The 57,671-nt window shown below is 63.0% G+C and carries 51 protein-coding genes and 2 tRNA genes (1 of these 53 running past the window's edge); 30 read left to right on the top strand and 23 right to left on the bottom strand.

The window, feature by feature from the left end:
• On the top strand, positions 1–442 hold the 3' end of the coding sequence (locus ACKVEX_RS09090; protein WP_473215398.1) for a [protein-PII] uridylyltransferase. 2,141 nt of this gene lie to the left of the window's left edge; only the last 442 of its 2,583 coding nucleotides appear in the window; its start codon lies off the left edge, out of view; the stop codon is at positions 440–442.
• A gap of 18 nt (positions 443–460) precedes the next feature.
• Here ACKVEX_RS09090 and rarD read toward each other — a convergent pair whose 3' ends face one another.
• Genes rarD through ACKVEX_RS09075 form a run of 3 tightly spaced genes read right to left on the bottom strand, consistent with a single transcriptional unit; the run spans position 461 to position 2,226 of the window.
• On the bottom strand, positions 461–1,366 hold the full coding sequence (rarD, locus tag ACKVEX_RS09085; protein ID WP_473215397.1) for an EamA family transporter RarD: 906 nt from the start codon (positions 1,364–1,366) through the stop codon (positions 461–463).
• A gap of 28 nt (positions 1,367–1,394) precedes the next feature.
• A complete protein-coding gene (locus ACKVEX_RS09080; protein WP_473215396.1) occupies positions 1,395–1,907 on the bottom strand; it encodes a polyphosphate kinase 2 family protein in 513 nt (170 codons plus the stop codon).
• A 31-nt stretch (positions 1,908–1,938) separates the two neighbouring features.
• Positions 1,939–2,226 carry a hypothetical protein gene (locus ACKVEX_RS09075; protein ID WP_473215395.1) on the bottom strand — a complete coding sequence of 96 codons (288 nt, stop codon included), beginning with the start codon at positions 2,224–2,226 and terminating at the stop codon, positions 1,939–1,941.
• A gap of 260 nt (positions 2,227–2,486) precedes the next feature.
• Between ACKVEX_RS09075 and ACKVEX_RS09070 the strand changes: the two genes are divergently transcribed.
• From ACKVEX_RS09070 to ACKVEX_RS09040, 7 genes are all read left to right on the top strand, one after another.
• Positions 2,487–3,023 carry a GNAT family N-acetyltransferase gene (locus ACKVEX_RS09070; protein WP_473215394.1) on the top strand — a complete coding sequence of 179 codons (537 nt, stop codon included), beginning with the start codon at positions 2,487–2,489 and terminating at the stop codon, positions 3,021–3,023.
• Positions 3,007–3,408 carry a hypothetical protein gene (locus ACKVEX_RS09065; RefSeq protein ID WP_473215393.1) on the top strand — a complete coding sequence of 134 codons (402 nt, stop codon included), beginning with the start codon at positions 3,007–3,009 and terminating at the stop codon, positions 3,406–3,408. Before ACKVEX_RS09070 ends, ACKVEX_RS09065 begins: the two co-directional genes overlap by 17 nt.
• 539 nt (positions 3,409–3,947) lie before the next feature.
• Positions 3,948–4,529 carry a recombinase family protein gene (locus tag ACKVEX_RS09060; protein WP_473215392.1) on the top strand — a complete coding sequence of 194 codons (582 nt, stop codon included), beginning with the start codon at positions 3,948–3,950 and terminating at the stop codon, positions 4,527–4,529.
• 1,251 nt (positions 4,530–5,780) lie between these two features.
• Positions 5,781–6,323, top strand: coding sequence for a hypothetical protein (locus ACKVEX_RS09055; protein WP_473215391.1), 543 nt, complete (start codon positions 5,781–5,783; stop codon positions 6,321–6,323).
• Positions 6,313–6,546, top strand: coding sequence for a hypothetical protein (locus tag ACKVEX_RS09050; RefSeq protein ID WP_473215390.1), 234 nt, complete (start codon positions 6,313–6,315; stop codon positions 6,544–6,546). Before ACKVEX_RS09055 ends, ACKVEX_RS09050 begins: the two co-directional genes overlap by 11 nt.
• Before the next feature lie 687 nt (positions 6,547–7,233).
• Positions 7,234–8,289, top strand: coding sequence for a hypothetical protein (locus ACKVEX_RS09045; RefSeq protein ID WP_473215389.1), 1,056 nt, complete (start codon positions 7,234–7,236; stop codon positions 8,287–8,289).
• Positions 8,290–8,415: 126 nt separating this feature from the next.
• Entirely contained in the window at positions 8,416–8,694 is a 279-nt protein-coding gene (locus ACKVEX_RS09040; protein ID WP_473215388.1) for a hypothetical protein, read from the top strand.
• A gap of 485 nt (positions 8,695–9,179) precedes the next feature.
• On the opposite strand, the gene ACKVEX_RS09035 is transcribed toward ACKVEX_RS09040, so the two are convergent.
• The 5 genes from ACKVEX_RS09035 to ACKVEX_RS09015 form a co-directional block, all read right to left on the bottom strand.
• Positions 9,180–10,559, bottom strand: coding sequence for a phage integrase (locus ACKVEX_RS09035; protein WP_473215387.1), 1,380 nt, complete (start codon positions 10,557–10,559; stop codon positions 9,180–9,182).
• Positions 10,560–10,641: 82 nt separating this feature from the next.
• A tRNA-Leu gene (locus tag ACKVEX_RS09030) sits at positions 10,642–10,726 on the bottom strand.
• Positions 10,727–10,806: 80 nt separating this feature from the next.
• Complete coding sequence (locus tag ACKVEX_RS09025; RefSeq protein ID WP_473215386.1) at positions 10,807–11,874, bottom strand: lipocalin-like domain-containing protein; 1,068 nt, start codon at positions 11,872–11,874, stop codon at positions 10,807–10,809.
• Entirely contained in the window at positions 11,874–14,372 is a 2,499-nt protein-coding gene (locus tag ACKVEX_RS09020; protein ID WP_473215385.1) for an FtsX-like permease family protein, read from the bottom strand. The genes ACKVEX_RS09025 and ACKVEX_RS09020 overlap by 1 nt, the downstream gene beginning before the upstream one ends.
• On the bottom strand, positions 14,369–15,040 hold the full coding sequence (locus ACKVEX_RS09015; RefSeq protein ID WP_473215384.1) for an ABC transporter ATP-binding protein: 672 nt from the start codon (positions 15,038–15,040) through the stop codon (positions 14,369–14,371). Before ACKVEX_RS09015 ends, ACKVEX_RS09020 begins: the two co-directional genes overlap by 4 nt.
• Before the next feature lie 137 nt (positions 15,041–15,177).
• On the opposite strand from ACKVEX_RS09015, the gene ACKVEX_RS09010 reads away from it, so the two are divergent.
• From ACKVEX_RS09010 to hpnE, 4 genes are all read left to right on the top strand, one after another.
• Positions 15,178–15,915: a glutamine amidotransferase gene (locus tag ACKVEX_RS09010; RefSeq protein WP_473215383.1), complete on the top strand. Its 738-nt coding sequence runs from the start codon at positions 15,178–15,180 to the stop codon at positions 15,913–15,915.
• Between the two features lie 145 nt (positions 15,916–16,060).
• On the top strand, positions 16,061–16,924 hold the full coding sequence (gene hpnC / locus ACKVEX_RS09005) for a squalene synthase HpnC (protein WP_473215382.1): 864 nt from the start codon (positions 16,061–16,063) through the stop codon (positions 16,922–16,924).
• A complete protein-coding gene (gene hpnD / locus ACKVEX_RS09000) occupies positions 16,921–17,754 on the top strand; it encodes a presqualene diphosphate synthase HpnD (protein ID WP_473215381.1) in 834 nt (277 codons plus the stop codon). Before hpnC ends, hpnD begins: the two co-directional genes overlap by 4 nt.
• Before the next feature lie 18 nt (positions 17,755–17,772).
• Positions 17,773–19,077: a hydroxysqualene dehydroxylase HpnE gene (gene hpnE, locus ACKVEX_RS08995; RefSeq protein ID WP_473215380.1), complete on the top strand. Its 1,305-nt coding sequence runs from the start codon at positions 17,773–17,775 to the stop codon at positions 19,075–19,077.
• A gap of 45 nt (positions 19,078–19,122) precedes the next feature.
• On the opposite strand, the gene ACKVEX_RS08990 is transcribed toward hpnE, so the two are convergent.
• On the bottom strand, positions 19,123–19,854 hold the full coding sequence (locus tag ACKVEX_RS08990; RefSeq protein ID WP_473215379.1) for an ABC transporter ATP-binding protein: 732 nt from the start codon (positions 19,852–19,854) through the stop codon (positions 19,123–19,125).
• Here ACKVEX_RS08990 and ACKVEX_RS08985 point away from each other — a divergent pair.
• On the top strand, positions 19,838–20,449 hold the full coding sequence (locus ACKVEX_RS08985; protein ID WP_473215378.1) for an arylesterase: 612 nt from the start codon (positions 19,838–19,840) through the stop codon (positions 20,447–20,449). The genes ACKVEX_RS08990 and ACKVEX_RS08985 overlap by 17 nt on opposite strands.
• Here the strand turns inward: ACKVEX_RS08985 and selD are convergent.
• Positions 20,442–21,482 (bottom strand): selenide, water dikinase SelD, encoded by a 1,041-nt coding sequence (gene selD / locus ACKVEX_RS08980; protein ID WP_473215377.1) that lies wholly within the window; start codon positions 21,480–21,482, stop codon positions 20,442–20,444. The genes ACKVEX_RS08985 and selD overlap by 8 nt on opposite strands.
• Positions 21,483–21,526: 44 nt before the next feature.
• On the opposite strand from selD, the gene mnmH reads away from it, so the two are divergent.
• Positions 21,527–22,594 (top strand): tRNA 2-selenouridine(34) synthase MnmH, encoded by a 1,068-nt coding sequence (gene mnmH / locus ACKVEX_RS08975; protein WP_473215376.1) that lies wholly within the window; start codon positions 21,527–21,529, stop codon positions 22,592–22,594.
• Between the two features lie 57 nt (positions 22,595–22,651).
• Here the strand turns inward: mnmH and ACKVEX_RS08970 are convergent, their stop codons facing one another.
• A complete protein-coding gene (locus ACKVEX_RS08970; RefSeq protein ID WP_473215375.1) occupies positions 22,652–23,212 on the bottom strand; it encodes a class I SAM-dependent methyltransferase in 561 nt (186 codons plus the stop codon).
• A gap of 328 nt (positions 23,213–23,540) precedes the next feature.
• Between ACKVEX_RS08970 and ACKVEX_RS08965 the strand changes: the two genes are divergently transcribed.
• The 9 genes from ACKVEX_RS08965 to minE all read left to right on the top strand — a co-directional run bounded on the left by ACKVEX_RS08965 (position 23,541) and on the right by minE (position 34,347).
• Positions 23,541–24,689, top strand: a complete 1,149-nt coding sequence (locus tag ACKVEX_RS08965) for a sensor histidine kinase (RefSeq protein ID WP_473215374.1) — start codon at positions 23,541–23,543, stop codon at positions 24,687–24,689.
• 104 nt (positions 24,690–24,793) lie between these two features.
• Positions 24,794–27,481 carry a bifunctional acetate--CoA ligase family protein/GNAT family N-acetyltransferase gene (locus ACKVEX_RS08960; RefSeq protein WP_473215373.1) on the top strand — a complete coding sequence of 896 codons (2,688 nt, stop codon included), beginning with the start codon at positions 24,794–24,796 and terminating at the stop codon, positions 27,479–27,481.
• Positions 27,482–27,570: 89 nt separating this feature from the next.
• Positions 27,571–28,419, top strand: a complete 849-nt coding sequence (locus tag ACKVEX_RS08955) for a D-hexose-6-phosphate mutarotase (protein ID WP_473215372.1) — start codon at positions 27,571–27,573, stop codon at positions 28,417–28,419.
• Positions 28,420–28,712: 293 nt separating this feature from the next.
• Entirely contained in the window at positions 28,713–31,058 is a 2,346-nt protein-coding gene (locus tag ACKVEX_RS08950; protein ID WP_473215371.1) for a Tex family protein, read from the top strand.
• A 73-nt stretch (positions 31,059–31,131) separates the two neighbouring features.
• Positions 31,132–31,497, top strand: a complete 366-nt coding sequence (locus tag ACKVEX_RS08945) for an ArsC family reductase (protein WP_473215370.1) — start codon at positions 31,132–31,134, stop codon at positions 31,495–31,497.
• Positions 31,494–32,384: an Hsp33 family molecular chaperone HslO gene (gene hslO / locus ACKVEX_RS08940; RefSeq protein ID WP_473215369.1), complete on the top strand. Its 891-nt coding sequence runs from the start codon at positions 31,494–31,496 to the stop codon at positions 32,382–32,384. The genes ACKVEX_RS08945 and hslO overlap by 4 nt, the downstream gene beginning before the upstream one ends.
• 83 nt (positions 32,385–32,467) lie before the next feature.
• Positions 32,468–33,238 carry a septum site-determining protein MinC gene (gene minC, locus ACKVEX_RS08935; RefSeq protein ID WP_473215368.1) on the top strand — a complete coding sequence of 257 codons (771 nt, stop codon included), beginning with the start codon at positions 32,468–32,470 and terminating at the stop codon, positions 33,236–33,238.
• Positions 33,239–33,269: 31 nt separating this feature from the next.
• Entirely contained in the window at positions 33,270–34,085 is an 816-nt protein-coding gene (gene minD, locus ACKVEX_RS08930; RefSeq protein ID WP_473215367.1) for a septum site-determining protein MinD, read from the top strand.
• A 1-nt stretch (position 34,086) separates the two neighbouring features.
• A complete protein-coding gene (minE, locus tag ACKVEX_RS08925) occupies positions 34,087–34,347 on the top strand; it encodes a cell division topological specificity factor MinE (RefSeq protein WP_473215366.1) in 261 nt (86 codons plus the stop codon).
• Positions 34,348–34,486: 139 nt separating this feature from the next.
• Here minE and ACKVEX_RS08920 read toward each other — a convergent pair whose 3' ends face one another.
• From ACKVEX_RS08920 to ACKVEX_RS08905, 4 genes are all read right to left on the bottom strand, one after another.
• A complete protein-coding gene (locus ACKVEX_RS08920) occupies positions 34,487–35,215 on the bottom strand; it encodes an amino acid ABC transporter ATP-binding protein (RefSeq protein ID WP_473215548.1) in 729 nt (242 codons plus the stop codon).
• A 110-nt stretch (positions 35,216–35,325) separates the two neighbouring features.
• Positions 35,326–36,432, bottom strand: a complete 1,107-nt coding sequence (locus tag ACKVEX_RS08915; RefSeq protein ID WP_473215365.1) for an amino acid ABC transporter permease — start codon at positions 36,430–36,432, stop codon at positions 35,326–35,328.
• Between the two features lie 3 nt (positions 36,433–36,435).
• Positions 36,436–37,623, bottom strand: a complete 1,188-nt coding sequence (locus ACKVEX_RS08910) for an amino acid ABC transporter permease (RefSeq protein ID WP_473215364.1) — start codon at positions 37,621–37,623, stop codon at positions 36,436–36,438.
• Between the two features lie 88 nt (positions 37,624–37,711).
• Positions 37,712–38,740: an amino acid ABC transporter substrate-binding protein gene (locus ACKVEX_RS08905; protein WP_473215363.1), complete on the bottom strand. Its 1,029-nt coding sequence runs from the start codon at positions 38,738–38,740 to the stop codon at positions 37,712–37,714.
• A gap of 686 nt (positions 38,741–39,426) precedes the next feature.
• Here ACKVEX_RS08905 and lysS point away from each other — a divergent pair.
• Entirely contained in the window at positions 39,427–40,932 is a 1,506-nt protein-coding gene (lysS, locus tag ACKVEX_RS08900) for a lysine--tRNA ligase (RefSeq protein ID WP_473215362.1), read from the top strand.
• A gap of 53 nt (positions 40,933–40,985) precedes the next feature.
• A complete protein-coding gene (mnmC, locus tag ACKVEX_RS08895) occupies positions 40,986–42,899 on the top strand; it encodes a bifunctional tRNA (5-methylaminomethyl-2-thiouridine)(34)-methyltransferase MnmC2/FAD-dependent 5-carboxymethylaminomethyl-2-thiouridine(34) oxidoreductase MnmC1 (RefSeq protein WP_473215361.1) in 1,914 nt (637 codons plus the stop codon).
• A gap of 326 nt (positions 42,900–43,225) precedes the next feature.
• On the opposite strand, the gene gltX is transcribed toward mnmC, so the two are convergent.
• Together gltX and ACKVEX_RS08885 are read right to left on the bottom strand one after the other, a co-directional pair.
• On the bottom strand, positions 43,226–44,623 hold the full coding sequence (gene gltX, locus ACKVEX_RS08890; protein ID WP_473215360.1) for a glutamate--tRNA ligase: 1,398 nt from the start codon (positions 44,621–44,623) through the stop codon (positions 43,226–43,228).
• A gap of 130 nt (positions 44,624–44,753) precedes the next feature.
• Positions 44,754–44,828: transfer RNA gene (locus ACKVEX_RS08885), tRNA-Val, on the bottom strand.
• 227 nt (positions 44,829–45,055) lie between these two features.
• On the opposite strand from ACKVEX_RS08885, the gene ACKVEX_RS08880 reads away from it, so the two are divergent.
• Together ACKVEX_RS08880 and ACKVEX_RS08875 are read left to right on the top strand one after the other, a co-directional pair.
• Complete coding sequence (locus ACKVEX_RS08880) at positions 45,056–46,168, top strand: alkene reductase (RefSeq protein ID WP_473215359.1); 1,113 nt, start codon at positions 45,056–45,058, stop codon at positions 46,166–46,168.
• Between the two features lie 32 nt (positions 46,169–46,200).
• Positions 46,201–46,524 carry a hypothetical protein gene (locus ACKVEX_RS08875; protein WP_473215358.1) on the top strand — a complete coding sequence of 108 codons (324 nt, stop codon included), beginning with the start codon at positions 46,201–46,203 and terminating at the stop codon, positions 46,522–46,524.
• Here the strand turns inward: ACKVEX_RS08875 and ACKVEX_RS08870 are convergent.
• From ACKVEX_RS08870 to ACKVEX_RS08860, 3 genes are all read right to left on the bottom strand, one after another.
• Positions 46,476–47,354 (bottom strand): alanine racemase, encoded by an 879-nt coding sequence (locus tag ACKVEX_RS08870; protein ID WP_473215547.1) that lies wholly within the window; start codon positions 47,352–47,354, stop codon positions 46,476–46,478. The two genes, ACKVEX_RS08875 and ACKVEX_RS08870, sit on opposite strands and share 49 nt — an antisense overlap.
• Before the next feature lie 196 nt (positions 47,355–47,550).
• Positions 47,551–50,649: an efflux RND transporter permease subunit gene (locus ACKVEX_RS08865; protein ID WP_473215357.1), complete on the bottom strand. Its 3,099-nt coding sequence runs from the start codon at positions 50,647–50,649 to the stop codon at positions 47,551–47,553.
• Between the two features lie 403 nt (positions 50,650–51,052).
• Positions 51,053–52,126 carry an efflux RND transporter periplasmic adaptor subunit gene (locus ACKVEX_RS08860; RefSeq protein ID WP_473215356.1) on the bottom strand — a complete coding sequence of 358 codons (1,074 nt, stop codon included), beginning with the start codon at positions 52,124–52,126 and terminating at the stop codon, positions 51,053–51,055.
• Positions 52,127–52,343: 217 nt separating this feature from the next.
• Here ACKVEX_RS08860 and ACKVEX_RS08855 point away from each other — a divergent pair, with 217 nt between their 5' ends.
• Positions 52,344–52,613, top strand: a complete 270-nt coding sequence (locus tag ACKVEX_RS08855; protein ID WP_473215355.1) for a hypothetical protein — start codon at positions 52,344–52,346, stop codon at positions 52,611–52,613.
• A gap of 51 nt (positions 52,614–52,664) precedes the next feature.
• Here the strand turns inward: ACKVEX_RS08855 and ACKVEX_RS08850 are convergent, their stop codons facing one another.
• Positions 52,665–53,156, bottom strand: coding sequence for a hypothetical protein (locus tag ACKVEX_RS08850; RefSeq protein WP_473215354.1), 492 nt, complete (start codon positions 53,154–53,156; stop codon positions 52,665–52,667).
• A 295-nt stretch (positions 53,157–53,451) separates the two neighbouring features.
• Between ACKVEX_RS08850 and ACKVEX_RS08845 the strand changes: the two genes are divergently transcribed.
• Positions 53,452–55,689, top strand: coding sequence for an NADP-dependent isocitrate dehydrogenase (locus tag ACKVEX_RS08845; protein WP_473215353.1), 2,238 nt, complete (start codon positions 53,452–53,454; stop codon positions 55,687–55,689).
• 120 nt (positions 55,690–55,809) lie between these two features.
• On the opposite strand, the gene ACKVEX_RS08840 is transcribed toward ACKVEX_RS08845, so the two are convergent.
• Both ACKVEX_RS08840 and ACKVEX_RS08835 read right to left on the bottom strand, forming a co-directional pair.
• Positions 55,810–55,974 carry a hypothetical protein gene (locus ACKVEX_RS08840; RefSeq protein ID WP_473215352.1) on the bottom strand — a complete coding sequence of 55 codons (165 nt, stop codon included), beginning with the start codon at positions 55,972–55,974 and terminating at the stop codon, positions 55,810–55,812.
• A gap of 163 nt (positions 55,975–56,137) precedes the next feature.
• Positions 56,138–57,172, bottom strand: coding sequence for a DnaJ C-terminal domain-containing protein (locus ACKVEX_RS08835; RefSeq protein ID WP_473215351.1), 1,035 nt, complete (start codon positions 57,170–57,172; stop codon positions 56,138–56,140).
• A gap of 273 nt (positions 57,173–57,445) precedes the next feature.
• Here ACKVEX_RS08835 and ACKVEX_RS08830 point away from each other — a divergent pair, with 273 nt between their 5' ends.
• On the top strand, positions 57,446–57,574 hold the full coding sequence (locus ACKVEX_RS08830; RefSeq protein WP_473215350.1) for a hypothetical protein: 129 nt from the start codon (positions 57,446–57,448) through the stop codon (positions 57,572–57,574).
• Positions 57,575–57,671 lie beyond the last annotated feature (97 nt).

The raw sequence follows: 57,671 nt of genomic DNA, 5'->3' as shown, positions 1-57,671 counted from the left end.
GGTCCACACGACCCGCCACGGCTACGCACTGGACAGCTTCATGCTGCAGGACCCGGGCAACCGTGCCCAGTATCGCGACATCGTCACACTGATCGAGCATGAACTGACCGACCGCCTGAGCAAGACCGGCGTACCCGACCAGCCGAGCGGCGGCCGCTTGTCCAGGCACGTCAGGCATTTTCCGATCACGCCGCAGGTCAGCATCCGGCCGGACGAGGCCGGCAAACACCACATCCTGTCCCTGACCGCGGCGGACCGGCCCGGTCTGCTCTACGGCGTCGCCGAGGTGCTCGCACGCAACGGCATCGTCCTGCATACGGCAAAGATCGCGACCCTCGGCGAACGCGCCGAAGACACCTTCCTGCTGACCGGGCGCGGTCTGTCGCAGGACGCCCATGTGCTCAAGATCGAGCGGGAACTGCTCGACCACCTGCAGGTATGACGCCCAAAGGCGGTCGAATCACGCCGCCGAACCCCGCCGGTGCGTTCGCCAGGCCGACCACGAGTAGAGCGCGAGTGCGGCCCAGATCATCACGAAACTGATCAACTGCACCGGGGACAGCGGTTCCTTGAAGATGACCAGCGCGGTGAGGAACTGCATGGTCGGGTTGATGTACATCAGAAAACCCACCGTCGCCAGACGCAGGCGTCTCGCCGCACCTGCGAAGGCCATCAGGGGCAGCGCGGTGACGACGCCGCTGGCCATCAGCAACAAGCTTTGGATGCCGTCGTCCAGAAAATGCGAGGCGTCGGTGATCAGCAACCACGCCAGCGCAAACACACCCAGCGGCAGCAACAGCAGCGTCTCGACGAACAGACCGGACAACCCGTCCAGTGTGATCTGCTTGCGCAGCAACCCGTAGGTGCCGAAAGTCAGCGCCAGCAGCAACGCGATCCACGGCAACTGTCCGATCAGCACGAACTGGATTCCGATCGCGAACCCGGCCAGCCCGACCGCCCAGCGCTGCAACACCGCCATGTGTTCCTTCAGCACCAGGATGCCGAGCGCGACATTGACCAGCGGTGTCAGAAAATAACCCAGGCTCGACTGCAGGACCTGCCGGGTTTCGACCGCGTAGATGAAGATGCCCCAGTTCGCACCGATCAGCAGCGCACACGCGAGCACCCGCCCGAACCCGCGCCGGCGCGACAGCGCTGCGCCGATCGCGTCCCATCGGCCCAACACGGTGATCAGCGCGACCAGGAACACGCAGCACCAGATCACCCGGTGCACCAGGATCTCCCACGCAGGGATGCCCTGCAGCAGCGAAAAGAACAGCGGGAAGCAGCCCCAGATCGCATAGGCCGCAATGCCGTACGCTACGCCACGTGCGGTTTCTGACGAAGGGTTGGGAGATACCGCCATCAGCCAGAACCGCGCTCGATGGACCGGGTCACGCGGTCTGCTTGCGCGGGTCCGGTCGCGGCTGTGGGCTGCGGGCGCAAAGCGCCACCAGAAGCGGTCGGGCACCAATTTGTACGGATGATCGATTGCCTTGAAGCGACCGATCCTGCGTTTGGGCAGCTTTCCCCGCGGCCTGCAGATGCGGCAGATAGCGCTGCGCATACACCTGCGATTTCTCGCGCTCGGTCGGGACGGGAAATGCAATGAGGCGGAACGCCCTCGGACTGACGCGTTCGATGATCACCTCGATGGTGCCGCCCTTGCCGGCGCCATCGCGTTCCGCGACCACGATGCACACCTTGAGACCCTTCGGTGTCACCCAATCCTGCCGCTTGCCGAGTTCGACATGGAGCTTCCCCAACTGACGCTCGTACTCCTTGCCGGAGCGTTTCGTCCGCGGCACGGCTTTGCCACCGGAGCGCTGATCGCCTGTGCCCTGAACGATGCCCTTGTCGTTCTTGTCCGGTTTGTCGCGTTTGTCATCGTCGCGCTTCTTCGGCATGAACGTCTCCACCCTGTCGTCCAATCCGGCCTTACTCACCCCCCTGACGCTGCTGATTCTCAAGCGCCTTGGTCGTGATCTCCTTGTACAGCGCTATCACGCGTGCCGCGATGTCATGATATTGCGGATGCTGGCTCAGGATAGGACCTATCTCTCTGGCGTCCTCGAACACCTCTTCTAGGAAACCGATATCGTAATCGGTCAGAACCTCTCCGAGATCGACCCGCTCCTTGATCTCGAGCGCCCGGGGCAGTCGCGTCTTGACCAACCGTTCCCCGATGGCCGTCAACGCGCCGACGTCTTTGGATACCCCACTCATTCCGTTCTCCGTTCATCTGAGTCGAATCACTCGACAGGCCCCACGAGCATAGACGTGCCCATCCGAAACGGTCAATGGACACCCTCCGGTTCCGTGATGCTAAGCTCGGGCGGGCGCCTCCACACGACTTTCTGGCTCGAAAACACAAGACCGAGCTCAATCGACAAGCCGCTGGCAATCGCAAGTAGAATCGGCTCAGACGGATCGCGAGCCCCGCCCGGTCGGCAGGCGACCAACCCTTCCGAGGAGAGCATCCACTCATGATCGATGCACGCAATTATCGGGTTACGGAAACGTTGCGAAATGGCGTGGAGATCTGCATTCGCTCATCACGTCCGGACGACACCGACCGGCTGGTCGAAGCCTTCCACAAACTTGATCCCGAAACAATCCACATGCGTTTCTTCGCACCCAAGAAGGAACTCTCCGCCGCCGACCTGCACCGCTTCCGTGAAACCGATTTCCGTACCCGCGTGATCCTGCTGGGCACGGTACAGTGCGGGGAGAGGGAGGTCGTGATCGCCCTGGGGAGTTACGCCCGCTTCGAGGACAGCAGTGCCGAAGTCGCGTTCGTGGTCGAGGAGGACTACCACGGGCTGGGAATCGCCCGTCTGCTGATCGGGCATCTCGGAACGATCGCCTCGGATGCCGGCGTGCGCAAGTTTACCGCGGAAACGCTGCCGCAGAATGCCGCGATGCTGGCCGTCTTCGAGCGTTGCGGATGGCCGATGCAGGTGCATACGGATGACGGTGTCGTGCACGTCAAAATCGACCTGGGCGGTGACCGAGCGGCTTGACCCCGACCGCCGCTACCAGGTCCGCGCCGGTGCATCCTTCGCGCCCCGCGATCGCCCGTCCGGGCCTGATCCCCTCGACTGCTGCCCGAACACGGTTGAAGGTGGGTTCGATCGAAAAACTGATCTAGAATCGATCGACGCGCTACCCTTCGCAGCGATTGCCGAAGCGGACCCCATCATTGAACCCGAGCGTGTGTCAGTGCGCCTGAACGCGATGAACACCCTGGTCGGCGCAGACGTCGCGAATGCCTCCGAACTCGAACTGGTGGAATTTTCCACCGTCAATCCGGGGCGACCACGCCGAGTGGGCGTACTCGTGTCGTTCCCGCGCGAATCCTTCGACGAGCGTCGAGTCGATCTGGACGCAGCGCTGCGCTCGCTTTGAGTAGCCGCTTTTTCCGGCAATCCTGTCGAACCAGAAACCTCATCGTCGCCCGTGGAGTGGTTCGCCGCGTGGAACGAACCTCGATACACCGCGACGCACGTACAGTGGTGCCCAGAAAGGGTAAGGGGACTCAAACTACTGCCCTAGAACCCGCGTCTTCTCTGGCCTCTAGCCGATGGTATTGGTTGAGTTACCACCAGTCTACCACCAACCAAAAAACAAATAATCAAGAAAATGTCTGTGGTGTCTCTCGCGGGTGGGCGAAGTCACATACCCCCCGGCACCCCCTTCGAACCCCTGCAGAATAGGCCGGGGGAGTCATGAGGATATCCACAGAGACAGACTTGTCCTCATAGATTCCCTGTCCTCTGGCTGGCTTCCAGTTGTCCGCCTCTCTGTATCTCCCTCCTCGATACCCCTGTAAGAAAGTGACCGCTTTCTAACACCTTGATAGTGACTGTTATAAAGATATACCTTGACACTTACTAACATACCCTGAGAAACTCACACCACTTTCCAACACCTCAGGACTTGCCACCATGCCCCGCCTCTTCGCCTATGCCCGTGTATCCACTGTTGAACAACTGACTGAGAACCAGAGGGAACAGATAGCCCAAGCAGGCTACACAGTAGATCCTAGGAGATTCATCGAGGAGACGATCTCAGGGTCTGTACCAGTCTCCCAGCGTTCAGGCTTCCAGAAGCTCCTAGAGAGGATGGAAGAAGGGGATGTCCTTGTAGTGACTAAGCTGGACAGGATAGGCAGGGACTCCATAGACGTTCAGAACACGGTCAAGCTATTCGCTGAGAGGGGTATCAAGTTAATAGTCCTCCAACTGGGGAACCTAGATCTAACGTCATCATCGGGGGAACTGATGGTCAAAGTCCTAGCAGCAGTGGCTGACTTTGAAAGGGATCTCATCATTGAGAGAACCCAAGCAGGACAGGCCAGAGCAAGGGCTGAGGGTAAGCACATGGGAAGGCCCAGCAAGACCACTGAGAAGGAACAAGGGGAGATCGTCCTTAGGCTGAATAGGGGAGCCTCAGTCTCTGAGGTCGCTAGGGACTACGGTATTAGTAGGGCTACGGTTATCAGCATCAGAAGGACACTGACTGAATAGGCTTCCCTTGGGGGTCTCCAATAGGCCACCTGGGGACCCTACTACCCATTTTAGGGATATGTTCAGCCCCTTGTGTCCGAGGGGGCGAGGTAAGCAATTATTGGGTTATTGGAATAGAGCATCCCTCAGCAATACCAAGGATGCCTTTCCAAGGCCACTAGAGGCCCCTAGGAGCCGTTTAAATGATTTCCTAATGGGGTAGGTACTATAGAGTCTCTCAGAGGCTCCTAGGCCCTCCTAGGCCCTCCTATAGCTCGCTATCACTACGCAGATACCCTATAGTTTATCCCTGAACTATATATTCGTAAGTCTTTGTTCTGTATAGCTCATTTCAATAGTCTCACCACAGGGAGAAGAGACGCTCCTAAGCCCCGACGAAGATACTCAAGGATGAACTTGTGTTTCCTCAGGGCTTCGCCGTTAGTTCCATCTCCGTTTAGACCCATATAACGGACCTTATAGGGGGCTTTATAGCTCTCTATATTGGCTGGATTCCCAGTGATAGGAACGACCCGCGCTTTTACCTTTTCCAGCCTACCTTAGCCCCTCTATGTCAGCCATCAGGCTGGCTCTGGGGACATTACTAAGCCTCAGGATCTGGACATAGAACTCTTGGATGTGGGGCACCCAAGTGAGTTCGAGGACAGTTCTCCTTGTAGTTATGGTCAGCCCTTAGGCTGTCTTGGGGGGACTGGTAGCGGGGGTAAGGGGGCGAAGCCCCTCTAAAGATATCTAAGGATGAACTAGTAATTCACTCTTAAGATTCTTTAGATTCCTCTATAGATCTCTTAGGTCTATCTAAACATTCTTCTTGGTATTAAACATAACAAGATTGTATCCAAGAGATTATTCCTTAGGTCTCTCTAGAGATATCTAGGGATTCAATCCTAAGGTCCTCCTTAGGTCCCTAAGAGGAATGTTAGGTCTGTGCTAAGGGGGTCCATAGAGGATCTCTGTAGGCAGTCCCTAAAGGAGCGTAGCTCTCTAGGGGGTCTCTAGACAGCCCTTAGAGGGTCCCCAAAGGTTGATAATCAATAATGGTTACTACCAAGTAGGAGGAAGCCTCTAGACAGTCCTAGGACCCTTAAAGCCCCCTAGAGAGCTACGCTCCTTTAGAGAGCTACGCTCCTTTAGGGCCATGAATAGATCATCTAAAAAATTTCATTGAGTTACGACAGCTAGTCCTTCTAGCGACAGCTAGTCCTTCTAGCGACAGCTAGTCCTTCTAGCATTCCATTAGGAAACCCAACCATGACACAAGCCCTAAGATCAGGGGGTCCTTCTTTAGCCCGAGAATTCCGTTTAGACCCTCTAGCAGTAACCAAGCTCCATTGGATTCAATCCCTGTTCAAGTCCCATGGTCAGAGCGTTTCTACTTCAATCATTGTTAGACGGGCTATAGATACCCTCGTTGATGAGTTAGACATGGCTATAGCTGGTGGTCAGGCTGAAGAGGATCACCGGGGAATGCTTGATCAAGTATCCAGTATCAAGGAGAGAGCCTATGGAGCGCCTAGCCCCTTCAAGGTCAGACCTACCTATACCGGGGATACCTTCAGCCAACTGAGGGACCAAGAAAGGGGTTACAGCCTAATGGATTCCCCAATGAAACCCCGTGCTCTCTCTGAAGAGGAAGCCGCAGTATTCCAAGAGGAACTGAAGGCTGAGAGGGCTGCACGTAAGGCTAAACGTTTAGCCAAAAAGACCCTACCCCTAGAAGCTGATGCTAGACAACTAGCGGATGCTAGACAACTAGCGGATGAGAGATTCACAAGGATGATGAATGGCAGATAAAGACACCCGAGAGGACCTGAAGGAACTTCACAGAATGCTATGTGATTCCTTCCATAGTTACCTAGAGGACCCCCCTAACGGGAACTACACAGCAAGAATGTTGGAAGTAATACGGGCTTTCCTCCGTGATAACAATATCAAGAAGGACCCTGAGACAACTGCAGATATCAAGCAGTCCCTAAAGGAACTCTCCTCAATGGATATCCCCTTCTTCCCAGACTAGGTAACCACCATGCCATCAAAGAATAAACCCTCACTCCAAGTTAGGAATAGTTCCTACAGGAGTACCCCTTGTAAAGCTCAGGGATGCACAAAGAATGCTGAAGCTGTAGATGGTTACTGTTTCCAGCATCATGGAATGTATCTCCAACATGGTCACCCCTTGGGGAGAGCCATAAGGTCAAGGGAATACCAACAGGAGAAGAAGGACGTTCTCTCAGTCCTTGAGAGTAACCCCAATCACCCCGGAGTGACTACGGTAGTCCGTTGGTTCAATGAATGGATGTTCGAGGCATCCAACGATAACGCTATCTGTGGCAATGGGCTGTTCAAGCATATCCATAACAAACAGGTAACGGCTATGGATGTCCTTGTGGAAGTCTGCGCTGTCTGGCTCTACTCCCACAGATACCCCTACAGACTCCCGGATGACGAGAGACTGACTGTAGCTCTTATTCGGAATGCTGTTCGATTGGCTACCTTCCCTAAGTACGGCGGAGAAGGGAAACCGGGGGGATCACCTAAGCTGTCCATTAGAGAGCTAAGGCAGAGTGGTGACAGGATCAGGAATACCCTATCCCGTTTCCATGTGAATATTGTTGAGTCCCTGAAGCGAAGGGAACAGCAGGAAGAGGCTGTAACGTCAAGCCTTTCAATACCTTTCAATTAACCCAAGTAATAAGGAATCAAAATGAGCGACTATACAGATTATGTCCGTGGCAGTGATGGCCCAGCCCCTCGGGGTGAATCTCTTAACAAGGGTCCTGTAGCAGGTATCCAGAATCTGTCTGGTGGAGTCATCCGTTTCTCTGTAGCTCCTACAGACCCCGGTGCATACGTAGAAACTCGACATCAGGAAGCTAATAGATCCAACGTTGGGACCGTCTATCGCACAGGTGGTGATGGTCAAGTAACAGCCACCCCTACCCGTATGGAAGTCTCAGTATCCAGCCTGACGGGTAATAACGGGGGCATCCTTGCCACTGCCCGGAATGGTCATGGTAGCCCGACTAGCAATGTCACTGCCAATAGCATTGTTGAGTACCGAGGAACCACTGTTAAGGTCAGTACCCTAGAGACCATGGGTATCCTCGAAAAGACCCCGGATGGACGTTATGTTGAAGCAGGAACTAGTACCGGCTATGCACCCGCACAGGCTCCACTAGTCAGTAATCATCCTCAGATCCAACAGCGGGAATACCAGCAACAAGCTCAGGCTCAACAGGTCACCGCTGAATCATTCATCGCTGAGGAATTCCCCCGAGAGATTGCCGACGTAGTAGCTAAGGCTATTGCACCCATCCCCCCGCAGCTATACCAAGCAACCTTGGCAAAGATGTTGGAAGGGAATATGAACGATCGTGATTACCGAGAGATCGCTAAACTCTCTGGGATCTCTGAAAAGGATGCAAGGGAACGTGCTACCTTTGTTGATAATGCGTTCAAGGCTCAGGCTGACAACATAGCCCATCGTGCAGGGATCAATGATGCTGCTGAACTCTGGCAATGGGCCACTGAGGAGAAGTACGAAGCTCTCCATAAAGCCCGTCAGGAATTGATCTTTGGTCGTAACGTTGCTCCCCTGCAGGCTCTGGCTAATGAATACTTCCGGAGCAATGTTCCTACTATAGAGGCTCTGAGGAATGCAGGGTATGAAGTAGAGAAGACCCCCGCAGGTCACGATGTAGTCATGATCAATGGTCGTTGGATTACCCCGGCTACAGCAGCAAAGCTTGGTCTGGTTTGATCCTTGGGGATACCTAAGGATACCTAGGAGGTGTTTAAAGCCTCCTAGGCCCTCCTAGAGGGTCTCTGATGACCAGCCAGCAACCAAGGGTTTGGCAAGTGGGTGAAGGACACAGGCTTCTCGGACATGAGCAGTCAATACCGCAGTGCTGCTATGTGGCTTGCTATGGACTGGTCCGAGGTGCAAGCAGCGATTGCACCGGCAGGGATAACAGACCCGCATCACCTCCGCCAGTGGTGCAAGGAGCAGGGGTTCGATGACATGCACCGAAATGATCGCTCCGATGCGATGTGGTTGGCAGATAACTGGAGTCTGTTGCAACACGGTGATGCAACGCTGACCCATCCCCGGCGCATCCGGGAAGAGTTCAACGAGCAGAAGGTCACCTCGGTCCTCCCCGCGTAGCGATACCGGGCTGACTCAATGTGGTTTGCGGCGTTGCCCCGTGACGGGGAGACGATGTGGCCTGAAGGGATGACCCACCCGAGCAGATGCAATGTGGTTAGCTGACCAGTGGGCCACAGTGACTGTGGACCGTTGTCGGAGCCTCCGATAACGAGGTGACCCACCCGCAACCGCAGTAACGCAATGTGGTTCGCGTCTTCTGGTGACCGGAAGATGGAATGTGGTTCGCTGAGTCCGATGTCCAACCGTTGGACAACGCGCAAATGCCATGTGGTTTGCTACTGCTGGTGTCCAACCGTTAGACACCTCGGAGACACACCCCCGCAACATTCGCAAGTGGTTCAACGAACAGAAGTTGAGCAGGACCCCCTGTACCTAGGATGCCCCTAGGAAGCCATCAGAGGCCCATAGGAGCCGTTTAAATGATTCACTAAGGGATGGGTAGTCCTAGGGCCTCCTAGGGCCTCCTAAGCCCTCCTAGGGCCTCATAGAGGGCTTACAGCCCCTTCAGCAACAATCTTATCCAGCCATTCCTTCATAACTCTTAGGCTATATCCCTGTCCATATCCCTGTCCTACTGATTGCAATGCCCATCCCCCTACAGCATCTATGATTTCCTCAGGACATTGAACTTCACGTAAGCGGTCCCTGAGGGAATGCCTCAGATCATGGGCTGTATGGTTCATCCCCTTTGAACGTATCCAAGTAGCAATAGAGGCTGAGGCAGACTCTGCAGTACATAGGCCATGTTTGATATACCTAGGGAATGCATGGACAGTACCCTTCCCTGCTTCCTTCACTCTGTTAGCAGCCCATAGAGAAGCCCCTACAAGGGGGATCTTCCTTGTTGATTCCTTACTCTTCAGAGACCTCCACGGATGAGGCTTAATCACAACATGGGGAATAGGATCATCAAGGACAAGATCATCTATAGCCAACCCTGCAATCTCTGCCAGTCGGGCACCAGTATCTGAGAGGAGAGCTACAAGCCATCTGATATCATCATCAGCTTTCTTGCAGGTGGTCTGTAGGGTCTTCAGTTCCTCAGCATTGAAGGGCTGACGTTCAGTCGTATCCTCCCCCTCTCCAGCGATCTTCAATCCTGATAGGGGATTACGTCTATCTAGCTCCTTTTCCTTGATGTAGGCATTAACGATAGCGTTCAGTGACTTCAGCCTCCTCCTCACTGTCCCTGTAGTCACCCCCCTAGCAAGCTCGGTGGTGATATAGGTTCTCCCATCCCCTCTATTCAACTTATCAAAGTGCTTATCCCCTACAGCAGTGATCAGCCCATTCATAGCCACGTTGGAAGCCTTCTCAACTGACGGAGAATTCCCCTTGTGGTGGGTCTCTAGGTAGAACCTGAGGACATCACTTAACCTGTCCTTGCCTGACTTATCGAGGAGTTCCACTGCTACGGATTCAACAGGGCTTAGATACTCTGTTATTTCAGCATCCCTATAGACCCCCTCATCCCCTGCGTAGCCATCGCGAGCTATAGCAGCATAGGCTTCCCGCTTCCCATCCAGCCTGTTAAAGAAGATGGTTAAAGCATCCTCATCAGGAGCCTTAGGATCAATGCCATGGTCAGCTAGGAGCCTCTCGGCATGAACACGAGTAGCCTTAGGGGATGCCTCAGGATTACCCCTGAGGATGGACCATTCAGCCTCGTAGCGCCTGTCAAGCTCAGTGACCTTCCTAGCAGCCGTCTGGGGGTCTGAGGTCTCTAGGTTCAACTTGAGGAGTTTCGAGGGGTATTTATCCCGGAGATCTGAGGGGACACTTCGCTGATAGTAGTAGCGACCCTGTCTCAGGTAGGTACGACGAACGGACATTCTAAGGACATTCCCGATGGTTATCTGCATGGTAAGTTACCACAGAATTACCACCAACTGGAGGGAGACCTAGGATATTTCCTTGATTATTCAAGGACTTACAGCCTATTATTGGTGCCCAGAAAGGGACTCGAACCCCCACGCCTCGCGGCGCCAGAACCTAAATCTGGTGCGTCTACCAATTCCGCCATCTGGGCACGGCCACCGTCGGAAATCGGGGCATTGGAACAATCCGATCTGCGGGTCGGCAGGCCTGCGAGGTCGCGATTATACATGCTCACATGCGCAATCGCTCGCCGTAGCCGGTCATCTCCAGATAGCCCTGGCCCACTTCCCGACCTGCCTCGAGCAACCTGATCGCACCTTCCCAGTAGATCGCACCCGTCGAAGCCCGGCTGTCGAGTTCCTGGTCGTCCATCAGCGGCACGATCTCGAAGCGACGCCCGCCGGCATGCATGGCCCACGCCACCGGGTAACGAATCCCGCTGCGCGGCGATACCCACCCGCGCAGCGGCTCGAAACGCACCTCGTCCGGCGCGAGCGCCCGCGCCGGCCTCCCCGGTTCGGCCAGCGTACCTGCATTCCACATCGATGCATGCGCCTGGTCGCGCATCTGGAAGGCCATCAGCGAACCGCCGTCGTGCAGGTTCACACCGATCCAGTCCCACCCGGAAGCACCCTCGGGGAGGATCTCGCTCGACCACTCGTGATCCAGCCAGGCGTGACCGGTCACTTCATGCGCGACATCGCCGAGTTCGATCACCCCGCTGACCGCGAGATGCGGGCGGCTGTAGTAGTAGCTCGCGTTGACCGGATCCGGCGCCTTCTGGCTCCAGCCCTCACGACCGTTGAGCAGTGGTTCGGCGGGCGGATCGAAGCGCAGCGCAAACGCGAAATCCTCGGCGCGCACCCGCGTCAGGTAATGTCCGTCCTCGTCGAGTTCGAGCGACCAGTCGTCCAGCCACACCCCGGTTCGACCTTCCGAGGCACCCGCGAGGGGCTCGACCGCGCGCGCCACCCGCTCGCCGTGCATCAGGCGACCGCGCGCCGGGTCCGCCACCGCCGCATGCGCGAAGATCAACTGCGTCGGCGCGAAGCGGCTGGGATTGTCCTCGCCGAGCAATGTACGCACCCGGAAGAAAGTCACCTGAAATCCCCGCTCCGCACCTTCTGCGTCGCGCAACCAGCCGGTGATGTACCACCACTCGGTGCGGTAATCCGGATGCGCGCCGGTGTCCTGCGGAAAGGCCAGTACCTTACCGGGCACGATCGGCGGATAGCGATCGCCGGCGGCCACAGGCGACACAAGCACCAGCGCAAGCATCAGGCACAGCAATCGCCGCATCACCAGTCCTCCCTCACCGCCGCCACCGCACTGCCGCGCATCGCCTGCGCCCCCGAAAGCCTCGCCGCCACCGCGGCCAGGGCAACCAACGTCGCCGCGAAGGCGAGGATGGGTCCGAGCGGCAGTGCAAGATCCATGCTCCAGTGAAAACTCTGTCGGTTGATCACCTCTACCAGCACCAGCGCGATCGCGCCTCCCGCGAGGGTGCCGATCATCACCCCCACCGCGGCGGTCACACTGCCCTCCAATGCCAGCAGCCGGCCGATGTCGCCACGTCGCAGTCCGAGGTGACGCAGCATGCCGAATTCCTTGCTGCGGCTGGTCGCCAGCGCCGCGAAGGTGGTGCTGATGCCGAACAGGCCGATCAGCACCGCGACCGCCTGCATCAGATAGGTGACGAGAAAGGTCCGGTCGAAAATCTCGAGGCTAATCGCGCGAATCTGCGACGGCAGCGAGATCTCGACGACCCGCTCGCCGAGCGCCTCGCGCACGCGCCGGACGACCTCATCCACGTCTGCACCGGACTTGAGCTGAACGCCAAGGTCGTTGGTCAGCCTGTCGCCGGAGAGCCGGCGATAATCGTCCAGCTCGACGATCACCGCCCCGTGCTGGCGCGCGTAATCGCGGGTCACCCCCGCGACAACGAAGCTCGCCTCGCGCCCTGCGATCGGCAACGCGACACGGTCGCCGACCGCCAGCCGGTGCAGATCTGCCATCGCCTCGGTGATCCACACCCAGGGCAGTTCCCCCTGCGGCGGCGTGCCCCGGCTCACCACCGGCAAGTCATCGCCCCCCGCGGTCGGCCGCGCGATCAGCGTCACCGCCAGTGGCGAATCGCCCACACGCAGCGCGTCGTAACGCACCGGCACGACTTCGGCGACCCCTTCTATTGCCGCGACCCGGGCCACCGCCTCCTCGTCCAGAAAACCGCTCGCCGCCGACGACGAGGCCCGCACATAAAGATCGGATGGCAACACCTTGGACAACCAGTCATCCACCGAATCCCGGAACGACCCCACCATGATCGCCATCGACACCGCCAGCGCGACGCTCGCCACCACCCCTGCCCCGGCAACCACGACCTGGCCAGGCGCGGCCGTGACACGCGCCAGCGCCAGTCGCGCCAGTACGCCGGGTGACAGCCTGAGTGGCGCGGCCAGCAGGCCCACGACCCCCGGCAATGCCAGCACTGCGGCCGCCAGCACCAGCGCCACCGCGACATAACCGAACACCGGAATCCCCCCGACCGGCCCCGGCACACACGCGAGCAGCCCGAACACCAGACACAGCGCGGTCGCCCGCCATCGCGGTCGCGCCGCCAGCAGGTCCCGCTCGTTGCCGGCCCGCAAGCCCTGGGCCGGTTGCTGCGAAGCGGCATGGCGTGCGGGCAACCAGGCACCGGCGACGCCGGCAGCCACACCGAGCACCAGATAGACCAGACTCGCCCCCGGCATGAAACGCGCCGAGGGCGTGACATGCGCGAAATAACCGGCGCCCAGATCCCCGCCCACCAGTGAAAAGGCCAGCGCCGCGAGACCGTGCGCGAGCGCGATGCCCAGCAGTCCGCCAACCAGACCAAGCGCCGCCCCTTCGAGCAGCAGGCCGCGCATCACCAGATGCCGCTCCATCCCCATCGCACGCAGAAACGCGAGTTCGCGGCTGCGCCGCACGACGGAGAGATACTGCGTCGAGAACACCAGAAAAGCGCCGGTCAACAGCGCGATCGCGGCCAGCATGGTCAGATTGACCCGGTAGGCTCGCGACAGGCCGCTGGTCTCGGCGATACCGGCCTCGGGCAGACGCGCTTCGATGCCCGGCGGAAGCCACGCGCCGATCCCCTGCCGCGCATCTTCACGCGCGATGCCGGACGCGAGCCGCAGATCGATCCGGCTCAGCACGCCGATGCGGTCGAAGATCTGCTGTGCAGCGGCGATGTCCATCACGGCCAGGGCCTGGCCCTCGGCCGCGCCGGGTACCGCGCCCGACACCACCAGTTCGGTCTCGCGCAAGCCGCTCTGCACCACCAACGGGTCGCCGACCGCAAGGCCGAGCGTCCGGCGTGCGGCGGCACTCAGAAACACCCGCCCCGGCTCCAGCGCGAGCAGACGTCCGTCGCCCGCCTCGGCCACCGGCATCAGCAGGGGCAGTACCCGCGCGACCCGGAACAGATCCACCCCGTAGATCCGCAGACTGTCCTCGCGTCCGGGCAGCCTTGCCTCGATCTCGAGCACCGGGCTGGCTTCGGCCACGTCGGGACGCTGCGCAAACTCGAGGTAGAGCCGGTCGTCGAAGCCGGTGCGCGGCCCGACCACCTGCAGATCCGCCTCGCCGGCGAGCAGGCGCATGCCGCGTCCGAACTCGTCGAGCGCCGCGCCATGGATGATCTGCACCGCCAGCCCCAGCGCCACGCCGAGCGTCACTGCAAGCAGCGACAGCACGCTCGCCAACCGGCGCCCGAACAGACTGGCGACGAATACCCGCAGCAGTGCCCCGATCATTCGACGACGACTTCGCGCATGCCATTGCGCGTGAGCTGCAGGATCCGGTCGGTCTGCCGCGCTGCCACCGGCGAATGCGTGACCAGGATTCCGACCGCACCCGCGTCGCGCACCGTGTCGAGCAACAGCGCCAGCACCTCGCCGGCCCGGTCCGGGTCCAGGTTGCCGGTCGGTTCGTCGGCCAGCACCACCGCCGGTCGATGCACCAGCGCGCGCGCGATCGCGACCCGCTGCAGCTCGCCGCCCGACAACCTGCCCGGTCCCTCATCGGCTCGGCCGCCCAGCCCCACCGCCGCGAGCATCGCCAACGCCCGCGCACGCGCGCTGCCGGTGTCCTCGTCGAGCAACCACAGCGGCAGCGCCACGTTGTCCGCCAGGCTCAGGTGCGGAAGAATGTGAAACGCTTGGAACACGAAGCCATAACGCCGCCGCCGCAACACGGCCCAGGCATCGTCCGAGAGCCCGTCGATCCGCTTACGCTCGAGTTCGATCCGCCCCCCGTCTATCGTCTCCAGCCCGGCGATGCAGTTCAGCAGTGTGGACTTGCCCACGCCCGATTCACCCATGATCGCGACGCACTCGCCCGGCAAAATCGCCAGCGAAACATCATGGAACAAGGCCTCGCCCTCGGGCTGGAAGCGCTTGCAGAGTCTGTCGAGTACGAACATGTGGGAAAGACCGGTCGGACTGGAAATGGTGCCCGATGATCGCACAGCTGCCCCCATTGCGACAGGCGTAAAATCACCCGACTAAAGATCACACCGGGGGCCGAACCGTGCATCGGCGAACCGGACCCGAACGCCCGATGAAACCATTTCTGATCCTGCAGCTGCGCCCTGAAACCAAGGTCGCCGACGAAGAGTTTGGCTCTATCCTGCGCCGGGCGAGACTTGCGATGCAGGATGTCACCCGGATCCGGCTGGATCAGGGCAGCCTGCCGCAGGATCTGGACCTGTCAGCCTATTCCGGGGTGATCGTCGGAGGTGGGCCAGGTTGCGTGAGCGACCCGCCCGGGACGAAAGACCCGATCGAGGCCCGCATCGAGGCGCAAATTCTTGCACTGATGCCGCGCATCGTCGCTCAGGGCATGCCGTTTCTCGGGTGCTGCTATGGGATTGGAATCCTTGGCCGGCATCTGGGCGCGCCCGTATCAAAGTCGCTGTATAGCGAACCCGTCGGCCCGATCATCTGCACGCGCCGGCCCGAAAGCGTCGACGACCCGCTGCTGGACGGGCTCCCCGACAGCTTCACTGCCCTGGTGGGTCACAAGGAAGCGCTGGATGCCTTGCCGCAAGGCGCCTCGCATCTGCTCGAGGGGGCGAACTGCCCCATCCAGATGCTGCGCTACGGGGATCGGATCTATGCGACCCAGTTCCACCCAGAGGCGGATGGCGACAGTTTTGCGCTGCGCATTCGGATCTACAAGGCCAGGGGCTATTTCCATCCCGACGAGGCCGAAGCCCTGATTGCGCGCTGCGCCCCGGTCTCGACCGAGCTGTCCGGCCGGATTCTTGCGAACTTCGTGCGGCACTTTGCGCGTTGAAGCAACCGCGCCGGATTGACGGACGAAGGGCCAAGGCTTATACCCGTCCGGCGCTCGTTACCGTATCGCGCTGAATGCGATACCGTCGCAAACCCTGCCTCACGGATTCGCTATACTCCCGTGCGCCAAGCCTCTCGCCACCCCGATGCCGGTCGACCACTACGAAAACTTCCCAGTCGCCTCCTTTTTGCTGCCGTCTCGCCTGCGCGAGCCGGTCGAGGCGATCTATGCGTTCGCGCGTAGCGCGGACGACATTGCCGACGAGGGGGACGCATGTACGGCGCAGCGGCTGGCCGAGCTGGACGCGTACCGGGCGGAGCTCGATGCGATAGCGGACGGGCGGCCGGTGGTATCGTCGCAGCTGGCGCCGATCTTCTTTCGGCTTGCGGACAACGTGCGGCGCTTCGCCCTGCCCTTGCAGCCGATGCGGGATCTGCTCGATGCGTTCGGGCAGGACGTGGTCAAGACGCGCTATGCGAGTTTCGACGAGTTGCGCGATTACTGTCGGCGCTCCGCGAATCCGGTCGGGCGGCTGTTGCTGCATCTTTACGGCCGCAGCGACGCGGACGCGCTGGCGCACTCGGATGCGATCTGCACCAGCCTGCAGTTGATCAATTTCTGGCAGGACGTGGCAGTTGACTGGGACAAGGACCGCGTCTATCTGCCGGCGGAGGATCTCGTACATTTCGGCGTCAGCGAGGACGACATTGCCGCCGGACGCTGCGACGAACGCTGGCGGGCGCTGATGCGCTTCGAAGTCGCGCGCGCCCGTGAGATGATGCGGTCGGGCGCGCCGCTCGCGACGCTGCTGCCGGGCCGGATCGGGCTGGAGTTGCGGCTCATCGTGTGCGGTGGCCTGCGCATCCTGGAGCGGATCGAGGCAGTCGATTACGACGTGTTCCGACGGCGCCCGACGCTCGGACGTACAGACTGGTTCCGCCTGGTGTGGCGTACGCTCGTCTTCCGCGCAACCATCCGCTCAGCGGCAACCATCGGCACCCCGACATGAATCCGCACGACTACTGCCAGGACAAGGCCGCGAAGAGCGGATCGAGTTTCTACTACAGCTTTGTGTTCCTGCCGCCCGAGCGCCGCCAGGCGATCACCGCGCTCTATGCGTTCTGTCGCGAGGTCGACGACGTCGTCGACGAATGTCACGACGTGTCGCTCGCACAAGCCAAGCTCGCGTGGTGGCGCAACGAGATCGATCAGGTCTTCGCCGGCACACCGACCCATCCTGTGGGCCTGGCCCTGAAGGACGTCGGTACCCGCTTCAGCCTGCCGCCCGAGCAATTGCACGAGATCATCGATGGCATGGAGATGGATCTCAACCAGACCCGCTATCTGGATTTCAAGGGCCTGCAGCTCTATTGTTACCGGGTCGCGAGCGTGGTCGGCCTGCTTGCGGCCGAAATCTTCGGCTACAGCGACCGGCAGACCCTCAAATATGCGCACGATCTCGGCCTCGCGTTCCAGCTCACCAACATCATCCGGGATGTCGGCGAGGACGCGCGCCGGGGACGGATCTACCTGCCGATAGACGAGTTGCAGCGTTTCGAGGTTCCGGCCAGGGACATCCTCGAAGCGCGCCACAGCGACGGTTTCCGTGCGCTGATGCAGTTTCAGGCGGAGCGGGCGAAGTCCTTATATGCGCAGGCCTTCGAGCATCTGCCAGCGAGCGACCGCAGGAACCAGCGCCCCGGGCTGATCATGGCCGCGATCTACCGGACATTGCTCGACGAAATCGAGCGCGACGGTTTTCAGGTGCTCGACCGGCGTACGTCGCTGACGCCCTTGCGCAAGGTGTGGATCGCCGGCACCACCTGGCTGCGCGGTTGAGCGGCAGTGACGACGCGGATGCAGTCGGTCGCCGTCATCGGAGCGGGCTACGCAGGTCTGGCCTGCGCCGTCGAGCTGGCGGCCAACGGCGTACAGGTCAATGTGTTCGACCGCTCACACGTGCTGGGCGGGCGCGCCCGCGTGGTGACCAAGGACGGCCGGCGGCTGGACAATGGCCAGCACATCCTGATCGGCGCCTACACCGAACTGGCCCGCCTGCTGCGGCTGACCGGTGTATCGCCGAAGGTATTCGAGCGCAGTCCGCTGCTGCTGCATGCCCCCGGTCGTCTACACCTGCAGGCCGCCCGCCTGCCGGCCCCGCTGCATCTGGCCGTGGGCCTGTTGCGTGCGCGCGGACTGGACTGGACCGACCGGCTCGCGATGCTGCGCCTGATGCGTCACCTGAAGCGACGCGCTTTCCGGGTCGACCCGCAGCAGACCGTGCAGACGCTGCTGCACGAAACCGGACAGACCGAGGCGCTCAGGCGACTGGTGTGGGAACCTCTGTGCATCGCCGCGCTGAATACGCCGGTGGCGCAGGCCTCGGCCGCCGTGTTCGCGAACGTGCTGCGCGACAGCCTGGCGGCGGGCGCCGATGCCAGCGAGTTGCTGATCCCGCGGGTCGATCTGAGCGAACTGTTTCCGGTGCAGGCCGCGCGCTACCTGGCGGTCAGGCGCGGCAAGATCCGCAGCGGCACCCGGGTCGAAGCGATCGAGACCGTGGACCAGGGGTTCAGACTGAGCTGCGACCATCCGACCCGACAGGTCTTCGATCAGGTGGTCGTGGCCACCGCGCCCTACCATGCCGGCGCGCTGCTGCGCAGCACCGGCCGCTGCGACCGATTGATCGCGCAGATCGACGTGCTCGCGCACGAGCCGATCACCACCGTCTATCTGGGCCTCGACGGCACGCAACGCCTGCCCCATCCGATGATCGCGGTACATGACGGACCGGCCCAGTGGGTCTTCGACCGAGGCCAGCTCGGCGGCGAGCCCGGCCTGTTCGCGTGCGTGATCAGCGCTCACGGGCCGCACGAAGCACTCGATCGCGACGATCTCGAGATCGCGATCCACAGACAACTCGAACGGGAACTTCAGCGCCGGCTGCCACCGCCGGAATGGACGATGACGATCACCGAAAAGCGCGCGACCTTTGCCTGTCATCCTGGCCTGAACCGACCCTCCGAGCGCACCCCGGTGCCCGGGCTTTGGCTGTGCGGCGACTACCTCGACTCGCCCTATCCGGCGACGCTGGAGTCGGCGGTCCGCTCAGGCGTGGCGGTCGCAGCCAGTGTGCTGCAACGCACGACGCCGCGACGATGAGAACCCAGGTGCGTCATCGGTTGTGTTCGGCCAGCCATTTCGCCATCAAATCGATCTCGCCTCCTGCGCCGTGACGGGCTGCTCTTCGAGTCTGCCAGACTGCATCCGCAGCACGCGATGGCAGCGGGCGGCCAGCGCCTCGTCATGGGTCACGAGGATCAGGGTCGTACCCGATTCACGGTTGAGCGAGAAGATCAGGTCGATGATCGCAGCACCGGTCGCGGCATCCAGGTTTCCGGTCGGCTCGTCGGCAAGCAGGATCTGCGGCGATGGCGCAAACGCACGGGCCAGGGCCACGCGCTGCTGCTCCCCGCCCGACAGATGCTTGGGATAGTGCTGCAGCCGGCCAGCGAGGCCGACCCGCTCCAGCCACTGGCTCGCCACCTTGCGCGCGTCATCCGCTCCCGCGAGTTCCAGCGGCAGCATCACGTTCTCGAGCGCGGTCAGCGCAGGCAGCAACTGGAAGGACTGGAACACGAAGCCGATCGCGTCGCCACGCAGTGCCGCGCGCTCATCTTCGTCCAGCGCGAACAGCTCGACGCCGCGAATGGACACCGACCCCGCACTGGGAACATCCAGCCCCGCCAGCAATCCCAGCACCGTGGACTTGCCCGAACCCGAGGCGCCGACGATAGCAACCGACTCGCCCTTGCCGACGCTGAACGAAACGTCGTGCAAAATGGTCAATGAACCCTGTGCCCCGCCGACCTGCACCTGCTTGGACAGGCCCTTCACTTCCATTACCGGAGCCGAGAATTCGATGTTGCTGCGATCCATCGTGATCTTCTTTATAGTGGTCATCTTCCAGGGTATCGCCCATTCCGGGACGTTACTCGTATGGGGTGACAGCCTGTCGGCCGGTTATCAGCTGCGACAGGACGAGGCCTGGCCCACCCTGTTGCAGACGCGGCTCGGCGAGCAAGGGTTCCCGCATCGGGTCATCAATGCAAGCGTCAGTGGAGAAACATCGGCCGGCGGACGCTCCCGACTGCCGGCCGCGCTCGAGCAGCACCGGCCCGACCTTCTGATCCTGGCGCTCGGTGCGAACGACGGTCTGCGCGGACTCCGACCCCAGTTGCTGGCAGACAACCTGACCCATATGATCCGCAGCGCGCGCGCCGCGGGGGCCGAAGTGCTGCTGATCGGCATGCAGATGCCGCCGAATTACGGACCGGCCTACACGCGCCGGTTCGAGCAGACCTTCCGAGAGGTCGCGCAAGCGAACAAGGTCGGACTGATCCCGTTCCTGCTCGAGGGTTTCGCCGACCGGCCCGAGATGTTCCTGCCGGACGGTATTCACCCCAATGCCGAGGCGCAGTACCTTATTCTGGAGACCGTCTGGTCGCACCTCGAACCCATGCTGCTCAACTGACACGAACGCTCGACTCGCCCGCGGCCATCGTGCCGATGACCCATCCGCGCTGGCCCTGCACCTCCTCGGTGGCGGCCAGGACTTCACCCACCGCATCCGCATCGCACGCGATCAACAGGCCGCCGCTGGTCTGGGGGTCGGTCAGCATCGATGCCGTCCATTCCGGCAGAACCGGCGCAAGACGCACCCGGTCACCGTAGCTGCTCCAGTTGCGTGCCGACGCGCCGGTCACGACCCCTTCGCGCGCCAGCCGCAGCGCGGCATCGACCACAGGCAGGTCGTCGAAGCACAGATCGGCGCCGAGCCCGGACGCGCGGCAGATCTCCATCAGATGGCCCGCGAGGCCGAAGCCGGTGACATCGGTCACCGCATGCACCGCGTCCATGCCGGCCAACCGCACACCGACGCGGTTCAGCATCGTGGTCCACCGGATCATCTCGTCATAGTCATGCAGGGACAGCAGACCCTTCTTCAGTCCGGCCGACAGGATGCCGATGCCGAGCGGCTTCGTCAGGATCAGCACATCGCCGGCGCGCGCGCCTGCGTTGGTCTTGACCTGGTCCGGACGCACGATGCCGAGCCCGACCAGCCCGTAGATCGGTTCGAGCACGTCGATCGAATGCCCACCCGCGATCGGGATGCCGGCCGCGCGACACACCGAGGCGCCACCCTCCAGGATCCGGGCGATGACTTCGTGCGGCAGCTTGTCCAACGGCATCCCGACCACCGCCAGCGCCATGATCGGCCGCCCGCCCATCGCATAGACGTCCGACAATGCGTTGGTCGCGGCGATCCGGCCGAAGTCGAACGGGTCGTCCACGATGGGCGTGAAGAAGTCCGTCGTGGCGACGATGGCCTGACTGTCGTTGAGCCGGTAGACTGCGGCATCGTCTGCATGCTCGGTGCCGACCAGCAATTCCGGTGGGACGATGCCGGCCGGCATTCCGTCGAGCATCCGGGCCAGGATCGCCGGCGCGATTTTGCAGCCACAGCCGCCGCCGTGGGAGAATTGCGTGAGTTTGATTTCGTTCATCGAGTGCGCAGGGCCGTGCCCTGGTCGGGAGAGTCGGGTAGAACATGAAAAAAGGCTTGGAGACCGTAGCACAGCTTCAGGAATTTGACGAGATCATCGACGCGCGCAGTCCGGCCGAATTCGCCGAAGATCGCATCCCGGGTTCGCTGAACTGCCCGGTACTGGACAACGAGCAGCGCGCCATCGTCGGCACCATTTTCAAGCAGCGCTCGGCCTTCGAGGCGCGCCGCGTCGGCGCCGCCATGGTGGCCGAGAACATAGCACGCCACCTGCACGACCTGTTTCAGGACAAGCCCAAGGATTGGCGCCCGTTGATCTATTGCTGGCGCGGCGGACAGCGCAGCGGGGCGTTCGTGACCTGGCTGCGCATGATCGGATGGGATGCCTGTCAGCTCGAGGGCGGCTACAAGGCCTTCCGACGCAAGGTGATTGGCGAACTCGACACACTGCCCGCCAGGTTCAGCTTCAGGGTGGTCTGCGGTCCGACCGGCAGCGCCAAGACCCGCGTGCTCGACGCGCTCGCCGAACGCGGTGCGCAGACGCTGGACCTGGAGGAACTCGCCGCGCACAAGGGGTCGGTGCTCGGCGCGCTGCCCGACCGGCCGCAGCCCTCGCAGAAGTGGTTCGAGACCCAACTGCACGACCAGCTCTGCACGATGGATCCGGACAGGCCGGTCTTCGTCGAGGCCGAGAGCCGCAAGATCGGACGGATTCAGCTGCCCGAAGCGCTGATCATGCGCATGCGCGACGCGCCCTGCATCGTGATTCAGGCCGAGCGGCACGCGCGCCTGGACTTTCTGGTGCGTGACTATGCGTATCTTGCCGACGACGACGAAGAACTGGTTCGACGCATCGATCACCTGCGAAATCTTCAAAGTTGCGACACGATCAGTCGCTGGAAGACGCTGGCCCGCACCCATGCGGTGCGGGAACTCTATGCCGAGTTCATCGACCTGCACTACGATCCGCTTTATCGTCGTTCGCAGAATCGCAACTTCCGTCAGATCGACGACGCGCTGACCTTCGACACGGCCGACCTCAGCGACGCCGGCATCGCCGAACTGGCCGATCGCATCCTGGACGAAACTCGCGCGCACTCGCTGCTCAATTGACACGCGCCACATCGCGGGTGCGTTGAACCCGCGCGCAGGCCGAGGCTTCTCCGGGGGTTACGGCAGGCGAACCGTCCTGTGCCGACCCTTAACCGCGCAGACGCGCTGCACGACCGCCGTCGGCGGATCACCGATCTCGCCCTGTTCGAACGCGACGATGCTGAAAGCCTTGCCCACACGCTCGAGCAGTTCGCCAGGCTCGAGCAGGAATTCCGGGCTGCGCGGACGCCCGAAACGCTCGTTGCCGCGCATGAAGGTCTCGTAGATCAGCACGCCGCCCTCCTCCAGCAGGTCGAGCAACTGCGAGAAGCGGGGCCGATGGAGGTAGTTGGTGACCACTATTGCATCGACGCGCAGGCCGGCCAGGGGCCAGTCCTCACCTTCCAGATCCAGTTCGAGGGGTCTGACCCGGTCGATGCCGTTCAACCCGGCCAGCGCGCCCGCATCCCGGTCCACCGCCACGACCTTGCGGCCGGCTGCGGCCAGAAAGCGCGCATGCCGCCCGCCGCCGCAGGCGTAATCGAGGACCGTGCCGGATGCGCAGATCAGCGGCGCGAAACGGGTCACCCAGCGTGACGGTTCGCCGAGCTCGGCATGAGCGGACGCCGCTGGCGTCACCGATCGACTCCATCCAGGCAGATCGACTTCATCTCGAGATACTCGTCGATGCCGTAGATCGAACACTCGCGTCCGATGCCCTCTTCATCGCGATTCGCATCCTTGTTTTTCGTAACTGTTTCATGCTACCACCGTGACCGTCAGCGTATCCATACCGCACCCACGCGACGGGCATACCGCCCCGTTCGCCCGTGCCTGGGTCGAATCTCCATTACGGACGCGATCACTAACGAGAAAACGACTAAAGTGGTACAAGACTCTAACAACGACTCTGCCGACCCGAGCTCGATCGGCTGAACATCAAACTTCGCCCGACAGGATCGATCCGATGCCAACTCCAGCCGAAGAGGCACTGCGCGCGTGTGAGGCCCGCTACCGGGAAATGCTCGATCTGATCGGCGAAGTCGTGTTCAGGACGGACGACGCGCTTCGTTTCACCTTTCTCAACCAGACCTGGGAGCGCCTGACCGGACACCGGGTCGGCACCTCGACCGGCCAGAGCCTGCTCGCTTATCTGCATCCGGACGACCGGCAGCAGACCGAGGCCCTGATCCGCGAGGTGATGGCCGGCAAGCGGGAAGGATTCGCAACACCCGTGCGTCTGACCTCCCGCCAGGGCGAGATCCGCTGGATTCAGGCCACCGCGAGGCCCATTCCGGGTCCGGAGCCATCGTCCCGACCGATCGGCCTCTTGGGCACACTGGACGACATCACATCGCGCAAGGTCGCCGAACTCACACTCCGGAACATCAACCATGATCTCGAGGCGCGGGTCAGGCTGCGTACCGCCGAACTCGAGACCTCGAACCGGGAACTCGAAGCCTTTTCGTATTCCGTCTCGCACGACCTGCGCGCGCCGCTGCGGTCGATCGACGGATTTGCGCGAATTCTCGAGGAGGAACTCGGCGATCGGCTCGACCCGGCCTCCCGAACCCACCTGGAACGCATACGGCAGGCGGCCGGACGCATGGCCTATCTTATCGACAGCCTGATTGAACTCGCGCGCCTGTCCCGCCACACGCTGCGCAGGGAGACGGTCAACCTGTCCGACCTGGCGGCGCAGATCGCGGACGACCTGAAGCGCGAGGACCCCGACCGGGCTGCCGAGGTCGAGATCACCCGGGACCTGACCGTCACTGCCGACCGCACGCTGATGTATGTGGTGCTGGAGAACCTGCTCCGAAACGCGTGGAAGTTCACGTCGCAATGCGCGGTCGCGGCCATCGGTTTTCATGCCGATCTGGATGGGGATGAGCGACGCATCTTCATCGTCTCGGACAATGGCGTCGGCTTCGACATGGCTTTCGCGGAGCAGCTCTTTCGCCCTTTCCAGCGTCTGCATGACCCGTCCGAATACCCGGGGTCGGGGATCGGTCTCGCCAACGTGCAAAGGATCATTCAACGTCATGGCGGCGAGATCTGGGCCGAATCCGCGCCGGGCGAAGGTACCCGCTTCTACTTCACGCTCGATCCCTGAGTATTTCACAAACATTTATGCTGCACTGCGGTACACTCGTTCGTACGCTCACCGCAACTGCGTGAAACCAGGCGCACGCGGCCCCCATCCCGGACGACAAGATCATGAAAGAGAAGCACTACCTCAACCCCCTCCTGCAGCCGCGCTCGGTCGGCGTCATCGGTGCGAGCGAGCGAGAGAACTCGCTCGGCTACGTCGTGATGCGCAACATCATCGATGGCGGCTTCAAGGGGAAACTGTTCGCGATCAACCCGAAACACGAGACCGTGCTCGGCATTACCTGTCATAAATCGGTCGAGGACGTCCCGCATCGGCTGGATCTGGTCGTGATCGCGCTCAGGGCGGACAAGATCGTGTCCATCATCGATGCCTGCGGACGGGCGGGCGTGCGCGCCGTCATCTTGCTCACCGCAGGGTTCTCCGAAACGGGTCCGCGTGGCGCGTCGCTCGAACGCCAGGTCCTCGAAGCCGCACGGCGGCATCGAATCCGCATGCTCGGACCGAACTGTCTGGGCATCATGCGTCCCAGCCTCGGTCTGAACGCGACCTTTGCGCACGCGAGCGCGCTGGCGGGTTCGATCGGGCTCATTTCCCAGTCGGGCGCGCTGTGCGCTGCGATTCTGGACTGGGCCAAACCCAACAACGTCGGCTTTTCGACGGTGGTCTCGCTGGGTTCGAGCAGCGACATCGATTTTGGCGAAGTGCTCGAGTTCATGATTTCGGACCCGCGCACCGACAGCATCATCCTGTATATCGAAGGCGTGCGCGATGCGCGGCGTTTCATGAGTGCCTTGCGCGGCGCGGCCCGGGTCAAACCGGTCATGCTGATCAAGGTCGGTCGCCATCCCGAGGCCTCGAAGGCGATCCTGTCGCACTCCGGGCTGGCCAGCGGGGAGGACGCGGTGTTCGATGCCGCGCTGCGCCGGGCAGGCGTAATCCGCCTGTACAATCTCGGCCAGCTCTTCGCCGCCGCCAACGCACTGTTCACGCACTTCCGGCCTCGCGGCAATCGCCTGGCGATCATCACCAACGGCGGCGGACCGGGCGTGATGGCAGCGGACCGGGCGGCCGACCTGAGCATTCCGCTGTCGAACTTCGCGGACGTTACGGCCGAGAAGCTCAAGGCGGCGCTTCCGCCCCACTGCTCGCGCGCAAATCCGGTCGACATCGGCGGCGATGCGGATGTCGAGCGCTATCGCAGTGCAATCAAGGCGGTGCTCGAAGGTCCGAATGTCGACGGCGTGCTGGTGATGCTGTCGCCTCAGGCGATGACCCACCCCAGCGAAGTCGCACAAGCCGTCATCGAACTCGAGAAGACCGCCGACAAGCCGCTGCTGACCTGCTGGATGGGCGAGGATCTGGTGCAGGACGCGCGCAAGCTCTTCAGTGCCGCGGGCATCCCGACCTTCCGAACGCCGGAACCTGCGGTCGAACTGTTCAGCCAGATCTCGTCCTACTACCGCAATCAGAAATTGCTGATGCAGACGCCCGCGTCCTTGTCGCATCTGAATCCACCCAGCATCGAGAGCGCACGGCTGGTCATCGAAACCGCGCTGGCGGAGCGGCGCAAGGTGCTCAACGAGATGGAGTCCAAGGCCTGCCTGGCGGCCTTCCGGATTCCGATCGCGCAGACAGTGGTCGCCCGCTCCGCCACCGAGGCGATGGTCTTGGCCGAGGAGATCGGCCTGCCGGTGGTCATGAAGATCGACTCGCCGTCCATCATCCACAAGGCGGACTCGGGCGGGGTACGCCTCAATCTCGGCAGTCTCGCGGCGGTGCGCACCGCGTATCAGGAGATCCTCGACGAAGTCCGCCGCAACAAGCCGGATGCCGCGATCAACGGTGTCGCGATCGAGCCGATGATCATCAAGCGTCACGGACGCGAGCTCGTGGTTCGGGTCAAGCGCGATCCGGTGTTCGGGCCAGTCATCACGTTCGGCGAAGGCGGCAACCGCGTCGTCTCCAACAGTGACGTCGCGATCGCGCTGCCGCCGCTGAACCGTTTTCTGGTGCGCGACCTGATTCAGTCCTCGCCAGTGTCGGCGCTGCTCGGCGAGTTCCGCAACATGCCGGCAATCAACGAAGAGGCGCTCGAGTTCGTGCTGCTGCGGGTGTCGGAGATGGTCTGCGAGCTTCCCTGGCTTCACTCGCTCGAGATCAATCCGCTGATCGTCGACGAGGTCGGCGCGGTCGCGGTGGACGCACGGCTGGTGGCGGACAACGTCGCACCATCGGCCGATCGCTATGATCACATGGCGATCCACCCCTATCCCTCGCATCTGACCTACACATGGACCCAGCCGGACGGCATCGATGTCACGATCCGTCCGATCAAGCCGGAGGATGCCGAACTCGAAGTCGAGTTCGTACGCCGGCTGTCAGCTGAGACCAAGTACTACCGGTTCATGAACACGCTGCGCGAATTGCCGCCGGCCATGGTCGCGCGGTTGACCCAGATCGATTACGACCGCGAGATGGCCTTCCTCGCGACCATCGTCGAGGACGGTAAGGAAGTCGAACTCGGTGTGTGCCGCTATGCGGTCAATCCGGACGGAGAGTCGTGCGAATTCGCGATCGTGGTCGCCGACGACTGGCAACATCGCGGGCTCGCCCGCAAACTAATGGGCATCCTGATCGAGACGGCCCGGAACCGGGGTCTCGCCTACATGAACGGCGTCTTTCTCGCCAACAACGAACGCATGCTGCGTTTCGTCCAGGGTCTCGGCTTCACGCTCAGCAACGACCCGGAAGACAGCACGGTCAAGGTCGGCGTGCTGTCGCTGCTGGACTGACGTATCATCCGGACTGTGTTCCGGTCTGTCCGGAACGCCATGGCGGCCCCGCTCGGGGCCGCCCGTATTTTCGAGTTCGACCGACGAGCATGAGAGCCACAATCCAGGAAATCGAATTTCTCGGCCTGCCCGCGTACGCGCTGACCAGCGCGAACGGCGCGCGCGCGGTGATCACGTCGCTGGGGGCCCAGGTGCTGTCCTGGCAACCCGCCGGTGGTGAGGAACGCCTCTATCTGAGCGAGAAAGCCGTCTTCGACGGCAGAACCGCGATTCGTGGAGGCGTGCCGGTGTGTTTCCCGCAGTTTTCCGGGCTCGGCAAGCTCCCCAAGCACGGCCTGGTCCGCACGATGAACTGGACCGTTCGTCAGCGCCGCACCGACGACGGTTTTGCGATGCTGGTCCTCGGTCTGACCGACGACGATCAAACCCGGGCGCTATGGCCGATGATGTTCGATGCGGAACTGACCGTGGTCGTAGACGGCGCGCGCCTCGACGTGGAACTGGAGATCGAGAACACCGGTCATGCGCCCTTCGCGTTCACCGCGGCGCTGCACACCTATATCAGGGTCCGCGAGGTGGAGAATGCCCGCCTCGAGGGTCTGCATGGCCACGAATTTCGGGACGCGACCGATGCGGACCGGATCAAGCGCGAAACGGGTGACGTACTGATCGTCGATCGCGAGGTCAACCGCGTGTATCACGACGTCGCGCGCCCGCTGCTGTTGCGCGACGGCAACCGCAGCCTGGGGATAGACGCGGAGGGATTCCCGGATGTCGTCGTGTGGAATCCATGGCAACAGAATTGTGCGAATATCGCCGATCTGCCGACCCTCGGTTTTCGCAACATGCTGTGCGTCGAGGCGGCCGCGGCGCGCCGGCGCGTCGCGCTCGATGCCGGCGACGCGTGGGTCGGGCGCCAGTCGCTGGTCGCCATCTAGGAGGCTGTCGGACTTGAGGCTGATCTACTGCGCCGGCGGCAGAAGCGGTCCATATCTGCCCGATTTTTCGTTGCATAGAACCACTATGCGCCTCAAAATCGACCAGATCGGCCCTCGCTTCCCACTCGGCTCGTGACAATCGCTCAAGTCCGACAGCTTCCTGGGCCCGGGTACGCCACCGGGACGGGCAGCACACGCATGACCCACGACGCGACCTGCACCGCGGGCGGTTGCGCCCTCTCCGTTCAACCTGTCCGCCATGATCGGCGGGCGCTCGAATCGAACCGATACCGATGCTGCCATCCATAGAACAACGCATCGCCGACGAACTCGGCGTTCGCTCCGCCCAGGTTTTCGCCGCGGTCCAACTGCTGGACGATGGCGCCACCGTGCCCTTCGTCGCGCGCTACCGCAAGGAAGCCACCGGTGGCCTGGACGACACGCAGCTGCGCATGCTCGAGGAGCGACTCGGCTACCTGCGCGAGCTCGAGGACCGACGTGCCGCCGTCCTTGCATCGATCGACGAGCAGGGAAAACTGTCGCCCGGCCTGCGGGCCGACCTCGAGGCCGCCGAGACCAAGCAACGCGTCGAGGACCTCTATCTGCCGTACAAACCCAAGCGTCGCACCAAGGCCCAGATCGCGCGCGAGGCCGGCCTCGGCCCGCTGGCCGAGGCCCTGCTCGGCGACCCGGGGCTGGAGCCGGAGCGAGTCGCGCAGGATTACCTCAACGAAGACGCGGGCTTCGGGGACGTCCGGAGCGTGCTGGACGGGGCACGCCAGATCCTGATGGAATCGTTCTCGGAAGACGCCGAGCTGGTCGGCCAACTGCGCGATTACCTTTTCGACAACGGCGAAGTCCATTCGACCGTGATCGTGGGCAAGGAACAGGAAGGCGCCAAATTCAGGGACTGGTTCGACTTCCGCGAGCCGGTCGCGACGATGCCGTCACACCGGGCGCTCGCGCTGCTGCGGGGTCGCAACGAGGGCGTGCTGCGACTGTCGCTGGACGTCGCACGGCCTGATCCGGACGCGCCCCACCCGTGCGAGTCGCGCATTGCAGCACGCTTCGGTATCGCCGATCGGGGCCGGCCGGGCGATGCATGGCTGCTCGAGACCGCCCGCTGGGCCTGGAACGTGAAGATCTCGGTGCACCTGGAACTCGACCTGATGGGGCGACTGCGCGAGCGCGCGGAGGCAGAGGCGATCCGCGTGTTCGCGCGCAATCTGAAGGATCTGCTGTTGGCCGCGCCCGCCGGCAGCCGCACGACGATGGGCCTGGATCCAGGCATCCGCACCGGGGTGAAGGTCGCGGTCGTTGATCACACCGGCAAGCTGCTCGATACCGAGACGATTTATCCGTTCGAACCCCGCCGCCACTACGATTCGTCGATCGCCGGACTGGCCGCGCTCGCAAGCAAGCATGGTGTGGAACTCGTCGCGATCGGCAACGGGACCGCGTCGCGCGACACGGACAGGCTGGTCGCCGATCTGATCGCGCGCCACCCCGAGCTGAGGCTGACCAAGGTCATGGTCTCCGAGGCAGGGGCCTCAGTGTATTCCGCATCGGAACTTGCGGCACGCGAGTTTCCGACGGTCGACGTGTCGCTGCGTGGCGCGGTGTCGATCGCGCGCCGCCTGCAGGATCCGCTGGCCGAACTGGTCAAGATCGACCCCAAGTCGATCGGCGTTGGCCAGTACCAGCACGACCTGAATCAGAACCGGCTCGCCCGAAGCCTGGATGCGGTGGTCGAGGACTGCGTCAACGCAGTCGGCGTGGATGTGAATACCGCATCGGCGCCCCTGCTCGCCCGCATCTCCGGACTGAATGCCACGCTGGCCGCCAACGTGGTCGAATATCGTGACATGAACGGGCCGTTCCGCAGCCGGGATACGCTGAAGAAGGTGCCCCGGCTCGGACCCAAGACCTTCGAACAGGCGGCCGGCTTTCTGCGCGTGCCCGACGGCGACAATCCGCTTGACGCGTCCGCGGTTCACCCTGAGGCCTACCCGGTCGTCGAGCGCATCCTGGACCGCGTGCGCAGGAATGTGCGCGACCTGATGGGCGATGCGACCCTGCTGAAGTCGTTGTCACCGACCGAGTTCATCGACGACCACTTCGGACTGCCCACGGTGCGCGACATCCTGGCCGAACTCGAGAAGCCGGGCCGCGACCCCCGTCCCGAATTTCGCACCGCAAACTTCAAGGAAGGGATCGAGACGCTGAAAGACTTGTCGGCGGGCATGCTGCTCGAGGGTGTGGTCACCAATGTCACGAACTTCGGGGCCTTCGTCGATATCGGTGTGCATCAGGACGGGTTGGTGCACGTTTCCGCGCTGGCCGACCGTTTCGTGAAGGACCCCCATGCGGTGGTCAAGGCCGGTGATATCGTGAAGGTCAGGGTGCTTGAAGTGGACGTGGAGCGCAGGCGGATCGCGCTGACCATGCGCCTGGCCGAAACGCCGCCGCGGGGAGCCGCACCGCCCAAGAAGGCCATCGCAGCCGACCGTCCGGCAAAGCGGCCAGACGCGGGTGCGCGCCGCCCACCGCAGCCGCGCAAGAACGGACATTCGGGCGCCACGACGGCACCCGCCGGCGCGATGGCCGATGCGCTGGCGAAGGCGCTGCGGCGCAAATGAGTGCGCGCCCTCCCCGCACCGGCCGTGCCCCAGGACATCGGTTTCGATCACAGCACCACGCAGGACAGACGCCATGAGCGTGAGCATCTACGGCACCAGGAACTGCAACACGATGAAGAAGGCATTCGACTGGCTGGAACGGCACGATGTCGAATTCAGTTTCCATGACTATCGCAAATCCGGCATCGATGCCGCGACGCTGGCCCGCTGGTGCGACAGGGCCGGATGGCAGGCCCTGGTCAATACACGCGGCACGACCTGGCGCAAGCTGGATGCTTCGCAACAGGCCATCCGAAACGCCGCCGACGCGATGCGACTGATGGCTGCACATACCAGCGTGATCCGGCGCCCGGTCGTCGAGACCTCCTCCGGCGAACTGCTGGTCGGATTCGATCCGGAACGGTTCGCAAGCGCGCTGGGTTCGGGAGTTCTGTCGTGAGCGACCGTTCGAGCTACATTCAGCGCTTTCTGCTCGAGGATCTGGACATCCGGGGTTCCATCGTGCTCCTCGGCGAAGTCTGGACACAGCTTCAGGCCGACCGACACTATCCGGTCGAAGTCGCGAACGTTCTGGGCGAGATGAGTGCGGTGGCGGCGGTCATCGCCGGCAATCTGAAACAGCCCGGTCGCCTGACCATTCAGATCCAGGGGCATGGTCCGATCGGCCTGCTCGTCGTCGATTGCAGCGAGTCGCTGAACATGCGCGCGATGGCCCGTATGGACGCGGACACGGCCGGACTCGGCGGCCTCGGCGAACTGATAGGGGACGGACGCCTGCAGCTTTCGCTGGACGCCCCTTCGATGCGCGAGCCCTACACCAGCATCGTTCCGCTGGCCGGCGACAGCATCGCGAGCACCTTCGAGCATTATCTGACACAGTCGGAGCAGCAACCGGCCGGTCTGTGGCTCGCCTGCAACCACGACGCCGCCGCCGCACTGTTTCTGCAGAAGATGCCCGGTGCCGATGCGCGCGACATCGACGGATGGTCACGAGTCAGCCAGCTCGCCGACACCGTGAAGTATCAGGAACTGCTGTCGTTGGGACCGGCCGAGTTGCTGGGTCGCCTGTTCGCCGAAGAGAACGTCCGCCTGTTCGACGCCCGCCCGGTCGTGCATGACTGGCCGCGCGACGAAGCAAAAGTGATAGGCATGCTCAGAAGCCTGGGTGAGCCGGAGGTGCGTCGCATGCTCGCCGAACACGGCGAGATCGTGATCCGTGACGACCTGTCGAACCACGATTATCGCTTCGCTGCCGAAGACGTCGACGATGTCTTTTCCGGCGATCCGGAAGATCTGCCGCCGTCGGCGCCGCCGACCCTGCACTGAGCACCGGCTTTCGGCCTGCTTTCGGCCTTGCCCGAATCCCCCGCCCTCAGTAGACTTCAGCTCTTTAAAGGCCGATTCTGTTCATGTCCGCATCCCAGCTCGCTCGTCCGGTCGAATTCAGGAATGCATCAATCGGCACGACCGTCGCGGTTCTGCGCGAAACACGCCCCAATCTGGTCGCCGACGCGCTGCACAAGATGCTCGGCGGCATGCCTGATTTCTTCAACGGGGAAGCGACCATCCTCGATTTCGGCGAGCTCGCGCAGACGCCGGACCAGATCGACTGGCCCGGTCTGTTGAGCCTGTTCCGGCGGTTCCGCCTGCAGCCGATCGGCGTGCGCAAGCTTCCGGCCGAACTGGCCGCGAGTGCCCGCCAGGCCGGCTTTGCGCTGCTCGATGCCGCAGAATTGCGCGAGCCTCAGCCCGGCGCGACCGGCAGTGCCCCGGCATCCGTCGAGGTCGAACGACCCGCCGTCGAACCCGCGTCCATGGCCGAGGCGGCGTGCGACACCTTGATCGTCGACCGTCCGGTCCGATCCGGACAGCAGGTCTATGCGCGTGGCGGCGATCTGGTGCTGATGGCCGGCATGAGCAACGGCGCCGAAGTGATCGCCGACGGCAGCATCCACTGCTACGGGCCGCTGCGCGGGCGGGCACTCGCCGGCGCGCAGGGCAACACCCGCGCCAGAATCATCACGACCAACTTCGGCCCCGAGATCGTGTCGATCGCCGGCGTCTACAAGACCTTCGAACAGGGCATCGCGGCAGCGATCGCGGGCAAGCCGGCAACGGTGAGGCTGGTCGGCGAACAGGATCAGCACACGCTTGGCATTGAACCCCTGACGCTCGACTGAGCGCAGGACACTCATCAGAAAGGGATCAAACGTGACTCGAGTCGTCGTAGTAACTTCCGGAAAAGGTGGCGTCGGCAAGACCACCACCAGCGCCGCCTTCTCGTCCGGTCTCGCGCTGCGCGGCTTCAAGACTGCGGTCATCGACTTCGACGTCGGCCTGCGCAACCTCGACCTGATCATGGGCTGCGAACGCCGTGTGGTCTACGACTTCGTCAATGTGATCAATGGCGAGGCCCGGCTCAACCAGGCCCTGATCAAGGACAAGAACTGCGAAAACCTGTTCGTGCTGCCCGCCTCCCAGACACGGGACAAGGACGCCCTGACCGAGGAAGGGGTCGAGAAGGTCATAAAAGAGCTCGAACACATGGGTTTCGACTACATCGTGTGCGACTCGCCCGCCGGCATCGAGCGTGGCGCGGTGATGGCGCTGACCTTTGCCGACGAGGCGATCGTGACGACCAACCCGGAGGTCTCGTCGGTTCGTGATTCGGATCGCATCCTCGGCATCCTGCAATCCAAGTCACGCCGTGCGGCCGAGGGTCGCGAAGCGGTCAAGGAACACCTGCTGCTCACCCGTTATTCACCCAAGCGCGTGGAAGAGGGCGAGATGCTGTCCTACAAGGACGTCCAGGAGCTGCTGCGCGTTCCGCTGATCGGCGTGATCCCGGAGTCCGAGTCGGTGCTTCACGCATCCAACCAGGGTACGCCGGCGATTCATCTGAAAGGCACCGACGTGTCCGAAGCCTATGGTGACGTGGTTGCCCGCTTCCTGGGCGAGGAGCGCCCGCTGCGTTTCGTGAACTACGAGAAGCCCGGCCTGATGAAGCGCCTGTTCGGAGGCAAGTGACATGTCCCTGCTCTCTCTGCTTTTCGGGGAAAAGAAGAAGACCGCCTCGGTCGCCAAGGAACGCCTCCAGCTCATCATCGCGCGTGAACACGGCAGCGCCGCACGTGGCACCGACTTCCTGCCCGCGCTGCAACGCGAGCTGATCGAGGTCATCTCGAAATACGTGTCGGTGAACCCGGACGACATCAAGGTTCAGCTCGAAAAGCAGGACAACTACGAGGTACTCGAGGTGAACATCGTGTTGCCGGACCAGCGCAACTGATCCCTGGATAATCCCTGCCGAAGCAGCGACATCAGCCGCGAATATACCGACACCCGGAACACACGCCTCTCCGCAACGTGAACGGCATTTCTCGGCTGGCGCCGCTCCCACCTGGACAGAGTCGAATACGACTCGATGCTCAGTGGTTCAGGATCTGCTGCAGGAACTGCTGCGTACGCGGCTCGCGTGGATTGCTGAAAAACTCGGCCGGCGTGCCCTGCTCCACGATCTCGCCCATATCCATGAAGATCACGCGGTCGGCCACCGTCTTCGCGAAACCCATCTCGTGCGTCACGCACAGCATCGTCATGCCGCTGCTCGCGAGCTCGATCATGACGTCCAGCACTTCCTTGATCATTTCCGGATCGAGCGCGGAAGTCGGCTCGTCGAACAGCATGATCTTGGGGTTCATGCACAGCGAGCGCGCAATCGCGACGCGCTGCTGCTGACCACCCGAGAGCTGACCCGGGTATTTCTTGGCCTGCTCCGGGATCTTGACCCGTTCGAGATAGCTCATCGCGGCTTCCTCCGCCTCCCTGCGCGGCGTCTTGCGCACCCAGATCGGCGCCAGGCAGCAATTCTCGAGTACGGTCAGATGCGGGAACAGGTTGAAGTGCTGGAACACCATGCCGACCTCGCGGCGGATGATTTCGACGTTGCGCAGGTCATCGGTCAGTTCCACGCCATCGACGATGATCTGACCCTGCTGGTGCTCCTCCAGCCGGTTGATGCAGCGGATGAAGGTCGACTTTCCCGAACCCGAGGGCCCACAGATGACGATGCGCTCACCCTTGCTGACGTCGAGGTTCAGACCTTTCAGCACGTGAAACTCGTCATACCACTTGTGCATGTCGACCACCTGGATGATCGATTCGCCGCTCGCCGCCATCGAGGCCACATGCGAGCGTTCGGCTTGAACTGCGGTTTCCTGGGTCATGTCGATGTTGCTCCTTGCCTGATTCATGTCCGGTGCACGCGTCACCGTTTGTGTCCCGTGTGCAGCTTGCGTTCGAGCATCTGGCTGTAGCGCGACATCCCGTAGCAGAACACCCAGAAGATGAAGGCCACGAAGATGTAGCCTTCTATCGCCACGTTCCGCCAGGCGGGGTCAACGATCGTTGCCTGGACCGTCCTGAGCAGGTCGAACAGTCCGACCACCAACACCAGCGTGGTGTCCTTGAACAGCGAGATCAGCGTATTGACGATGCCCGGGATCACGATCTTCAGCGCCTGCGGCAGGATGATCAGGAACATGCTGCGCCAGTAACCCAGCCCCATCGCCTCCGCCGCCTCGTACTGCCCCTTCGGAATCGCCTGCAGTCCTCCACGAATCACCTCCGCCATGTAGGCGGACTGGAACAGCGTGATGCCGATCAACGCGCGCAACAGCCGGTCGAAGGTCACGCCGTCCGGCAAGAACAGTGGCAGCATCACCGACGCCATGAACAGGATCGTGATCAGCGGTACACCCCGCCAGAACTCGATGAAGATCACGCACAGCGCACGCACCAGCGGCATGTCCGAACGCCGCCCCAGCGCGAGCAGAATGCCGATCGGAATCGCCGCGACGATGCCGACATAGGCCAGGATCAACGTCAGGGTCAGCCCACCCCAGTTGCTGGTGCCGACGATGGGCAGACCGAAGGTTTCGCTGCCGTAGATCATCACGAACGCGAGCACCGGGAATACGGTGACGCCGAAGACACCGAGAATCATCTTGATCCGGCTCGACACGGCGGCGAAGAACTGCGGCACGATGATCAGGCCGAAGATCAGGTAGAGCAGGTTGACCCGCCAGTACTCGGCTTCCGGGTAGAACCCGTAGATGAAGAAGTCCAGCCTCGTGCCGATGAAGACCCAGCACGCCCCGGCGCCAGAGCAATCCGCCGCCGATTCTCCGACGAAATCCGCCTTCAGGATGCCCCAGTCGATGATCGTGATCAGGCTGGTGACGATGAAGTAAGCGAGCACGACCGTCAGCGTGCCGCTGTACCAGGACGGAAACAGGTTCTTCCTGATCCAGCCCAGAACACCGACATTTGACTTCGGTGGCAAAACGGTCCGAGTCTGCGTTGTCGCGCTCATGGCTCAACGCTCCTTCAAGGCCACGGCCTTGTTGTAGAAGTTCATCAGGAAGGAGATGACCAGACTGATGCTGAGATAGACCAGCATCGTGATCGCGACGATCTCGACCGCCTGCCCGGTCTGGTTCAGCGTCGTGCCCATGAACACCGACACCAGGTCCGGATAGCCGATCGCGACCGCCAGCGAAGAGTTCTTGGTCAGGTTCAGGTACTGGCTGGTCAGAGGCGGCACGATCACGCGCATGGCCTGGGGAATGATGATCAGACGCAGCGTGGTGCCGCGCCTGAGGCCCAGCGCCGAGGCTGCCTCGGTCTGTCCATGACTGACCGCCTGAATGCCCGAACGCACGATCTCAGCGATGAAGGCCGCGGTGTAGATCGTCAGCGCGAGCAGCAAGGCGCCCAGTTCCGGAATCACGCCGACGCCTCCACGAAAGTTGAAACCCCTCAGTTCCGGTACATCCCAAGACATCGGCGAACCCAGCGCGAGGAACACGACCGCCGGGATCAGCACCACCATCGCGAGACCGACCCTGATCGCAGGAAAGAGCTGGCCGGTCGCGTCCTGGCGCTTGTGGGCCCAGCGGTACAACACCACCGCCCCGACGATCGCTGCGAGCAGCGCGAACCAGACGAAGTTCATGCCGGGTTCCGGGAGCGGTGCCGGCATGAAGGCGCCGCGATTGTTCAGAAAGAAGACATCCCACAACGCGACGCTGTCGCGCGGGCCCGGCAACGCACGCAGCACCGCGAAGTACCAGAAGAAGATCTGCAGCAGCAGCGGGATGTTGCGGAAGGTGTCGACGAAGATCGCCGAAAGTGTAGAAATCAGCCAGTTCCTGGACAAGCGGCCGATGCCGACGATGAACCCCAGGAACGTCGCGAAGATGATGCCCAGCGACGACACCAGCAAGGTATTGAGCAGGCCGACGAAAAAGGTTCGGCCATACGACATGGTTTCGTCGTACGGGATCAGGCTCATGACGATCCCGAAGCCGGCCGGCGAGCTCAGGAAGCCCAGACCGGTGCTGATTCCCCGGCGTTCCATGTTCGCGATCGTGTTCTGAAAGATGGCCCAGAAGACATAGACGACGACCAGCGCCGTCAAGATCTGAAAGGTCCGGGAACGGATCGTCGGGTCGTGCCAGAGGCGCGAAAGAACCCCGGACCATCCGCTGCGCTTTTCGGCCATGTGAATCTTTCCTGACAGGGGGACCCCGCGAGCGGGGTTCAGGGGAGGGTCGACCCGATCGGGCCGACCCCAGGTGTGCAAGCTCCGATCAGCGAATCGGCGGCGCGTACATGATGCCGCCGTGATTCCAGAGGTTGTTCATGCCGCGCGGCAGCCCGAGCGGGGTGTTCGGCCCGACGTTGCGCTCGAACATCTCGCCGTAGTTGCCGACGCCCTTGACGATGCTGTAGGCCCAGTCCGCGTCGAGGCCGAGATGCTGGCCGAAGTTGTTGTTGCCCACGCCGAGCAGACGCTGGATCTCCGGATTGTCGGAGTTCTTCATCTCGTCCACGTTGGCCTGGGTCACACCGAATTCCTCGGCATTGAGCAGCGCGAACAGCGTCCACCGCACCACGTTGAACCATTGGTCGTCACCCTGACGCACGATCGGTCCGAGCGGCTCTTTGGAGATCAGTTCCTCGAGCAGCACCGCGCTGGACGGATCCTCGAGCTTGCTGCGCAGTGCGGCGAGTTGTGAGATGTCCGAGGTCAGCACGTCGCAGCGGTTGGTCGCGAAACCCTGAATCGTCTGGTCGGAGGTGTCGAACACCAGCGCGTCGTAGCTCATGCCGTTGGCGCGGAAGAAGTCGGCCAGATTCAGTTCGGTGGTGGTCCCGGACTGGATGCAGACGGTCGCGCCGTCGAGTTCCCGAGGGTCGTCGATGCCGAGGCTAGCCCGCACCATGAATCCCTGGCCATCGTAGTAGTTCACGCCGGAGAAATGCAGACCCAGCGACGCGTCGCGCGTCACCGTCCAGGTGGTATTGCGCGACAGCATATCGACCTCACCCGACTGCACCGCGGTGAAGCGTTCGCGTGCGGTCAGCGACCGGAACTCGACCTTGTTCGGATCGCCGAACACGGCGGCTGCCACGGCGCGACAGGTATCCGCGTCGATGCCCGACCAGTTGGCCCGGTCGTCCGGCGCCGAGAAGCCCGGCAAGCCGTCGGACACGCCGCACAGCACGCTTCCGCGTTGCTTGACCTGTTCGAGCGTGTTTGCACTGGCCGCGCCCGCGACCGACAGTGCCGCAATCGCAGTCAGACCCGCGACCAAAGCTTTCACGTTATTTGCCATGTCTTGAAACTCCTCAATTGATCGTCCCGACCCTTGGAAGGTGCAGCACTGCGCCGATGACGCCCCTGCACTTCCCCGGGCATTCTTGTTTCCGATATTTGCCACTTCGACGCTCTCGAAGCGACCGCACTGGATGATTTCCAGAAGGCAATATCCCCGTTTCGACTCGGGCTTGCAAAATGCTCCGAAACGATAGCGACATTTCACGGGGCTGAAACCTAGGGATCACCCAAACACGGGTTTACCCTAGCAGGCATCGGATCCCCTCGATTGCGGACGCGAACCTGCTCGACGTATTTCGCTCGAGGTCGCTCCGGCAAAGCAGGATGCGTGCCAAAATCGCACGGAGCTTTTCGAAACAGATACTTGCCGGACCCGCCTCGCATCACGACTGCGATGTGCGATACCAACCATGCACTCAGGAAGTGCAGTCGGCCCCCCACATGCACCCGATCGGGTGACCGCCTCACGCGGCAAGCAGTGCGTAGGCGAAAAATGCCGACCCGGACGTTGCCCCATTGACGCCCTGCATGCACCCCTGCGGATCGGAGCGCCGATTTGCCGGGTCACCCCTGTCGTGACACAATTCCGCCTGCGCCGAACAGGCCACACGAACAGATCCGATGCGCACTTGGCATCCGCCGCGCAGCAACGCCCGTAATCCACCACATACCACAAGCGGAATCATGACCGACCAGACCAACGCCAGCTCAGCGCAACCGGACGAGAACCACATCATCGCCGAGCGGCGCGAAAAACTTGCGGCTTGGCGCGCCAGCGGACAGGCGTTCCCGAACGACTTTTCGCGCGAGAACACGGCGGGCAAGCTCGACGAGTTGTATGGAGACAAGTCCGCGGACGTGCTCGAAGCCACACCGGTCGAGGTCCGCGTCGCCGGTCGCGTGATGCTCAAGCGGGTGATGGGCAAAGCGAGCTTCATCACGATTCAGGACCTGTCCGGGCGAATCCAGCTGTATGTGACCCGGGACGCGATCGGTGAAGCGTCGTACGCCGATTTCAAGCATTGGGATATCGGCGACATCATCGGTGCGGTCGGCACGCTGTTCAAGACCAAGACTGGCGAACTGACGATCAAGACCGGCGAGATCCGTTTGCTGACCAAGAGTCTGCGCCCGTTGCCGGACAAGTTCCACGGACTGACCGATGTCGAACAGAAGTATCGACAGCGCTACGCCGACCTGATCATGAACGAGCAGACCCGCTTCACCTTCGTCGCGCGCAGCCGCATGGTCCAGTCGATCCGCAACTACATGGTCGGGCACGGTTTTCTCGAAGTCGAGACGCCGATGATGCACCCGATCCCGGGCGGTGCGGCGGCCAAACCGTTCACGACCCATCACAATGCCCTCGACATGAACCTGTTCCTGCGCATCGCGCCGGAGCTCTACCTGAAGCGCCTGGTGGTCGGCGGCTTCGAAAAGGTGTTCGAGGTCAATCGCAATTTCCGCAACGAAGGTCTCAGCCCGCGCCACAACCCCGAGTTCACGATGATGGAGTTTTATGAGGCCTACGCGAACTACCGCAGCCTGATGGACTTCACCGAAGGCCTGATCCGACATTGCGCGCGCGAGGCGCTCGGCTCGGAAACCTTCGTCTATCAGGGCCGCGAACTCGACCTGTCGCGCCCCTTCGCACGGCTGACCATCGTCGAGGCCATCCGCAAGAACCATCCCGGTTTCACCGTCGAGCAGCTCGAGGACCCCGACTGGCTCAAGGAGAAGATCGCCGCCTTCGGCGAGCAATTGCGGCCTGGCGGCCTGGGCAGCCTGCAACTGCAGCTGTTCGAGGCCTGCACCGAAGCCGAGCTGTGGGAGCCGACCTTCATCATCGACTATCCGGCTGAAGTCTCGCCGCTGGCACGTCGCAGTGATTCCAACCCGGACATCACCGAACGCTTCGAGCTGTTCATCGTCGGGCGCGAGATCGCCAACGGCTTTTCGGAGCTGAACGACCCGGAGGACCAGGCGGCACGCTTTCTGGAACAGGTCCAGGCAAAGGAGGCCGGCGACGAGGAGGCGATGTACTACGATGCCGACTACATCCGCGCGCTCGAATACGGCCTGCCTCCGACCGGCGGGTGCGGCATCGGTATCGATCGCCTGATCATGTTGCTGACCGACAGTCCGTCCATCCGCGACGTGATCCTGTTCCCGCAGATGAGACCGGAGTAAGCACCGGCCAGACCTCCGGAAACCCGGCCACCCTGCCGTGCCCGAACGCCCGAATGACGCCGCTCGTACCTGCCACCCTCGCCTTCAGGGGCGACGGTACACCCTGCTCCGAAACCTACGGTGACGTCTACCACTCGGCGGCCGGTGGCCTGGCGCAGGCACGCTGGGTCTTCGTCGCCGGCAGCCGGCTCCCGCAACGCTGGCAGCGACGCGCAGCCTTCACCATCGTCGAAACCGGCTTCGGCATCGGGCTGAATTTTCTGGCCACATGGCTGGCGTGGCGTGCCGACCCGCAACGATGCGCCAGGCTCCACTTCGTGTCGACCGAACTCCACCCGTTCGCGGTCGACGACCTCGCCAGGCTTCACCTTCAGTGGCCTGAACTGGCCGAACTGTCCGCCCATCTGCGCCGTCACTGGCCGGCCCTGACCCCCGGGTTTCACCGTCTGAACCTGGATGGCGCTGCGGTCACGCTGACCCTGCTGTTCGGCGATGCTGCGGCGCTGTTGCCGCAACTGGACTGCGCGGCCGACGCGTTCTATCTGGACGGCTTCTCGCCGGCCCGCAATCCGGCGATGTGGTCGGAAGGCGTCATCGCCGAACTTGGGCGACTCGCATCGAACGGCGCGACCGTTGCCACCTGGTCTGTCAGCGCGGCTGTGCGCGAGCGGCTGGCCGCCGCCGGCTTCGACTGCGCGAGAGTTGCCGGCTTCGCCAGCAAGCGCGACATGCTGGTCGGGCGATTCGAGGGACACCGCGCCCCTACGGCCGGGCCCACCGGGCGGGACGCCCTCGTGATCGGTGCGGGCCTGGCCGGAACCGGCATCGCGAACCGCCTGGCCGAGCGCGGCTGGACGGTCGCGCTCATCGATGCAGCCGAGCGCGCCGGTCGGGGTGCGTCCGGCAATCACGCCGGGGTGCTCCGGCCGCTGCCCAGCCTGGACGACAATCGGCTCGCGCGACTGACCCGCGCCGGCAGCCTGTACGGCGTTCATCATCTCGATCGGCTCGCCGAACGCGGATTCGCCGTGAAGTGGGATCGCTGCGGCGTACTGCATGTCGCCCGCGATTCGACCCAGCAGGACAAGATGCGGGCGACCGTCGAGGCCCATCGCTACCCGGTCGACTTTCTGCGCTTCGTCGACGCGGGCGAGGCAGCCCGCGTCGCCGGCTGGCCGGTGGCCTTCGGCGGTTGGTGGTTTCCGCGCGGCGGGTGGGTGCAGCCGCCCAGCCTGTGCTCGGCCAACATCGAAGCCGAATCCGGACGAATCGATTGCCGCTTCGACCGGTCGCTGGCGCGGCTGATGCAGGACGACGGGCACTGGGTCGCGCTCGATCGGGACGGGCATGAGATCGCGCGCGCGCATGTCGCGATCCTGGCCAACGGCACCGGAATCACGGCGTTGGAACAGGCCAGCATGCTGCCGGTGCGCAGCGCGCGCGGTCAGGTCGCACACCTGCCGGCACTGCCGGACAGCGCCCCCGGGGTCGTCGTGTGTCGGCTTGGCTACGTGAGTCCCGCCATCGAAGGCGTGCGCTGCGCTGGGGCCACCTTCTCGGTCGATGACGACGAAGCCGCGCTACGCCTCGCGGATCATCACGAGAACCTCGTCAAGCTGGACTTCATGTTGCCCGGTTACGCGGGGAATCTGCATGATCTTCCGATGCACGGTCGGGTCGGCTTCCGGCCAGCGTCGCCGGACCGTCTTCCGATCGTCGGTGCAGTGCCGATCGCAGGCACCGTCGATCGGAACACCACGCTGGACGCGATTCCGCGTCATGCCAACCTCTATGCGATATCCGGATTCGGCGCGCGCGGTCTGGTCTGGGCCGCACTGGTCGCGGAATACCTGGCAAGCCGGCTCGACCGGGAACCCCTGCCCGTGGAGCGCGACCTTGCTGACGCGATGGATCCGGCGCGCTACATGCTGCGCGCGCCGAAACGGGGGCGTATGCGCGAAGACTGACTGCGAGACCGGCGTTCCGTACCGCTGCGCGGCCTGCTAGAAACCGCCACGCTCGGCGCCATACTCGCAGCGCTGATCGGCTTGTCGGCGGGCGGTGCGCGGCGGGCCCTATGGGGCGCCGACCGCAGCATCCGCATGGAAGTGCTGTGCGACACCGAGACCTCCGACGCGATCATCTAGCATGTCGAAAAGCACTATTTCGACAACTACGCGATGATCACCTATGTCACGGATGTCGGCGTATTGCGTCCGGGCAAGTTCCAGCACCACGGGTGAAGCCCTGCCGTGCTGCCGTGCTGCCGTGCTGCCGTGCTGCGCAACCATGGTCACAAGTAGCGCGACAGTCTCGCCAGCACCCGCTCGCGACCCAGCACCTCGAGCACCGCGTCGATGGACGGCGTTTGCGTCACGCCCAGCATCGCCACCCGTAGCGGGATCGCGACCTGGGGCATCTTCAGCCCATGCTGGCTCATCGTCTGCTTGATCGCAGCACTCAGCGCGGCCTTGTCCCAAACCACCGCACCGAATCGATCGCGCAACGTGGCCAGCGCCGCGCGGGCGGTTCCGGTCAGGTGTTGTTCGAGCAGTTCCGGGGGCGGGTGCACCTCGACCAGGTACAGTTCGACCGAATCGGCCAGCTCATTCAGATTGCTCACCCGCTCCTTGTACAGCGCGATGACCGCTTCGAGCGCGGGACCAGTCTCGGGGTCCACGCCGCGCTGGGCGAGCCGCCTCGACACGTCCGCGGCCAGCATCGCATCGTCGGCCTGCTTGAGGTAATGCGCGTTCAGCCAGTTCAGCTTTTCGGTGTTGAACTGCGCGGCCGACGGCGTGATGTGGTCCAGGTCGAACCATTCGACGAACTGCTCACGCGAGAAGATCTCGTCATCGCCATGGCTCCAGCCGAGCCGCGCGAGATAGTTGATGACCGCCTCCGGCAGATAGCCGTCGTCGTGATACTGCATCACGCTGACCGCGCCATGTCGCTTGGACAGCTTGGTGCCGTCGTCCCCGAGAATCATCGACAGATGCGCGTAACGGGGCACCTCGGCCCCTAGCGCACGCAGCACGTTGATCTGGCGGGGCGTGTTGTTCACATGGTCGTCGCCGCGAATCACATGCGTGATCCGCATCTCCCAGTCGTCGACGACCACACAGAAGTTGTAGGTCGGCGTACCGTCGGCGCGCGCGATGATGAAATCATCGAGTTCCGCGTTCGCAAACTCGATCCGGCCCTTGACCAGATCGTCCCACCCGACGACGCCATCGGACGGATTCCGGAAACGGACCACCGGCTTCACGCCGTCCGGCGGCGTCGGCAGGGCCTTGCCCGGCTCCGGCCGCCAGCGGCCGTCGTAGCGCGGTTTCTCGCCGCGCGCACGCTGCGCCTCGCGCATCCGGTCAAGGTCCTCGGCGCTGGTGTAGCAATGGTAGGCCGCCCCGGACGCCAGCATCTGCCGGATCACCGCCTTGTAACGCTCCATGCGCTGCATCTGGTAGAAGGGTCCTTCGTCCGGATCCAGGCCCAGCCACGCCATGCCGTCCAGAATCGCCTGCACCGCCTCGGGCGTAGACCGTTCGACGTCGGTGTCCTCGACCCGCAGGATGAAGCTGCCCTGATGTCGGCGAGCATACGCCCAGCAGAACAATGCGGTTCTGGCCCCGCCGATGTGGAGATAACCGGTCGGGCTGGGTGCGAAGCGGGTGCGGATGGATGCGGTCATTTACGCTGGATGCCTGTCGAGATCGAAGGCCGTTTCTGCGCACGGCATTCGTACGGACCATACGAACGAACGCCCAGTGAAAGGCCTTTAAACAAAAAACCCCGCAGCTTGCGCGACGGGGTCCGATGTGTGGTGGGCGGTACTGGGATCGAACCAGTGACCCCTGCCGTGTGAAGGCAGTGCTCTACCGCTGAGCTAACCGCCCCCGGATGAAGGCCGCGATTGTATGTTGCACCGTCGATGCAAGTCAACAGCGGGCGAATCGACCCGAGGACGCGCCGGGGCATGCGCTCTCACCGTCCCGGACATGCATCGACTTGCTGGCACTGATGTTGGGTTGCGAGGACAATATTGAACTTCGCATGTGGTCGATGTTCAACTTTGAGCCGACGCACGAGCACGAGCTACATCCACTCTCACAGAGTTTCAGGCATGCACACACTGTTCGACCCGATCACGCTGGGGGCGCTGCGCCTCCCCAACCGCATCGTCATGGCACCGCTGACCCGTAACCGGTCGCCTGGCGCGGTCCCGGCTCCGATCACCGCCACCTATTACGCCCAGCGCGCAAGTGCCGGACTGATCATCACCGAGGCGACCGCGATCAGCCACCAGGGCCAGGGCTACGCCGACGTGCCCGGACTGTATGCGCCTGATCAGATCGACGGATGGCGGCGCGTGACCGATGCGGTCCATGCGGCCGCAGGACGGATCGTGGTGCAGTTGTGGCATGTGGGACGTATCTCGCATGTGTCGCTGCAGCCAGACAATCGCGCCCCGGTTGCGCCGTCCGCGATTTGCGCCAACGCAAAGACCTTCGTCATCGACGAAGCCGGCCGCGGCGCCTTCGTGCCGACCTCCGAACCGCGCGCGCTCGAACTCCCCGAATTGCCTGGCATCGTCGACGATTATCGCCGTGCCACCCGTGCGGCGCTGCAGGCGGGATTCGACGGTATCGAAGTGCACGCGGCCAACGGTTACTTGATCGACCAGTTTCTGCGTTCCGGCAGCAACCAGCGCAGCGACGCCTATGGCGGCAGCATCGAGAATCGGTCGCGCCTGCTGCTCGAGGTCATCGACGCGGTCATCGCAGAGTCCGGCCCGGGTCGGACCGGAATCCGGTTGTCACCGGTCACGCCGGCCAACGACGCGTCCGACCCGGATCCGCAACCGCTGTTCGAGCATGTGATACGCGAGCTCGCGCACCGTCCGCTCGCCTACATCCACGTCATCGAAGGCGCGACTGGCGGTGACCGGGATTTTCAGCAGGGAAGCAAGCCCTTCGACTATGCGAAGTTTCGCGCAACCTATCGCAATGCGGGCGGTTCGGGCGCATGGATGGTCAATAACGGCTACGATCAGGCAATGGCGGAGGCCGCGCTCGCCGAAGGCCGTGCCGACCTGGTCGCGTTTGGCAAGCCTTTCATCGCCAACCCGGATCTGGTGCGCCGGATGCGGGAGCACGCACCGCTGAACGACGGCGACCGCAAGACCTATTACGGCGGCGGCGAGCACGGCTACATCGACTATCCCGCGCTGGCCTGACCCGGCGCTCATTCCAAATCGAGGCGCCCAACATGCAAAGAGATCCTAGATTCGATCAACTCTTCGGCAGGCTGCACCGGCAGACCGTCGAACCGATGACGCTGACGCAGAAGATCCTGGCTGCGATCGTCGGCGCAGGCGTGTTCGCGCTGGCGCTGATGTTCTCGGTCGTGCTGTTCGCGGGCTTCGTGGCGGTCGGTACGGTCGCCTGGGGCTACCTGTGGTGGAAGACCCGCGCGATACGCAAGAAGATGCGGGAGAACCCGCCCGACGTGGTGGTGATCGAAGGAGAGGTGATCCGCGAGGTTCACGAGGACAGCGAAGCACACCGCGGTGACGGCTCAGGGGCCCGTTGAGGCGATCCCCGAAACTTGAATGCCTGATCTTCGACCACGGTTGAGCGCGTGTAAGCAAGGCTTGTCTTTTCTGACATAGAATCCGCCAGCGGGGCAGAACCGCCCGCGCTCCTGGAATGCGCTGACGACGAACTGCACCTCCAGCCCGGATGTCCTCCGAACTCCAGCACGCCGGCCGGATCACGGAATTCGCCGTGCTCGTCGGTGCATTTGACGTAATCCACGTCGCTGCGACCAAATATTGTGGGCAGGCCCGAATCGACCGATTGCAACTTGAGACCGGCATCCACGATCGCCTTGTCTGTCTCGGCGTGGCTCATCACGCTGGTCAGGATGAACAGCGCGTTGTCGAAATGATGGACGACGGCGCCTGACCGATCCCGCAAGCGCTGATAGTCGGCATCCATGAAGGCGTAGGATCCGCATTGAAGCTCGTTGTAGACCCCCGATCGCCCCTCGAGCTCGAAGCTGCCTGTGCCCGCGCCACCGACGATTTCGCAATCGATACCGTCGCCTCTGAGCAGCTCGAGCGTTTCGCTGACCTGACGGATCGCCTCGTCGATGCGCGCCTTGCGTTCGGTGAACGAAACCAGATGCTGGGCGCCGCCCTGATAGGCCTGGATGCCCGAGAACACGAGCCCATCGGCCGAAACCACCGCCCTGGCCAGGTCCACGACGGCTTGCCCACAGGGGACACCGCAGCGGCCCGCGCCGCAGTCGATCTCCACCAGCACCTCGAGCGTCACGCCATGACGCCGGGCCGCGGCCGAAAGTTCTGCGACCGAGGCGGCGTCATCCACGCACACGATGATTCTCGCCTGCCTCGCCAGACGCGCGAGTCGATCACCAGCGCCGGCGTCTGGACCTCCGACTCGGCCATGCCCGGCATCGCCGGAATGTCGTAGCCGCTTCGAGGCCCTGGAATGTCATGCCTGCGCTCATATCAGATTCATCCTCCGTGTCGGCAGGCCGGGCGCCGACCCGCGTAAGCATGCACACGACCGGCGGTCCGGAACGCCGGGCGCATCATCCGGCTTCATCAGCCGGTGACGTGCCCGCACGCGGCCGCAACCAGCGCATCTCCCCCACCCGCGCACCCAGCACCAGCATGCAGGGTGTCAGCAGCAGCGTGAGCACCGTCGCGAACGCGAGACCCCCTGCGATCGCGCTGGACAGCTGCGTCCACCATTGCGTCGAGGGTGCCCCGACGCCCAGGCTGGGCTCGAGCAGATTCACGTTGACGCCGAGCACCATCGGCATCAGGCCGAGTATCGTCGTGATCGCAGTCAGCAATACCGGGCGCAGGCGCACGCAGCCGGTCTCGAGTGCCGCATCGAACGCGGACATTCCATCGCGACGCATCGCGTTGTAGGTGTCGATGAGCACGATGTTGTTGTTCACGACGATGCCGGCCAGCGCGATGACCCCCATACCCACCATCACGATCCCGAACGGCTGACCGGTGATCAGCAGGCCCAGCAGCACGCCGGCCGTGGAGAACACGATCGCCGACAGCACCAGCGCGGTCTGGTAAAGACTGTTGAACTGGGTCACCAGAATCAGCGTCATCAGCAACAGCGCGACCAGGAACGCGGTGGCCAGGAAGGCTGCGGCTTCGCGCTGATCCGCATCCTCGCCGGATACCTTGATCGACACGCCGGCCGGCAGCTCGCCGAAGACCGCGCCGAGCACCCGCAGGCGTTCGTCCAGGCGGTAACCATCCTGCAGGTCGGCCTGCAGCGTGATCGCGCGCTGGCCGTCGATCCTGCGCACGGTGCCGGTCTTGGGCGCCGGTTCGAGCGTCACGAAGTTGGACAGCGGCACCTGTCCGCGCGACGTGTTCAGCGTGAGTCGGCCGAGCTGGTCGAGCGAGCGCCAGCTCTCGGGCAGGCGCACCCGGATATCGACCTCGTCGGTCGCATCCTCCGGACGGTAGGTCGCGAGCATCAGACCATGCGTGACCAGTTGCACCGCGCTGCCGACGCTGAGCACATCCGCGCCGAAACGCGTCGCGGCCTCGCGATCGACCCGGACACGCCATTCGATTCCGGCAAGGCTGCGGTCGTCCTCGATGTCGACGAAACCGCCGAGCGACTGCATCCGCGCGCGCAGCAGGTCCGTGACCCGGCCGGCCAGTTGCGGGTCGACAGACGCGATCTGCAACTGCACCGGTTTGCCGGCGGTCGGCCCCTGCTCCTGCTCGCGCACCTCGATCACGATGCCGGGCAGGTCCGCGGTACGCGCACGCATCGACTCCAGGATGCGCGACGCCGGCCGGCGTTGATGCCATTCGGTCAGCTGGAACTGCAACACGCCGATCACGTCCGGACCACCGCGCCCCTCGGCTGGCGTTGAAAACGATCGGGCATACAAGGCCTTGACCTCGGGCATGCCCAGCAGGCGCGCCTCGACCTCCTTCAGGATCGCGTCACGTTCGTGGATGGACAGATCGCCGCGGGCGCGAACCTGGATCTGCGCCGAATCAGGCTCGACCGACGGGAAGAACTCCACGCCGTGATTGAAGCGCCCATACGCCGCATAGACCAGCGAGATCAGCGCCAGCATGCCCAGCAGCGTCAACCCCGGCCTCTCGAGCAGTCTCGCCAGCACGACCCGGTACCCCCGGCTCTCGCCGACCCCGGCCACAACGCCGGCCCTGCGACCACCGGCGATGCTGCCGAGCGTGGGCAGGAAGATCAGCGCCATCGCCAGCGAAGCCAGCAGGCACAGGATGACCGTCGCCGGCAGGTACTTCATGAACTCGCCGACCACGCCTGGCCAGAACAGCAGCGGCACGAACACCGCCAGCGTGGTCGCGGTCGAGGCGATGATCGGCCATGCCATGCGGTCGGCCGCAGCGGCCCACGCATCGGCAGGAGACGCGCCGGCCGCCAGATTCCGGTCCGCAAGTTCGCCGACGACGATCGCACCATCGACGAGCATGCCCGCCACCAGAATCAACGAAAAAAGCACGATGATATTCATCGTGTAACCGATCGCCCAGATCGCCAGGATCCCGGTGAGGAAGGCACCCGGTATCGTCAGGCCGACCAGCAGGGCCGATCGCGGCCCCATCGTCGCGACGATCAGGATCAACACCAGCACGACCGCGGTCAGCACGTTGTTGAGCAGGTCGCGCAGGATGTCCTCGATCTCGCGCGACTGGTCCATGATGTAGTCGACTTGCAGGCCGGGCGGCGCGATGCGTCGGGCCTGCTCGACCACCGCCTTGACCTGCGCGATCGTCTCGATGATGTTCGCACCGGCCCGTTTGGACACCTCGAGCGCGACCGCAGGCTGTCCGTTGATGCGCGCGAACCCCTCCGGGTCCTTGAAGCTGCGCCGCAGCGTCGCGACATCGCCGAAGGTGATGATCGTGTCGCCATCGGCCTTCACCGGCATCGCGAGCAGATCGTCGAGATCCTCGATCACACCCGGCACCGTCATCGCCATGCGACCCACACCGGTGTCCAGACTGCCCGCTGCCACCAGGCGGTTGTTGCGCGAAACCAGCGTCGCGAGCAGACCGTAATCGACGCCGTAGCTCTCGAGCACCTGGGGTGCGACGATGATCTCGAGCAGGTCCTCCCGGTCGCCGCCGATATCGACTTCCAGCACCGCCGGCACACCCTCGATCGCCTGCTTGATCTCGCGCGCCAGAAACACGAGTTCGGACTCGGCGAACGGTCCGGACAGACCGATCGTCAACACCGGAAACAGCGCCACATTGATCTCGTGAACGCGCGGTTCGTCCGCTTCGGCGGGCAACTTGGCACGGGCCGTGTCGACCTTCTCGCGCACGTCCTGCAGCGCCCGCGCCGGATCGAAACCGGCATCGAACTCCAGCGTCACCGACGCATGCCCCTCGCTCGCGACCGAGCTCATCTTCTTGATGCCCTCGATCGCCCGCAATTCCTGCTCCATCGGGCGCACCAGCAGGCGTTCGCCATCCTCGGGGCTGATGCCCTGCAGCTCCATCGACACGTAGATGATCGGAATCGTGACGTCCGGATTGGCCTCCTTGGGAATGGACACATAGGCCGCGAATCCGCCCACCAGCAGACACAGCAGCGCCGTCAGCGTCGCACGGCTACGGTCGATCGCGGCCCGAATCGGCGATTTCATCCTAGAAACCGCAGTTGGACGTGCGCGAGTGTGGGTGTGGCGGGCCGTCTGGCAAGGCGCGACGAGGCCGCATGGTCACTCCCTGCAACGAGGAGCAACGACGCCAGGCGCGCCAGGCGTGCAATCGGGCGCGTAGCGGACTCACCCATCTGGCGACCCGTCTCGGAGGCAACAGAGTCAGCATTCATTGAACTCGAGGCAAATGACGAAGCGGTCAACTGCGGTTTCTAGGAGGCCGTCGGACTTGAGGCTGATCTACTGCGCCGGTGGGAGAAGCGGTCCATATCTGCCCGATTTTTCGTTGCATAGAACCACTATGCGCCTCAAAATCGACCAGATCTGTCCTCGCTTTCCCACCCGGCTCGTGACGATCGCTCAAGTCCGACAGCCTCCTAGGATCATGCTAGTCGATGTCCACCGGGACGACACGGTCGCCGGGCTCGACGAAACCACCACCGCGGGTGATCATGCGAAGCCGCTCGCCGACGCCGGTGATCCAGGCGCCGTCGTTGTCCACGCTCAGCAGACGTATCGGCACGATCTCCATCCGGTCGTCCTCATCGACGAGGCGAACGCCCAGCCGTCCGTCGCCATCGAGCGCCAGCAGGGCCGGCGACACGCGGTGCGCCATCACGGGCGGCAGATGAATCCTCACGGTCGCACTGGCACCGGCGATGCGCAGCCGATCCGGATTGTCCACCTCGAGCTCGATGCGGAAGCTGCGCGTGCCCGGCTCGGCCGCACTGGCGATGAAGGTCAGCGTGCCGGTCAGGCGACGCCCGTCGAGGAGGTCGATGTCCGCGTCCTGACCCATTGCGAGATGCATCACCTCCTGCTGCGGCACCTGTGCGGTGACCTTGATCCGATCGATCGCGACCAGCCGCGCCAGCGGTGTGCCCGGCTGCACATAGTCCCCCACTTCGACCAGACGGCGATCCAGCATGGCATCGAAGGGCGCGGCCGGCCGCGTATGCGCGATGGCCAGACGCGCGCTTTCGAGTTCCGCGCGCACCCGCGCGAGTTCGCCCAGGATCCTGAGCCGCTCCGTCTCGGTCTGCATCCCGCTGACACGCAGGCGTTCGACCGCGGCAAGCTCGCTTTCGCGAAGCCGTACTTCCGCCTCGAAACGCGTGGCCTCTGCCTGCCGCGCATCCAGCGAGAGATGCGCGAAGACCTGCCCCTTGCTCACCGGCGCACCGGCCGGCAGCGGAAGAGCCTCTATCGAGGCGGCGATCTGCGACGCGAAATCGAGCTGCTGAATGGGTTCGATCTGGCCCTGCAGCGTCAGCCGGGGCGCATACTGCTGGGCCTCCATCCAGCGCGTCTCGACCTGCATGGGCATGGTCGGCAGCACTTCCGGAATCGGCGGTTCGTCCTCCCTGAAGACATTCACCGATCCGGAAACCATCCAGGCAACCAGCCCCAGTGCGAGAACAACCGCAAGCGTGATCGGGCCGGGCTTGAAACGTCTGAACATGATGCTGCCTGAAAGGAGGTGGCTGCGTCGCGCGGAAGGATAGCCCGAATTCTAGCAGCCTCCCGGACGAACGCGATCGTCACTCATGGAGTGGCTGGGCAGGCGTGAATCCGCGATCAGACGTAAGAAAATGCATCCGTAGTGACCTAGGTCAATGTTTCGCTCGTCGCGATGGTATAAAAAGACTCGGATTCAGTCCTCCTCAACGTAAGGCGTCATGAAAAGTCACCACTCCGACAACATCCTGCCCTCTCAGCCCCGTTTTCATCTGCGTCAGACCAATGGCATCTATCTGCCGATGCCGTTCGTCTTCGTCACCGAGCGGATGCATCAGGATATCCTGGTCGAACGCAAGACCATCCTCGACGCGCTGCCGCCCGCAGATCGGGTGCGGCAGCAAAAGGCTTTCGAGCGTTACGACCCCAAGACCAGCGCGCGCGCCTTTCAGGACATTCTGAGCCTTTTCGGCGTTCCGGGCAGCCGCTGACGCACTCGGCAACCACCGGCGCAGTAGATCAGCATCAAGGCCGACAGCCTCCTACGGCGCCTTGCGACCCGGCACGTAGGACAGGACATGCCAGTCGGGATGATCGAACCGACGCCCGTAAAGATTGAGCGCCTGCACCACCGTCATCAAGCCCATTCGCTGAGCCTCCACGCGCTGGGCGCCGATCATCAGGTCCGTACCATTGCTGATGTCGTCGGTGATCAGCAGAAATTGGCGATGACAGGGCTTGGGCAGACCTTCCGCGCGTATCCCTGGAAGCTTCCCGTCGATCGTCCGGGCCAGCGTGACCAGTTCGTCCGGGTCCATGTCCCGGCCCCCGGCCGCCGTCAGCGCGGCTTCGACATGTGTCCGGATGGCCTCCATGCCCTCTCTGACCGTGGGTTCGCTCGGAAGACACCGACCCGAGGCAGGCTGCGCTTCGGCTCCTGTGACCGGCCGCACGGGTTCGGTCGCAGCGGCCACGTCGACGTGCACCAGCGCGGTGACCGCCAGCAGTGCGAGAAAAGTGACTTTCGGGCTCATCTGAATGCTCCTCGGTGGGTAATTGGCCACGGATTCTATGGACATGAAGATGAATGAGAGCTGAACGCGGCGCCTTGACGCAACTCAACACGTGCCCCGAATCCGAACGGTCGAACAGGCGCCGGTATAGAGGGCATGTGCGGCTTTGCTGGTTGTCGGTCGCGACGTCGCAGCACTGCCTGAAGCAATCCCACGCATGAACGGGCCTGCGCCACGTATAATGGGTCGTTGGGTTTTGCAGGCGTGGAGCCTCAGGCAGCTTGTCATTTGTTCAGCTCTTCAAAAGGGGGAGAAAATGCATACAGGGAAATCTAAGATCATTTACACGCTCACGGACGAAGCGCCGTTGCTGGCGACGTGCGCGTTTCTACCGATCGTCCGGACCTTCACCGGCCCGGCGGGCGTCGAGATCGCCAAGGCGGACATCTCGGTGTCGGCTCGAGTGCTGACTGAATTCTCCGACTATCTGAGCGATGACCAGAAGGTTCCGGATACGCTCGGCGAACTGGGCCGCAAGACGCTCGACCCCGACGCGAACATCATCAAGCTGCCCAACATCAGCGCCTCGGTGGGACAGCTCAAGGCCTGCATCAAGGAACTGCAGGCCAAGGGCTACAAGATTCCCGACTATCCGGAAGACCCCAAGACGGACGAAGACAAGGCGATCATCGCACGCTATGGCAAGTGCCTCGGCTCGGCGGTGAACCCGGTCTTGCGCGAGGGTAACTCCGACCGTCGCGCGCCCACCGCGGTCAAGAACTACGCGAAGAAGAATCCGCACTCGATGGGTGAATGGAAGCAGTGGTCGCAGACGCACGTCTCGCACATGCACCGCGGCGACTTCTATCACGGCGAGAAGTCGCTGACGCTGGATAAGGCGCGCGACGTCAAGATGGAGCTGATCACCAAGTCGGGCAAGACCATCGTGCTGAAGCCCAAGGTTTCGCTTCAGGACGGCGAGATCATCGATTCGATGTTCATGAGCAAGAAGGCACTGTGCGAGTTCTACGAGCGGGAACTCGACGACTGCCGCGACGCTGACATCCTGTTCTCGCTGCACGTGAAGGCGACGATGATGAAGGTCTCGCACCCGATCGTGTTCGGCCATTGCGTCAAGATCTACTACAAGGAAGCCTTCGAGAAGCACGGCAAGCTGTTCGACGAACTCGGCATCAACGTCAATAACGGCATGCTCGACCTGTACGAGAAGATCAAGACCCTGCCCGAATCCAAGCACGACGAGATCATTCGCGACCTGCACGCCTGCCAGGAGCACAGACCGGCATTGGCCATGGTCGACTCGGCCAAGGGCATCACCAACTTCCATTCGCCGAACGACATCATCGTAGACGCGTCGATGCCTGCGATGATCCGCCAGGGCGGCAAGATGTGGGGCCCCGATGGCAAGCAGTACGACAGCAAGTGCGTGATGCCGGAATCCACCTTTGCGCGCATCTACCAGGAGATGATCAACTTCTGCAAATGGCACGGCAACTTCGACCCGCGCACGATGGGCACGGTGCCGAACGTCGGCCTGATGGCGCAAAAAGCCGAGGAATACGGTTCCCACGACAAGACCTTCGAGATTTCCGAGACTGGCGTGGCCAACATCACCGACCTCGATACCGGTGAAGTGCTGCTCGCGCAGAACGTCGAAGAAGGCGACATCTGGCGCATGTGCCAGGTCAAGGACGCGCCGATCCGCGACTGGGTCAAGCTCGCCGTTACCCGTGCGCGCAATTCCGGCATGCCGGCCGTATTCTGGCTCGACCCTTACCGGCCGCACGAGAACGAGTTGATCAAGAAGGTGCAGACCTATCTCAAGGACCACGACACCAGCGATCTCGATATCCAGATCATGAGCCAGGTGCGCGCGATGCGCTTCACGCTGGAGCGCGTGGTCCGAGGACTCGACACCATTTCGGTGACCGGCAACATCCTGCGCGACTATCTGACCGACCTGTTCCCGATCATGGAGCTGGGCACGTCGGCCAAGATGCTGTCGATCGTGCCTCTGATGGCCGGTGGCGGCATGTACGAGACCGGCGCAGGCGGTTCGGCACCCAAGCACGTGCAGCAGCTCACGCAGGAAAACCACTTGCGCTGGGATTCGCTGGGCGAGTACCTTGCGCTGGCGGTGTCGCTCGAGGATCTGGGCATCAAGACCGGCAACACCAAGGCCAAGATCCTCGCGAAGACGCTGGACGAAGCCACCGGCAGGCTGCTCGACGAAAACAAGTCGCCGTCGCGCAAGACCGGTGAGCTCGACAACCGTGGCAGCCAGTTCTATCTCGCCCTGTTCTGGGCCGAAACGCTCGCCGCGCAGAAGGAGGACGCCGAACTGGCAGCCAGCTTCGCACCGCTCGCGAAGTCGCTGCGTGAGAACGAGCAGAAGATCGTCGAAGAGCTGTCGTCTGTGCAGGGCAAGCCGGTCGATATCGGCGGCTATTTTCTTGCAGATCCCGAGAAGTGCAAGGCGGTCATGCGTCCGAGCGCGACCCTCAATGGCATTCTGAAGGCCGCACGGATCTGATCGCATAAAGGGGGCCTGATGGCCCTGGCAGCCGCACCGGCGAATCGAAGACGATTCGCCGGTGCGCGTTTACACGCCAGCGAACGCTCGCCGCAGCTGTGGACGCCCCGCAGGCACACCTCAGTCGTCGGTGCCCGCCGCAGCCCCTCCGCCCGTCGCGACGGGCGCCTCCACCACCGGCGCTGTGACCGTTTGCGCGCCTCGGTCACGATTGGACCAGAACCACATGATCACGATGACCGCCAGCACCATCACGAGCGTGCTTCCGCCGACCGCCGCGACCACGGGATTGTCTCGTAGCCGACGCCGGCCGCCCCTGCTGAAAAACAGATGCAGACACGCATGACAACGAAACGGGCGCTCGCCCGGCTGCCTGCGACGCTCGTCCTCGTTGCGCCATCTTGACTCCCGGCATTCGGTGGAGCCGCATTGCGGACAGCGGATCATGTCATGAGCCCTCCTCGTCTTCGCGCGACCCTGGCCTCAGCCAACGGGCTTTCCAGGCCGCCACCTCCGGCTCGAATTCGGGCGCCCTGCGTTCGATCGCCTCGACCAGCGGACCGAGCAGCCCCTGCAGTTCGGGCGTAAGGCCTTCCGGCCACACCGGGTGCAATTCGACCCGCAGCGCGCCCGGTGCGCCGGTGCCACTTGCAGGCCAACCCGCGCCATCGAGACGCCATTCTCGCATTCGAACCGGACCGGCGGTCATCTCGAGGCTCAGGCGACCACGCGGGTGCGGCACGACGATCTCTCCGCCCAGCAGCATCCGCAACGCGCCGACCGGTCGCCGGATCACCAGGTCGCGATCATCGATGCGGTACAGCGGATGCGCGGCGATACGGATCGTCACGAGCAGATCGCCGCCGTCCAGACCGTTGCCGCGTTCGCCCGCGCCCGCCACCCTGAGCTCGGCCCCATCCCGGCTGCCGGCCGGCACCTGCAGCTCGATCGGCTCGCGCCCGACGATGCGACCCCTGCCGGCGCAGGTCTCGCATTCGGCGCGGTAACGATAGCCACGTCCGAGGCAGGCGTCACAGCTTTGCAGTCCATTGGCCGTGCGAAGACGCCCCGACCCGTGGCAATCCGCGCACAGCCGGCCGTGCGACAGGACATGAAAGCCCTCGCCTGTACAGTCGACACAGGGCGCCTCCCGTTCGATCCAGACCTGCCGTTTGCAACCGAGGAAAGCTTCTTCGAGCCCAATTTCCACCGTCTGCCGACGGTCTGCCGCTCGACGTCGGGGCGATGGTTCGGCGTCTGCGTGCGGCGCGCCGGGCTCAACCTGATCCTCGGACTGCACCGCGATATCTGCCAGGAGATTTTCGTAGGCCTCACGCAACTGCTTGAAGCGATCCGGAGCCAGCGGATCGCGGTTGCGATCCGGATGCCACTGCATCGCGAGCCGGCGGAACGCGCGCTTGATCTCGGCTGAAGAAGCGCCCGGCGTCAGGCCGAGCAGATGAAACGCGTGGTGATGGGGCATGTTCTCGAGTGATGCGACGACCATTGAAGGGAATACGGTGAATGCGGGATCTCACGCCCCCTGTCGCCGCGAATCATCCCCAGCAGCATCTTGAAGCCACCGGCCGGTGCGTGAGTACATTCCCGAAACCGTATTGTCCCTTAACGCGGCACAGGTCGCGAATCGCAGAAGGAAGAGCAGGCCAATGTTCGCTAACGCACATCGCCCGACGGCTTCGACTCCTATGATCGAATACCGCCAATCCATGGTGGGCACATTTCCGGAGCGAGCGTCATGAGCAAGGAACGCAGCAGCAACAAGGAAGGCAAGAAACAGCCCTTGAAAACCCAGAAGGAAAAGAAGAAGGACAAGCAGGACAAGAAGCACCGCGCCGATCCGGTGCAACCCTTCCTGAAGCCCTGAACGGGCCTCGCAGACCGGCCGGCGGAGCGACAACTGCGAATTCTACGCGGCCACGAGATTCGGAGCGGTCAGTGTGACCGGATGAGACCCAGCGTAC

The organism is Denitraticella aggregata (assembly GCF_048158365.1).
Classification (GTDB): Bacteria; Pseudomonadota; Gammaproteobacteria; order Burkholderiales; family Rhodocyclaceae; genus Azoarcus_F.
Note: the sequence above shows the minus strand (reverse complement) of the source record. Positions and strands in the feature narration are given on the sequence as shown.

Bases quoted from the DNA above. Each gene is read 5' to 3' on its own strand.
- gltX (WP_473215360.1), bottom strand. From the start codon at position 44,623: ATGACCGCATCCATCCGCACCCGCTTCGCACCCAGCCCGACCGGTTAT.
- ACKVEX_RS08835 (WP_473215351.1), bottom strand. From the start codon at position 57,172: ATGCCCCATCACCACGCGTTTCATCTGCTCGGCCTGACGCCGGGCGCT.
- ACKVEX_RS09050 (WP_473215390.1), top strand. From the start codon at position 6,313: ATGGCAGATAAAGACACCCGAGAGGACCTGAAGGAACTTCACAGAATG.
- hpnD (WP_473215381.1), top strand. From the start codon at position 16,921: ATGAATCCGCACGACTACTGCCAGGACAAGGCCGCGAAGAGCGGATCG.
- ACKVEX_RS09075 (WP_473215395.1), bottom strand. From the start codon at position 2,226: ATGAGTGGGGTATCCAAAGACGTCGGCGCGTTGACGGCCATCGGGGAA.
- rarD (WP_473215397.1), bottom strand. From the start codon at position 1,366: ATGGCGGTATCTCCCAACCCTTCGTCAGAAACCGCACGTGGCGTAGCG.
- ACKVEX_RS08965 (WP_473215374.1), top strand. From the start codon at position 23,541: ATGCCAACTCCAGCCGAAGAGGCACTGCGCGCGTGTGAGGCCCGCTAC.
- ACKVEX_RS09060 (WP_473215392.1), top strand. From the start codon at position 3,948: ATGCCCCGCCTCTTCGCCTATGCCCGTGTATCCACTGTTGAACAACTG.
- ACKVEX_RS08860 (WP_473215356.1), bottom strand. From the start codon at position 52,126: ATGTTCAGACGTTTCAAGCCCGGCCCGATCACGCTTGCGGTTGTTCTC.
- ACKVEX_RS08830 (WP_473215350.1), top strand. From the start codon at position 57,446: ATGAGCAAGGAACGCAGCAGCAACAAGGAAGGCAAGAAACAGCCCTTG.
- ACKVEX_RS08905 (WP_473215363.1), bottom strand. From the start codon at position 38,740: ATGGCAAATAACGTGAAAGCTTTGGTCGCGGGTCTGACTGCGATTGCG.
- selD (WP_473215377.1), bottom strand. From the start codon at position 21,482: ATGAACGAAATCAAACTCACGCAATTCTCCCACGGCGGCGGCTGTGGC.
- ACKVEX_RS08845 (WP_473215353.1), top strand. From the start codon at position 53,452: ATGCATACAGGGAAATCTAAGATCATTTACACGCTCACGGACGAAGCG.
- ACKVEX_RS08950 (WP_473215371.1), top strand. From the start codon at position 28,713: ATGCTGCCATCCATAGAACAACGCATCGCCGACGAACTCGGCGTTCGC.
- ACKVEX_RS08855 (WP_473215355.1), top strand. From the start codon at position 52,344: ATGAAAAGTCACCACTCCGACAACATCCTGCCCTCTCAGCCCCGTTTT.
- ACKVEX_RS08985 (WP_473215378.1), top strand. From the start codon at position 19,838: ATGTTGCTGCGATCCATCGTGATCTTCTTTATAGTGGTCATCTTCCAG.
- mnmC (WP_473215361.1), top strand. From the start codon at position 40,986: ATGACGCCGCTCGTACCTGCCACCCTCGCCTTCAGGGGCGACGGTACA.
- ACKVEX_RS08865 (WP_473215357.1), bottom strand. From the start codon at position 50,649: ATGAAATCGCCGATTCGGGCCGCGATCGACCGTAGCCGTGCGACGCTG.
- ACKVEX_RS08990 (WP_473215379.1), bottom strand. From the start codon at position 19,854: ATGGATCGCAGCAACATCGAATTCTCGGCTCCGGTAATGGAAGTGAAG.
- ACKVEX_RS09045 (WP_473215389.1), top strand. From the start codon at position 7,234: ATGAGCGACTATACAGATTATGTCCGTGGCAGTGATGGCCCAGCCCCT.
- lysS (WP_473215362.1), top strand. From the start codon at position 39,427: ATGACCGACCAGACCAACGCCAGCTCAGCGCAACCGGACGAGAACCAC.
- ACKVEX_RS09035 (WP_473215387.1), bottom strand. From the start codon at position 10,559: ATGCAGATAACCATCGGGAATGTCCTTAGAATGTCCGTTCGTCGTACC.
- ACKVEX_RS09055 (WP_473215391.1), top strand. From the start codon at position 5,781: ATGACACAAGCCCTAAGATCAGGGGGTCCTTCTTTAGCCCGAGAATTC.
- ACKVEX_RS08910 (WP_473215364.1), bottom strand. From the start codon at position 37,623: ATGGCCGAAAAGCGCAGCGGATGGTCCGGGGTTCTTTCGCGCCTCTGG.
- ACKVEX_RS08960 (WP_473215373.1), top strand. From the start codon at position 24,794: ATGAAAGAGAAGCACTACCTCAACCCCCTCCTGCAGCCGCGCTCGGTC.
- ACKVEX_RS08880 (WP_473215359.1), top strand. From the start codon at position 45,056: ATGCACACACTGTTCGACCCGATCACGCTGGGGGCGCTGCGCCTCCCC.
- hpnE (WP_473215380.1), top strand. From the start codon at position 17,773: ATGCAGTCGGTCGCCGTCATCGGAGCGGGCTACGCAGGTCTGGCCTGC.
- minE (WP_473215366.1), top strand. From the start codon at position 34,087: ATGTCCCTGCTCTCTCTGCTTTTCGGGGAAAAGAAGAAGACCGCCTCG.
- ACKVEX_RS08875 (WP_473215358.1), top strand. From the start codon at position 46,201: ATGCAAAGAGATCCTAGATTCGATCAACTCTTCGGCAGGCTGCACCGG.
- ACKVEX_RS09020 (WP_473215385.1), bottom strand. From the start codon at position 14,372: ATGATCGGGGCACTGCTGCGGGTATTCGTCGCCAGTCTGTTCGGGCGC.
- ACKVEX_RS09025 (WP_473215386.1), bottom strand. From the start codon at position 11,874: ATGCGGCGATTGCTGTGCCTGATGCTTGCGCTGGTGCTTGTGTCGCCT.
- ACKVEX_RS08955 (WP_473215372.1), top strand. From the start codon at position 27,571: ATGAGAGCCACAATCCAGGAAATCGAATTTCTCGGCCTGCCCGCGTAC.
- hpnC (WP_473215382.1), top strand. From the start codon at position 16,061: ATGCCGGTCGACCACTACGAAAACTTCCCAGTCGCCTCCTTTTTGCTG.
- ACKVEX_RS09070 (WP_473215394.1), top strand. From the start codon at position 2,487: ATGATCGATGCACGCAATTATCGGGTTACGGAAACGTTGCGAAATGGC.
- mnmH (WP_473215376.1), top strand. From the start codon at position 21,527: ATGAAAAAAGGCTTGGAGACCGTAGCACAGCTTCAGGAATTTGACGAG.
- ACKVEX_RS08850 (WP_473215354.1), bottom strand. From the start codon at position 53,156: ATGAGCCCGAAAGTCACTTTTCTCGCACTGCTGGCGGTCACCGCGCTG.
- minC (WP_473215368.1), top strand. From the start codon at position 32,468: ATGTCCGCATCCCAGCTCGCTCGTCCGGTCGAATTCAGGAATGCATCA.
- ACKVEX_RS09015 (WP_473215384.1), bottom strand. From the start codon at position 15,040: ATGTTCGTACTCGACAGACTCTGCAAGCGCTTCCAGCCCGAGGGCGAG.
- ACKVEX_RS09010 (WP_473215383.1), top strand. From the start codon at position 15,178: ATGAAACCATTTCTGATCCTGCAGCTGCGCCCTGAAACCAAGGTCGCC.
- ACKVEX_RS09040 (WP_473215388.1), top strand. From the start codon at position 8,416: ATGAGCAGTCAATACCGCAGTGCTGCTATGTGGCTTGCTATGGACTGG.
- ACKVEX_RS09080 (WP_473215396.1), bottom strand. From the start codon at position 1,907: ATGCCGAAGAAGCGCGACGATGACAAACGCGACAAACCGGACAAGAAC.
- ACKVEX_RS08915 (WP_473215365.1), bottom strand. From the start codon at position 36,432: ATGAGCGCGACAACGCAGACTCGGACCGTTTTGCCACCGAAGTCAAAT.
- ACKVEX_RS08945 (WP_473215370.1), top strand. From the start codon at position 31,132: ATGAGCGTGAGCATCTACGGCACCAGGAACTGCAACACGATGAAGAAG.